41 protein-coding genes and 3 pseudogenes are annotated in these 45,807 nt (G+C 60.4%); 31 read left to right on the forward strand and 13 right to left on the reverse strand.

Annotated features, from left to right (window positions below):
* Window positions 1–158 precede the first annotated feature (158 nt).
* Complete coding sequence (locus EC919_RS21285) at window positions 159–374, reverse strand: hypothetical protein (protein WP_133776312.1); 216 nt, start codon at window positions 372–374, stop codon at window positions 159–161.
* Between the two features lie 155 nt (window positions 375–529).
* Here EC919_RS21285 and EC919_RS27920 point away from each other — a divergent pair.
* Together EC919_RS27920 and EC919_RS27925 are read left to right on the forward strand one after the other, a co-directional pair.
* Window positions 530–1,297 (forward strand): annotated as a pseudogene (locus tag EC919_RS27920) (MCP four helix bundle domain-containing protein); the annotation flags it as partial.
* A 69-nt stretch (window positions 1,298–1,366) separates the two neighbouring features.
* Window positions 1,367–2,155, forward strand: coding sequence for a methyl-accepting chemotaxis protein (locus tag EC919_RS27925; RefSeq protein WP_432213835.1), 789 nt, complete (start codon window positions 1,367–1,369; stop codon window positions 2,153–2,155).
* An 885-nt stretch (window positions 2,156–3,040) separates the two neighbouring features.
* Here EC919_RS27925 and EC919_RS21295 read toward each other — a convergent pair.
* Complete coding sequence (locus tag EC919_RS21295) at window positions 3,041–4,027, reverse strand: LysR family transcriptional regulator (protein WP_133776314.1); 987 nt, start codon at window positions 4,025–4,027, stop codon at window positions 3,041–3,043.
* Window positions 4,028–4,167: 140 nt separating this feature from the next.
* Between EC919_RS21295 and EC919_RS21300 the strand changes: the two genes are divergently transcribed.
* The 7 genes from EC919_RS21300 (at window position 4,168) to EC919_RS21330 (ending at window position 8,838) form a co-directional block, all read left to right on the forward strand.
* A complete protein-coding gene (locus tag EC919_RS21300; RefSeq protein WP_133776315.1) occupies window positions 4,168–4,902 on the forward strand; it encodes an SDR family NAD(P)-dependent oxidoreductase in 735 nt (244 codons plus the stop codon).
* Between the two features lie 82 nt (window positions 4,903–4,984).
* Complete coding sequence (locus EC919_RS21305) at window positions 4,985–5,752, forward strand: SDR family NAD(P)-dependent oxidoreductase (protein ID WP_133776316.1); 768 nt, start codon at window positions 4,985–4,987, stop codon at window positions 5,750–5,752.
* A gap of 93 nt (window positions 5,753–5,845) precedes the next feature.
* A complete protein-coding gene (locus EC919_RS21310; protein WP_133776317.1) occupies window positions 5,846–6,445 on the forward strand; it encodes an NADPH-dependent F420 reductase in 600 nt (199 codons plus the stop codon).
* Window positions 6,446–6,527: 82 nt separating this feature from the next.
* Window positions 6,528–6,941 carry a nuclear transport factor 2 family protein gene (locus EC919_RS21315; RefSeq protein WP_133776318.1) on the forward strand — a complete coding sequence of 138 codons (414 nt, stop codon included), beginning with the start codon at window positions 6,528–6,530 and terminating at the stop codon, window positions 6,939–6,941.
* A gap of 56 nt (window positions 6,942–6,997) precedes the next feature.
* Window positions 6,998–7,630, forward strand: coding sequence for a class I SAM-dependent methyltransferase (locus EC919_RS21320; protein WP_133776319.1), 633 nt, complete (start codon window positions 6,998–7,000; stop codon window positions 7,628–7,630).
* Between the two features lie 247 nt (window positions 7,631–7,877).
* Window positions 7,878–8,390 carry a hypothetical protein gene (locus tag EC919_RS21325; protein ID WP_133776320.1) on the forward strand — a complete coding sequence of 171 codons (513 nt, stop codon included), beginning with the start codon at window positions 7,878–7,880 and terminating at the stop codon, window positions 8,388–8,390.
* Window positions 8,391–8,397: 7 nt separating this feature from the next.
* Window positions 8,398–8,838, forward strand: coding sequence for a DUF421 domain-containing protein (locus tag EC919_RS21330; RefSeq protein ID WP_133776321.1), 441 nt, complete (start codon window positions 8,398–8,400; stop codon window positions 8,836–8,838).
* Between the two features lie 116 nt (window positions 8,839–8,954).
* On the opposite strand, the gene EC919_RS21335 is transcribed toward EC919_RS21330, so the two are convergent.
* Both EC919_RS21335 and EC919_RS21340 read right to left on the reverse strand, forming a co-directional pair.
* Entirely contained in the window at window positions 8,955–11,075 is a 2,121-nt protein-coding gene (locus EC919_RS21335) for a response regulator (protein ID WP_243842308.1), read from the reverse strand.
* Complete coding sequence (locus EC919_RS21340) at window positions 11,032–12,531, reverse strand: ATPase domain-containing protein (protein ID WP_133776323.1); 1,500 nt, start codon at window positions 12,529–12,531, stop codon at window positions 11,032–11,034. Before EC919_RS21340 ends, EC919_RS21335 begins: the two co-directional genes overlap by 44 nt.
* Window positions 12,532–13,176: 645 nt before the next feature.
* Here EC919_RS21340 and EC919_RS27930 point away from each other — a divergent pair.
* Window positions 13,177–13,896 (forward strand): annotated as a pseudogene (locus tag EC919_RS27930) (PAS domain-containing protein); the annotation flags it as partial.
* Between the two features lie 15 nt (window positions 13,897–13,911).
* A pseudogene (locus EC919_RS27935) lies at window positions 13,912–14,181 on the forward strand (methyl-accepting chemotaxis protein); the annotation flags it as partial.
* Between the two features lie 118 nt (window positions 14,182–14,299).
* On the opposite strand, the gene EC919_RS27940 reads toward EC919_RS27935, so the two are convergent.
* Window positions 14,300–14,683, reverse strand: a complete 384-nt coding sequence (locus EC919_RS27940; RefSeq protein WP_133776325.1) for a response regulator — start codon at window positions 14,681–14,683, stop codon at window positions 14,300–14,302.
* Between the two features lie 239 nt (window positions 14,684–14,922).
* On the opposite strand from EC919_RS27940, the gene EC919_RS21355 reads away from it, so the two are divergent.
* The 7 genes from EC919_RS21355 to EC919_RS21385 all read left to right on the forward strand — a co-directional run bounded on the left by EC919_RS21355 (window position 14,923) and on the right by EC919_RS21385 (window position 21,558).
* Complete coding sequence (locus EC919_RS21355; protein ID WP_133776326.1) at window positions 14,923–16,734, forward strand: ABC transporter ATP-binding protein; 1,812 nt, start codon at window positions 14,923–14,925, stop codon at window positions 16,732–16,734.
* Between the two features lie 270 nt (window positions 16,735–17,004).
* Entirely contained in the window at window positions 17,005–17,664 is a 660-nt protein-coding gene (locus tag EC919_RS21360) for a M24 family metallopeptidase (protein ID WP_133776327.1), read from the forward strand.
* A gap of 27 nt (window positions 17,665–17,691) precedes the next feature.
* Window positions 17,692–18,045 carry a gamma-glutamylcyclotransferase family protein gene (locus tag EC919_RS21365; protein ID WP_133776328.1) on the forward strand — a complete coding sequence of 118 codons (354 nt, stop codon included), beginning with the start codon at window positions 17,692–17,694 and terminating at the stop codon, window positions 18,043–18,045.
* 90 nt (window positions 18,046–18,135) lie between these two features.
* The gene (locus tag EC919_RS21370) at window positions 18,136–18,564 is read left to right on the forward strand and encodes a TOBE domain-containing protein (RefSeq protein WP_133776329.1); all 429 of its coding nucleotides are present in this window, start codon (window positions 18,136–18,138) and stop codon (window positions 18,562–18,564) included.
* Between the two features lie 317 nt (window positions 18,565–18,881).
* Window positions 18,882–19,148, forward strand: coding sequence for a hypothetical protein (locus EC919_RS21375; protein ID WP_133776330.1), 267 nt, complete (start codon window positions 18,882–18,884; stop codon window positions 19,146–19,148).
* Window positions 19,149–19,474: 326 nt separating this feature from the next.
* Window positions 19,475–20,950 (forward strand): catalase KatB, encoded by a 1,476-nt coding sequence (gene katB / locus EC919_RS21380; RefSeq protein WP_243842311.1) that lies wholly within the window; start codon window positions 19,475–19,477, stop codon window positions 20,948–20,950.
* A gap of 53 nt (window positions 20,951–21,003) precedes the next feature.
* The gene (locus EC919_RS21385) at window positions 21,004–21,558 is read left to right on the forward strand and encodes an ankyrin repeat domain-containing protein (protein ID WP_133776332.1); all 555 of its coding nucleotides are present in this window, start codon (window positions 21,004–21,006) and stop codon (window positions 21,556–21,558) included.
* Window positions 21,559–21,591: 33 nt separating this feature from the next.
* Here EC919_RS21385 and EC919_RS21390 read toward each other — a convergent pair whose 3' ends face one another.
* The 4 genes from EC919_RS21390 to EC919_RS21405 all read right to left on the reverse strand — a co-directional run bounded on the left by EC919_RS21390 (window position 21,592) and on the right by EC919_RS21405 (window position 27,254).
* Complete coding sequence (locus tag EC919_RS21390) at window positions 21,592–21,996, reverse strand: META domain-containing protein (RefSeq protein WP_133776333.1); 405 nt, start codon at window positions 21,994–21,996, stop codon at window positions 21,592–21,594.
* Entirely contained in the window at window positions 21,993–22,430 is a 438-nt protein-coding gene (locus EC919_RS21395) for a hypothetical protein (RefSeq protein ID WP_065992852.1), read from the reverse strand. The genes EC919_RS21390 and EC919_RS21395 overlap by 4 nt, the downstream gene beginning before the upstream one ends.
* 85 nt (window positions 22,431–22,515) lie before the next feature.
* A complete protein-coding gene (locus EC919_RS21400) occupies window positions 22,516–23,502 on the reverse strand; it encodes a 2-hydroxyacid dehydrogenase (protein ID WP_133776334.1) in 987 nt (328 codons plus the stop codon).
* Window positions 23,503–24,500: 998 nt separating this feature from the next.
* On the reverse strand, window positions 24,501–27,254 hold the full coding sequence (locus EC919_RS21405) for a response regulator (protein WP_133776454.1): 2,754 nt from the start codon (window positions 27,252–27,254) through the stop codon (window positions 24,501–24,503).
* 553 nt (window positions 27,255–27,807) lie between these two features.
* Here EC919_RS21405 and EC919_RS21410 point away from each other — a divergent pair.
* From EC919_RS21410 to EC919_RS21440, 7 genes are all read left to right on the forward strand, one after another.
* Window positions 27,808–28,554, forward strand: a complete 747-nt coding sequence (locus EC919_RS21410; RefSeq protein WP_133776335.1) for a response regulator transcription factor — start codon at window positions 27,808–27,810, stop codon at window positions 28,552–28,554.
* Window positions 28,547–29,926: a sensor histidine kinase gene (locus EC919_RS21415; RefSeq protein WP_133776336.1), complete on the forward strand. Its 1,380-nt coding sequence runs from the start codon at window positions 28,547–28,549 to the stop codon at window positions 29,924–29,926. Before EC919_RS21410 ends, EC919_RS21415 begins: the two co-directional genes overlap by 8 nt.
* 234 nt (window positions 29,927–30,160) lie before the next feature.
* The gene (gene cysM / locus EC919_RS21420; protein WP_133776337.1) at window positions 30,161–31,063 is read left to right on the forward strand and encodes a cysteine synthase CysM; all 903 of its coding nucleotides are present in this window, start codon (window positions 30,161–30,163) and stop codon (window positions 31,061–31,063) included.
* Window positions 31,063–32,418 (forward strand): 23S rRNA (uracil(1939)-C(5))-methyltransferase RlmD, encoded by a 1,356-nt coding sequence (rlmD, locus tag EC919_RS21425; RefSeq protein ID WP_133776338.1) that lies wholly within the window; start codon window positions 31,063–31,065, stop codon window positions 32,416–32,418. Before cysM ends, rlmD begins: the two co-directional genes overlap by 1 nt.
* Before the next feature lie 156 nt (window positions 32,419–32,574).
* Window positions 32,575–34,818, forward strand: coding sequence for a GTP diphosphokinase (gene relA / locus EC919_RS21430; protein ID WP_133776339.1), 2,244 nt, complete (start codon window positions 32,575–32,577; stop codon window positions 34,816–34,818).
* Between the two features lie 117 nt (window positions 34,819–34,935).
* On the forward strand, window positions 34,936–35,769 hold the full coding sequence (gene mazG, locus EC919_RS21435; RefSeq protein ID WP_133776340.1) for a nucleoside triphosphate pyrophosphohydrolase: 834 nt from the start codon (window positions 34,936–34,938) through the stop codon (window positions 35,767–35,769).
* A 26-nt stretch (window positions 35,770–35,795) separates the two neighbouring features.
* Window positions 35,796–36,338 (forward strand): DUF2058 domain-containing protein, encoded by a 543-nt coding sequence (locus tag EC919_RS21440; RefSeq protein WP_133776341.1) that lies wholly within the window; start codon window positions 35,796–35,798, stop codon window positions 36,336–36,338.
* A gap of 276 nt (window positions 36,339–36,614) precedes the next feature.
* Here the strand turns inward: EC919_RS21440 and EC919_RS21445 are convergent, their stop codons facing one another.
* The 4 genes from EC919_RS21445 to purM form a co-directional block, all read right to left on the reverse strand.
* The gene (locus EC919_RS21445) at window positions 36,615–36,803 is read right to left on the reverse strand and encodes a hypothetical protein (protein ID WP_108120469.1); all 189 of its coding nucleotides are present in this window, start codon (window positions 36,801–36,803) and stop codon (window positions 36,615–36,617) included.
* A 606-nt stretch (window positions 36,804–37,409) separates the two neighbouring features.
* The gene (locus EC919_RS21450) at window positions 37,410–38,126 is read right to left on the reverse strand and encodes a DUF3108 domain-containing protein (RefSeq protein ID WP_133776342.1); all 717 of its coding nucleotides are present in this window, start codon (window positions 38,124–38,126) and stop codon (window positions 37,410–37,412) included.
* 8 nt (window positions 38,127–38,134) lie between these two features.
* Window positions 38,135–38,785 (reverse strand): phosphoribosylglycinamide formyltransferase, encoded by a 651-nt coding sequence (gene purN, locus EC919_RS21455; protein ID WP_133776455.1) that lies wholly within the window; start codon window positions 38,783–38,785, stop codon window positions 38,135–38,137.
* 8 nt (window positions 38,786–38,793) lie between these two features.
* Window positions 38,794–39,852 carry a phosphoribosylformylglycinamidine cyclo-ligase gene (gene purM, locus EC919_RS21460; protein ID WP_133776343.1) on the reverse strand — a complete coding sequence of 353 codons (1,059 nt, stop codon included), beginning with the start codon at window positions 39,850–39,852 and terminating at the stop codon, window positions 38,794–38,796.
* A gap of 331 nt (window positions 39,853–40,183) precedes the next feature.
* Here purM and EC919_RS21465 point away from each other — a divergent pair, with 331 nt between their 5' ends.
* The 6 genes from EC919_RS21465 to EC919_RS21490 all read left to right on the forward strand — a co-directional run bounded on the left by EC919_RS21465 (window position 40,184) and on the right by EC919_RS21490 (window position 45,566).
* Complete coding sequence (locus EC919_RS21465; RefSeq protein WP_133776456.1) at window positions 40,184–41,245, forward strand: DUF2066 domain-containing protein; 1,062 nt, start codon at window positions 40,184–40,186, stop codon at window positions 41,243–41,245.
* Between the two features lie 54 nt (window positions 41,246–41,299).
* Window positions 41,300–42,373 carry an AI-2E family transporter gene (locus EC919_RS21470; RefSeq protein ID WP_133776344.1) on the forward strand — a complete coding sequence of 358 codons (1,074 nt, stop codon included), beginning with the start codon at window positions 41,300–41,302 and terminating at the stop codon, window positions 42,371–42,373.
* 302 nt (window positions 42,374–42,675) lie between these two features.
* The gene (gene hda, locus EC919_RS21475) at window positions 42,676–43,380 is read left to right on the forward strand and encodes a DnaA regulatory inactivator Hda (RefSeq protein ID WP_133776345.1); all 705 of its coding nucleotides are present in this window, start codon (window positions 42,676–42,678) and stop codon (window positions 43,378–43,380) included.
* Window positions 43,381–43,388: 8 nt separating this feature from the next.
* On the forward strand, window positions 43,389–44,162 hold the full coding sequence (locus EC919_RS21480) for an NAD-dependent deacylase (protein WP_166650604.1): 774 nt from the start codon (window positions 43,389–43,391) through the stop codon (window positions 44,160–44,162).
* Window positions 44,163–44,228: 66 nt separating this feature from the next.
* On the forward strand, window positions 44,229–44,942 hold the full coding sequence (locus EC919_RS21485) for a C40 family peptidase (protein WP_133776346.1): 714 nt from the start codon (window positions 44,229–44,231) through the stop codon (window positions 44,940–44,942).
* Between the two features lie 87 nt (window positions 44,943–45,029).
* The gene (locus tag EC919_RS21490) at window positions 45,030–45,566 is read left to right on the forward strand and encodes a C40 family peptidase (RefSeq protein WP_133776347.1); all 537 of its coding nucleotides are present in this window, start codon (window positions 45,030–45,032) and stop codon (window positions 45,564–45,566) included.
* The last annotated feature ends 241 nt before the right edge of the window (window positions 45,567–45,807 follow it).

Consider the following 45,807-nt stretch of genomic DNA (forward strand, 5'->3'; position numbering starts at 1 on the left):
CGTTGTTTTTTTTGTTGAGGTGTTTGTGTGGGTGGCGAGCGGCTGCTTCTGTTCGGGTTTAGCCGCGTGCTGGGCGGCTGCTTTGGGTCGATAGCGGCCCCCCAAGGACCTTGGGTTTTGTCAGATTCCGGTACTAGATGCTGTCAACGCAACGCCTCTTAATTCGTATCGGGAAGGCTGGCCAGCTGATCGAGCAGTTGGGCACCTGCAGCGTCGAATCGCAGACGCGCTTTATCCCAGAAGCCGCATGACAGCTCGTACTCGTACTCGTACAGCGGCACGATCGGCAGTCGATGGATCTGCCAAAGGTGCCAGAGCAATCCCTGGCCCACCCCCTGACGCTGATGCACGACCTTGATCTTGTTGATGTACATTCGGATACAACGATGACGGTTCGACGATATTGCTTGCTACCTGGCCGCACTGATACCGCTGTAATTGATCCTTGTCCTAAATTTATGTTTTTCATTGCCGATGGCTTCCGTACAGAACGCAGAAAGTTTCTGCGTTTGCCCTTCGGAGTTGCACCGTGAACCTACGTTCTTTAAATATTGCGCCCCGTGCCGCCTTGTGTTTCGGTTTAATCACGCTGCTAGTCATTGCCCTCGGCGGCTTCGCATACGTGCAGCTAGGGAAGCTGCGTGGCACCGAGCAGGACATCGAAAAGAACTGGCTGATCAGCGTGCAGACCGCCGACGACATCCAGATCGCGCTGCTCGGCGCACGCCTGGAGAGCATCCGTCTTCTGGCGACTTCGAATCCCCAAGAGCAAGCGACCGCCGTGCAGCACCTGGAAGACGCTAAGCGCATGCTCAACGAGCGTACCGACTTCTACCGCAATAACCTCATTTCCGACCCAGAAGAAGGGGCCAAATTCGAGGCCGCAGCGGCGCTGATGAAGACCTATCTTGATGGACTGCAACGCGTCGTCGATCTTGACGCTACCCAGCATGAGCAGGCCGTGACATTCGCCAACACTGAACAACGCGACCGTGCCGCAGCGTACCAGGTCAAACTCAATGAGTTGCGCCAGCACAATACCGACGGCGCTGCAGCAGCAGGCGTGACCGCCACTGAGGTGTATGCCCACAGCATCACCATCGTCGATGGTGTGGTACTCGCCGCGCTGGTGCTGACGCTGGTGCTCGCCACCCTGCTGACTCGCAGCATTGTCCAGCCTATGAGCGCCTCGCTGAAAATGGCCGAGGAAATCGCCGACGGCGACCTGCGTCTTATCCTGGAGGTTAAGGGTAATGACGAATCTGCGCGGCTGATGCGCGCGCTAAACACCATGCAAGGCAACCTGCGAAGCACCATAGAGCAGATCTCCGATGCTTCCGCACAGCTCAGTTCCGCCGCAGTAGAGATGACTTCCATCACCGAGAGCGCCAGCCTCACCCTGCAGCAGCAAAACAGTGAGATCGAGCAGGCCGTCACGGCGGTAAACCAGATGAGCGCCGCCGTCGATGAGGTCGCGCTTAACGCTAACTCCACCTCCGAAGCGGCCAAGGACTCCACACGCGCTGCCGCCACCGGTAACCAGAAAGTCGGCGAAACCCTACATGCCATGCGCAGCCTAACGGACCGCGTGGAAATGACCTCTGAACAGGTGCAGGGCCTCGCTGGTCAGGCGCAGGACATCAGCAAGGTGCTGAGCGTGATCCGTGCCATTGCAGAACAGACCAACCTGCTGGCCTTGAACGCCGCGATCGAAGCGGCCCGCGCTGGTGAGCAAGGCCGAGGCTTCGCCGTGGTGGCCGATGAGGTTCGGGCACTGGCTCATCGCACACAAACCTCAACTCTGGAAATCGAACAGATGATTTCAAGTATCCAAGCAGGCACGTCACTGGTTGTGGATTCGATGAGCAGCAGCACCATCGAGGCACACAACACGCAGCGCACTGCCGACGAAGCCGGGATGTCACTGAAAGTCATCGCCGACTCGGTGCAACTGATCAATGACCGCAATCAGCAGATCGCCACTGCCGCGGAAGAGCAGGCTCATGTAGCTCGCGAAGTAGACCGCGCCCTAGTGAGCATTCGCAACCTGGCGCTGCAGAGCAGCGAAGGCACGCAGCAAACCCTGGCCGCCAGCAATGAGCTCTCGCAGTTGGCGGTGAACTTGAATCAGATGGTAGCGCGCTTCAAGACCTGAAATTAGCGTTTAATCTAGTATGGAAAATTGACCTATCAATGATCAGAACTTCATTCCTAGAGGCGCTGACAATGTGGTCGCTTTTCGAGTTAGCTCCGATCTTTCGCCAAGGCCAGAGGCTCCAAAGAAACCGAAGTTGACGATCGTCCGGCAGTCGCCGAGCATGAAAGAACGTGCGTGCTGGCCTTACCGACAGGGAAGTATCGAATCGGGAAATTGCCACGCCTCAATCGGCCTCAAGCATCGTGACTAAATGACCAAGCGCAGCGAAACCATGTTCTGTCTCGTCACAGACGGCTGCGGGTTGGAAGCAGACGGTCGTGGCTGACCCCTTTTCGACCCAAAGCAGCCGCTTCGACTGAGGGCCTTTGCCACCTGCTACCGCTACCTGCGTGGAACGGGGTTTACGTTAAAGCGTGCTTTTATCCGGCGGCTAACTTCGCTGGACCGCTATTAAACGGCATGGGAGGTTGCAGCAGGCTGCGGGTTCTTATAAGCCGGCAACCCGGGCGCCTTTGACCATCGTCTAGTCCCAACGAACCGGCTGCTTTCGACCCATAGCGGCCTCTCGATCCCACCGCGTCGCAGACTCCGATGACCAATTCGTCGACCCTCGTCGCGGCGTTGTCCAGCAGTGTCGTTTGCTGAGGAATCAGATTCGCTGGTCTCCCACGGCACAACCCATACGCGACGTCGAATGCGTTCCTCGCGCAGGGTAACTGGAATCGGCCTCACGCCAGCTTCCACGACCTCTTAGCTATCTCGCGGATACGACTGAACAACGTGCTGGGCTCATACCGCTAGACGGTCGTGCGCGATCTCTCGCCCTGACCGCGTGCGGCTGCCGGCCCTGACTCGGGCGCTGACTGAGATTGCATCCGGTGCCTATCTGCCCCTGCCGTCGGCGGGGCTTCCATCGCGGCCGCAGGGCGGACCATGCGCGGTATCGCCGTTCAACACCTCCAGGTAGCCCTCCTCGATATTCAGCCGCTCGACTAGAAAGTCGACGAAGGCACGTACTTTCGGTGACTGCACCTGACCGCGCGGGAACAGTGCATGCAGGTCGAGGTCCGTGCCACGCCAGCCGGTGAGCACGCGCTGCACCAGACCCTGCTCGACGAACGCCCGCACAAAGACGTCACTGGTCAGCATTAGGCCTTCTCCATCCATCATCACAGTGCGAAGGGCGCTCGGATCGCTGGCGATCACGACGGGGTCGACCGGGAACTCGCGCAGCTTGCCGTTTCCGTCATCGAGGGTCCAGGCGAAGCCGTGGGCGCTTCGGTGATTGGTCTGCACGGTTGCCCGGTGGTAAATCAAATCGTCGGGATGCAGCGGCTCGCCGAAACGCTCGATGTAACCGGGGGTGGCGCAGATCGCGGTACGGAACACGGCGAGCTTGCGCGCCGCCAAGTTGGAATCCGCCAGCGTGCCAACGCGCATCGCCACGTCGATTTCGCCGGCGATGATGTCGACCTGGTCGTTGCTCAGCAGCAGTTCCACGCGAACGTCCGGATGGCGTGCGTGGAATTCGCTGAGTAAGGGCGCGACCCAAGTGTTGCCCACCGGATGAGATGCAGTGACGCGCAGCCAGCCTCGCGGCCCGCTCTGCAACTCACTGACGGCGCTCTCCGCCTCGTCCAGGTCGCGCGCAATGCGCTGGCAATGCGCGAAATAGATGTTGCCCGCCTCGGTCAAGCCGAGCTTGCGGGTTGTGCGATGCAATAGCTGCGCACCCAGTCGCTCTTCCAGCTCCCGCACCTTACGACTCACGGTCGCCTTGGGCATGTGCAGCGTGTTCGCGGCAGCCGTGAAGCTGCCCAACTCCACAACCTTGACGAACACCAAAGTGTCATTGAGATCTCGATTCATGGAGCATCCTAGCGATTATTCCATTGATGGAACAATTATTCACAAAAAGGCCGACTAATACACTGGCAGCGGCTGCACTACATTGGTCTCAACAGCAAACGGAGGTCACTGCCTCCACCGCTTGAGCCAAGGATACGAACATGAACAGACTAACTGGCAAGACCGCGGTAATCACCGGTGGCGCGACCGGCATCGGTCTCGCGGCGGCAAAGCGCTTCATCCAGGAAGGCGCCTTCGTCTTCATCTACGGCCGTCGGCAGGAAGCGCTCGACGCTGCCGTGGCCGAGCTTGGTCCAAAGGCCCGCGCCATAACGGGCTCGGTCTCCGATGAGGCCGACCTAGACCGACTCTATGTGGCAGTGAAGGCCGAGCGCGGAACCCTCGACATCCTCTTCGCCAATGCCGGCACCGGCAGCCCACTCAAGCTGGGCGAGATCACCGCCGCCCATATCGACGAAACCTTCGAAACCAACGTGAAGGGCACCATCTTCACGGTCCAGAAGGCGCTGCCGCTGATGGGCGAGGGCGGTTCGATCATCCTGACCGGATCGAGCGCCGGCACCACGGGTGCTCCCGGATTCACCGCCTACAGCGCGAGCAAGGCGGCCGTGCGCAACTTTGCTAGGACCTGGGCAGAGGATCTGAAGGGCACCGGCATCCGGGTCAACGTGCTGTCGCCTGGCGCTACGGCAACCGAACTCGCGAAGGCGGCGCTCGGCGAGGAAGGCCAGAAGTCCTATGGCGCGATGACGCCCCTGCTGCGCATGGCCGAGCCCTCGGAAATCGCGGCGGCAGCGGTGTTTCTCGCCTCGTCGGACAGCAGCTTCATGACCGCGAGCGAACTCGCTGTCGACGGCGGCCTGGCGCAACTCTGACCCACGACGCGTCGCCGCTCCGTTCGATGGTTCGGAGCACCGCAGGGTCTGCTCAATAACGAACATTAGAAAGGCAAAATATATGAACAACCATAGTGCACAAAAATTGGCGGGAAAAATTGCGGTCGTGACCGGTGGAAGCAGCGGGATTGGCCTGGCCACGGCCAAGCGCTTCCTTGAAGAAGGTGCGCACGTCGTTATCACTGGGCGAAGGGAGGCCGAACTGAAGGAGGCGGCAGCCACCTTGAAGGGAAACGTTACGACGGTCGTGGGCGACGTGTCCCGCCTGGAAGATCTGGACCGGCTCTTTGCTGTCGTGAAAGAGAAGCATGGTCACATTGATGTGCTCTTTGCCAATGCGGGCGCGGGTACGGTCGCGCCGCTGGAGGCCGCTACCGAGGCTCATTTCGACCAGACCTTCGACGTGAACGTCAAGGGCACCTTCTTCACGGTGCAGAAGGCCCTTCCGCTGCTCAGAGACGGCGGCTCGATCATCGTGACCTCTTCGGTCACCAATGTCCTGGGAACGGCTGGATTCAGCGCTTACGGTGCAAGCAAAGCGGCTGTGCGCAACTTCGTGCGTGCCTGGACGATGGAGCTGAAAGATCGCCAGATCCGCGTGAATTGCATCAGTCCCGGGCCCACCGAGACGGGCGCTTTGCAAAAGACGGCGGGCCTTACCGCCGACCAGGCCAAGGAAGCGGCCGCCCAGTACGCCTTGCAGATTCCCATGGGTCGCTGGGGCAAGCCGGAGGAAATCGCGGCTGCCGTCGTATTCCTCGCTTCCGAGGAAAGTTCGTTCATCACGGGTATCGATCTTCCCGTCGATGGCGGCCTGGCGCAGGTCTGACCCCACCTCGGCCCCTTGGCTGGCCACCCTAGCGGCAAGCCGTGGGCCCGCGCTTATCCAAGCAGGATCCAACCCAACTCAAAGAAAACTCCTATGACCTATTCAATTATCGGCTTCGGCCCTATCGGCCAGGCACTGGCCAAGGCGTTTGCCCGCAAGGGCATCGACGTATCCGTGGCCACCACGCGCGACCCGGAAAGCTTTGCCTCCGTCGCCGCTGCGATCGGTCCCACCATCCTTCCCAAAACACTGGCGGAAGCGGTCAAGGCGGACATCATCTTTTTGGCCGTCCGTTTCGACTCGCACCAGGATGTCGCCAACGCGCTGTCGACCTGGAAAGGCAAGACCATCGTCGATGTAACCAACACCCAAGTGCCCACAGAGGAACTGGGAGGACAGCCTTCTTCCATGGTCGTTGCGCGGTCCTTCACGGGTGTCAGGCTGGTCAAAGGCTTCAACCATCTGGGTGCATCCGTCCTCGCCCAGGATCCGGCCGTGCATGGCGGCAGGCGGGTCGTGTTCCTGGCCAGCGACGATGACGAGGCCGCGGCCGAGATCGGCGCGCTTGCAGAAAATCTCGGTTTCTCGCCGGTCCAACTTGGCAGGCTTTCCGAGGGCGGGCTGCTGGTCCACGCACGCGGAAATAGCTGGGGTCGACTGATCTTCAAGGACCTCGTCACTTTCGCCGGTTGAGCAGGACGTACCCAACGATAACAACACAACGAACGCGCTCGGGTTGAGCGCAAGTCGACTCGATCGACGCGGAGAAATCCCCATGAATACCGAGAAAAACGTCCAGACCGTGAAGGACTTCTTTGCGGCCATTGGCCGCGGCGACAAGGACGGTCTGCTGGCGCTGGTCGCCGAAGACATCGAGTGGATCATCCCGGGCGAAGACTGGCCTCTGGCCGGTACGCGCCACGGCCATGCGGGGCTTGCGGATTTGCTCGAGACCGCATCCAGGTCGATGGAGACGTCCACCGAGCCCCGGGAGTTCATCGCGCAGGGAGACCGGGTGCTGGTCGTCGGTTTCGCCAAGGGCAAGATCAAAGCCACCAATAAGACGTTCGAAGATGACTGGATCTTCGCCATCACGGTCCGCGACGGCAGACTGACGAAGATCCGCGAGTACATTGACACGCAGGCACTGGCACGAGCCTCGCAGATCGACGCATCCGGGCTCACGTAGCAAAAACCGTTTGGGGCCCCTCGCCATTCGAATACCAAACTTTGTAGGAGGTCCCCATGTACGACACATCCAAGCTATCCGAGTTGATCCGCTTCGCACGCGTTGATCCAGGCGCCACCGTCATCGACGTTTACCCGGGCGACGGCGACTGGACGCGTCTATTCTCTGACGCCGTGGGACCCAACGGACGGGTCTATAGCTTCCTGCCTGCCGAAGTCGCCCACTTCAAGAACGATCCTGTCGGCAACATGCGTACGTTGGCGAAGGAGCCGGGCCGGGCAAACGTCGAGGCGGTTTCGGCGGACCTCGTGGCGATGCCGGAAGTCACGCAGCCCGCGGATGTCCTGTGGCTGCACCTGTTCTACCACGATCTCCACACCGCGCTGATGCAGTCCAAGGACGCGACGGCGGCCGACTTCAATCGCGCCATGTGCGATAGGGTCAAGCCGGGTGGGTACTACGTCATCGTCGACCACGCCGCCGCTGGCACAGCGGGCACAAGTGTTGCCCAGTCGCTGCACCGGATCGACCCCGCCTCCGTTCGGAAGGAGGTGGAGGCGGCCGGCTTCCTGCTGGACGCGGAAAGCAACATGCTCGCGAACAAGGATGATCCGCGATCAGTCAAGGCGTTCGATCCCGCGATCAAGGGCGAGACCGATCGCTTCGTCTACCGGTTTGTGAAGCCGTGACGGCTGCCAGCGACGGCCGCTTGGCGGCGGCACACTCCGGCCACGACGAACGTCTCTTGCTGGCCGATAGCGGCCGGTTGTCATCGGCGGCTTCGAACCAAAGCGGCCCCTAGCCTAGTTGAAGCGCTAAACCCAAAGACGAGCTCAGCATCTCAAATACCCCACAGAATCCGCAGCGCACGCTTACCGCACCAGAACTTCCCACAAACCAAAGCGGTCACATCGCTAGTCCCGACGAGTGATGCCTATGAGCCTCTTAGAACAAGAAATGCAGGACCGTGAACACCCCGTTGCCGAGGACATTGCGCTGCAGCGCAAAGTCTGGAAGTTCCAGCGGGTTGGCTGGTATGTGCTGACGGCGGTTGTCATCCTGACACTGCTCGGCTTGTTTTCCAGAGGCCCGCTCAGCACGCTCGAATCGGTGAGTGAGCAGGGTGATCTGACGGTGCAGTACGAGCGTTTCCACCGGGCGGGCGGGACCAATCCAATGATCGTTCAGGCCACGGGGCAGCCGGGCAAAGAGGTCACGCTGTCGATCGGCAAGCCCATGCTGGATGGCTTCAGCATCGAGTCCATCCAGCCTCAGCCGGTCAGCTCCATGGGCAGTCCCCAAGGTTTGAGTCTTACTTTCCCCACCGACAAGAGCGGGCACGTCACGCTCTTTATCTCATGGCGCAGCAACGGCATCGGGTTGTTTAAAAGTCAGATCAGTGTCGTTGGCGGCGGCCACATTCCCGTCACTCAATTCATCTACCCATAGGTGCTCAATGGATGCCGTACTACGCGCGGGTGCGATTTATCTGGCACTGATGGTGCTCTTCAAGATTTCTGGCCGACGGTCATTGGGCGAGTTGACGTCGTTTGATTTCGTGCTGCTGATGGTCATTGGCGAAGCCACTCAGCAAGCGCTGCTGGGCGATGACTTCTCCGTGACCAATGCGGTTCTGGTCATTGTGACGTTGATGGTGATCGACATCGGGCTTTCCCTCGTCAAGCGACGCTCCAAACGCCTGGCCAAGCTGATCGATGGGGGCCCGACGATCATCGTTGAAAACGGTGCTTTCCTGCGTCATCGCATGCACGAGGCCCGCGTCCAGGAAGACGATATCCTGGAGGCCGCAAGGATAGAGCAGGGCTTCGAACGAGTGGAGCAGATCAAGTACGCGATCCTGGAGCGAAACGGCAAGATCTCGATCATTCCTGCCTGATCATTTGCACCCGGACTCGGCCCGGTTCGCCGTCATTCAGTCCGGTTATCACTTGCCCAGCGAGGCTGCGACGGTGGGCTGCTATTGGCCGGAACTGGATTCTCCGGGCAGCTTGGTCATTCAGGAAAATGCGCTTGAACAGTGTGTTCGAGCATGGCCGATACCTGGCTGGCGAGCGACTCCAAAGCAAACGGCTTGGTCAGTAGCTGCATATTAGTGCCGAGAAAATGAGACCTTGCCATGGCTCCCTCCGCGTAGCCTGTTAAAAACAGGACGGGCAAGCGTGGCTTCAGTTGCTGAAGTATTTCAGCGAGTTGGCGGCCATTCATTCCAGGGAGCCCCACGTCGGTAATCAGCAGATCAACTTTCCCCAGGTCATTGAAGAGCGCCCAGGCCTCTTCGCCGTCCCGTGCGACGTGAACCTGGTAGCCCAGCTCATTCAATACTTCCCGGTTGATCAGGCGTACCGAGTCATCATCTTCCACCAGAAGAATGGATTGGCCGTGTCCTGTGCTGATTTCCGACGAAGACACCGGTTGCTCAGCTTCCACTTTTTCATGCTCTGGCAAACAGATCGACACGGTCGTTCCCACCCCGACCGTGCTTTCAATTGAAAGGCAACCGCTGCTTTGATTCGCAAAACCATACACCATGGAAAGTCCCAATCCCGTACCCTGGCCGATAGGCTTGGTCGTGAAAAAAGGCTCAGTGACCTTGTCCAGCATATCCTTCGGGATACCGAAGCCCGTGTCCCGCACCTTCACACATACGTGCCGGACAGGACTCCCTTGCATTTCATCCTCAACGCAGGTCGCAATCGTTAACTTCCCTCCGTGGGGCATCGCGTCACGCGCATTAATGACCAGATTGAGAACGGCGTTTTCCAATTGATTGGCATCTGTAAAAACCCACGGTTCTTCCGGGCACAACTCAAACTGGATGAGGACTTGTTCCGCGACGGTTCGTTGCAGCAGATCGGCGAGTGAGTGAATAAGCGCGTTGACCGAAACGGCCTTCTCATCCAGCGACTGGCGCCGGGAGAATGCCAGCAACCGATGAGTCAGCGAGGCGGCCCGCTGGGCTGATGTCAGGGCAGCATCCATGAATCGTTCGACCCCCTCCAGTCGCCCTTTGCTCATCCGCAGCTTTATGAGATCGAGCGCGTTGATGACCCCTGTGAGCATGTTGTTAAAGTCATGGGCGATCCCGCCGGTCAACTGACCTACGGCTTCCATTTTCAACGATTGCCGCAATTGCTCTTCGGCACGCTCACGGTCTGCACTTTCGGCTTTGAGTTGCTCGATCGCCGCATTCAGTTCTTGTGTTCTTGCTTTAACCTGAATCTCAAGTTGTTCATTGAACCTGCGCAGGGTGAGCTCGGCTTGCTTCTCTTCATTAATGTCAACGATGACGGAGGCGGCACCAATTATGGTGTGTTTTTCGTCGTATAACGGGACTGCACTCACACGCATCCATGATTCTTGACCTTCATCCAGGCGATGATAAAAATCCACCGCCGTCGCAGTCTCTCCCCTTAACGCCCTGGCGCCCGGAAACATGACCGGTTCCAGGCGGTTACCTTGCGCGTCAAGGCCTACCCATTTCGAAGCGCCGTCTGGCTGTCTGGAGGGGATGATGTCTTGCGGTACATACCGCCGGTACAGGGGATTGCTGACGAGCGAGACGCCTTGCGTGTCCATGAAGCACACCCCGACAGGAATGTTCTCCAGCAAGGTGCGCAATCGACCCCGTTCTTCAGCCAGTTGTGTGAGGCTTTCCCGCATCTCGAACTGACGCATGCGCGATCGCCAGGCGGCGGCAACCGTGCTCAGTAACGAGGCCGAGCTGAGAGGGCGTTCAAGGACCATGACATGTCCCGCCGACTTGGGCAGCCTGCCTCTGGCCATTTCCGTGTCTCGCCCGGATTGGCCTTTGCTTGAAGCGAGCAGGATGATGGGGATCTCAGACCAGCCTGGCTGGAGATCCAGGGCCCTCTCAAGGCTGCGTATGTCTCCGCGCAGGCTTTCCTCGGTCAGGATTACCAGGCCAGTGTTTTCACCCACAGCCGTGGAAAGGTCAGCAATATTGTCGTGAATTTGAAGCGGGTAGTCGTCTCCAAACAGTTTGCCCAAACTGATTGCATCGCCCTTGAAAGGCGCCACCACCAGCAGAGTCTTTCCATCGGCAAATCGCTCAATTGCCACGCTGTCGCTCTTCCATGAGGGGAAGGTCGTCACCAAAATACTCTGGCGTTCCAGTCAACACTCCACGGAATTTGACCAATGGATCCCCGACACGCACACCTTTGGAATCGATGCGAAGCTCTCGAATCGCATCCTCATGGGCGCCGCTGCGATGTTTCAGGACCGAAATAGCCTTGCGAAGCCGACCCTGCGCTTCGAAGAAGCGAATGAGGATGACAGAGTCTGCGACGTAGGAAATATTGAGATTGGTTGACATTGATCCCACCAAACCGTGCTGCGGATTGATCAGGAAGGTTACAACCCCAAGCTGGCTCAAATAGGAAAGCAGCTCGTGCATCTGCAGGATCAATTGTTGTTCCTGCGGCATTGCGGCCATGTAGCCGTTGAGACTGTCGACCACGATCATGGTGCTTGCACGCTCCTCAACCTCGTTACGCACTCGCCACGCGAATTCGCCAGGTGATATTTCGGCAGGATCGATTTGCTGAATGACCAACCGACCACTCGATACGTGATGGCTCAAATTCATGCCCATGCTGTCGCCACGTGAGAGCAGCGTAGCGATCCGCTCATCGAACTCATAGATCGTGCAGTTTTCGCCTCTGGCGCAGGCAGCTGCCAGATACGCCAGGGCTATGGTGGTCTTGCCGGATCCGGCAGGGCCTGTGACGAGCGTGCTGGTTCCTCTCAAGGGACCGCCGACTAACAGATTGTCCAGTTCCGTAATACCGCTGGCCACTGGCGTGGCATCGAATGGAACGTGACGTCCGGCGGCAATCAGTCTCGGGTATACCTCCAGTCCACCTTTACGAATGGTGAAATCGTGGAAACCTGCGACGAAGTCAACGCCCCGTAATTTTTGCACCTGGAGCCGTCTGCGCGCAGCACCGAAGTCCAGGGTCAGCCGTTCAAGCGTGATGACGCCATGACACAGGCTATGAAGGTGGTTGTCGCGCTCGCCATTGGAGCCCGTGAGATCGTCCACCAGAAGAACGGTGATGTCGCGCCCGGCGAAGTATTGCTTCAGCGCCAGTACCTGGCGTCGATAGCGCAGGGGGTCTTGAGCCAGAAGGCGCATCTCAGAGAGGCTGTCGAACACAAGCCGCTTGGGCTGGAGTTTATCAACCCGCTGCTGAATCAACCTGATGGTGTCTCCAAGCTCGGCTTCCCACGGGTGCAGGATCGACTGCTGGTACTCATCGCCCAGCACTCCCTCCGTTGAGGAGAACTCGAAAAGGTCGATGCCTTCCAGCGACCACCCGTGTGAGCGCGCGACGCTGTCAAGCTCCTCGCTTGTTTCCGAAAGCGTGATGTACAGCACCGGCTCGCCACGCCGGAGGCCATCCAGCAGGAACTGAAGACCCAGCGTGGTTTTGCCTGCCCCGGGCGTCCCCTCAAGTAGATAGAGCCTGTTGCTGGGCAGGCCGCCCCTGAGGATTGAGTCGAATCCGGCATTGCCGGTCGAGATCAGTGGACGCAGTGGGGGCATTTTTCTAACCTCGGAGAAGCAAGCTTTGTGGGGGCAAGCGGCTTAAGTATGAGGCTGCAGCCATGTCACTTCCATGGAAAGGAAACCGTTTCGTAAAATAAATTGAACTTCGGTGGATCTTCGCAGCCGTCCACGGGACGTAACGGTTGACGTACGTACTAAACGGTGAAGCATATTCAGCGTTTACGTAAGGGTCGCTTGGGCGCTTCTTAAACACGGTAGCTTGGGTGTTTACAGTCCTTCTCTGACGCCTCTTGGCGCTCAGCTAAACGGGTAAAGTTTTTTTCGCTCAAGACGATAAGGATGGCAAGGTGCCATGGAGGAGGCCCGTCACGCATTTCGAGTTTGTGCCACATGCCCAATTTTTTCCTTCTTCGCCGTGATCGTCGCGCCCTTAAGCAATTGCTGACGTCGATCATGAGCGGCGAAAATCCTGAGGTCGCCCAGTGCAAAGAAGGTCCAGCAGTTCTGGATGCCTGGCGCTTGATCCAGTCCTCCAATGAACAATACCAATCGCGCATAGGCCAGCTCGAAAGAGAGCTTGAGGATGCCCGCGAGTTGCTTCGCGAATCAGCAGCATCCGCGTCAGCTCACGAGATCAGGTTCGATCTGGTCAATCGCGCTTCCAGTGAAGGTCTTTGGGACATGGAGGTCGTGGCCGGCGATCCAGTCAATCCCGGTAATCGCTTTTGGTGGTCGCAGCAATTCCGCAGCCTTCTGGGCTTTAAGGATGAAAGAGATTTTCCAAATGTGCTGGCCAGTTGGGCCGACCGGCTCCATCCCCAGGACAAGCAGGCAACGCTCGACGCCTTCGCTCGCCACCTCAACGACAAGTCCGGAATGACTCCCTACAAAGTCAAAAATCGGCTCGCCATGAGAGACGGTTCATATCGCTGGTTTTACGCACAGGGTGAGACACTCCGAGACGAGCGAGGCACGCCAGTCCGGGTCGCTGGCTCGCTTCGGGATATCCATGACCAACTGGAGCGGGATCAGGAGCACGACGTCATCATCACGAGATTCGAGCTGGCTCGGGAAATGCTCTCGGATGGGCTCTGGGATATGGAGGTCATTGCCGGAGACCCGGTAAACCCCAAAAACCCGTTCTGGTGGTCACCTCAGTTCCGTCGGTTGCTGGGTTTCGAAACGGTTGAGGAGTTTCCAGATGTGTTGGACAGCTGGGCATCCAGATTACACCCGGATGATAAGGACAGAAGCCTCAGTGCTTTCGGGGCCCATTTGAATGACAGATCCGGCAAGACACCTTTTGATATCGAGTACCGGCTGAGGATGAAAAGCGGCGAATATCGGTGGTTCCGTGCGCGAGGCCAGACCAGGCGTGATCCCGCCGGCTCGCCTCTGCGAGTCGTCGGTGCTTTGGTGGACGTCAACTTGCAGCACGAGCAGGAAGTTCTGAGGGAAACCGAGGTCAAGCATCAGCAGACGCTTGAGCACAATATTGAGCAATTGTCCCAGATCGTGGGAACGATCCAGAGCATCGCCAGCCAGACCAACCTTTTAGCCCTGAACGCGGCCATTGAGGCTGCACGTGCGGGGGACGCGGGTCGCGGCTTCGCAGTGGTTGCCGACGAGGTTCGCAAGTTGGCAACGCGCACCACTGAAGCCACTGAGCAGGCTGCCGGCATGATTGCTCGCTAGAGCCTGCCTTCCTCAAACCCCTGGTTCCTTGAACCAGGTGGAGGTCTGAAAAGGGTACCTAAGATCAGGGCAATGACTCCCCTACTTACAGGCCCTTGAATGGGGGAGATCACTGTCGATCTATTGCCAAGGCTAATGCGCGTCGACAAATTGTCCCTATATCCAGTGAATGCCAGGGTTTAGGGATGAACAGTGGAGCATAACCAGACTCCAGGATTTGTTGCCCTCGTCCTCCCGAGGACAAGATCACCGGGATGCGGGGCCAATGAGCTTGCACCCGATTCGCCAGGCCAATACCGCTCAGCCCACCCGGCATATGGATGTCGGACAGTAGTAGATCTGCCCCTCCCGAGGTCTCGCACAGCCATTCCCAGGCGTCATCGCCTGTCTCTGCCGTTACGACCTCGAAGCCTTCCGTCTCTAAAATTTCATGGATCAAACTGCGGATGAGCCAGTCATCTTCCACAACTAATACGGTTGATAACACTGTCATGTGCCCATGCTGGTTGGTCGTGAAGTTGGACTAGACCACTGTCTGCGGGTTCCCACTTCCGATACAGCCCTGGCTCAGGGCTCTTGGCGCGGTTATATCACCCTACATGAGTAGCGTGCAGTTCCATGCAAAGCCGGAATCGCCCCTGATTATCCAGACAGCTATCAACAAGACCGGCGAAGCGTGCCGAACTAGCCCGTACAATCCCCTGTCGCTGAGAACCGGAGCCTGGGCCTTTCATGTCGTTGTTCAATCGTTTGACTGCATTTTCAACCCAGAGCGGCAGGGCAATCGGCCTTGTCTGGGCGACGTCCCGCCCCTTGTTCAGCGGCTTGATCGTGGCGACGCTGATCGCCGGCATTTTGCCCGCGCTTGCCGCCTGGATCGGCCAGCGGATCGTCGATGCGGTGGTTCAGGCGATGCAGATCCATGGCAATGGCAGCCAGGCGCCGGTATGGCCTGTCCTGCGTTACGTGTTGGCCGAGGCGGGGGTATTGGCGTTGCTGGCCGGGGCGCAACGGGCGCTTTCAATGCAACAGGCGCTGCTGCGGGTGCAGTTGGGGCAGAAGGTCAACCTGATGATCCTGGAAAAGGCCCAGACCCTGTCGCTGCTGCAGTTCGAAGACTCGGCCTTTTACGACAAGTTGGTGCGCGTGCGCCGGGATGCATCGACCCGGCCACTGGGCCTCGTCACAAAAGGCCTGGGGCTGACGCAAAACCTTATCTCGCTGGTCAGCTTTGCGGTGCTGCTGGTGCATTTTTCCCCATGGGCGCTGCTGATCCTGGTGCTCGGCGCGCTGCCGGTGTTCTTCGCCGAAACGCACTTTTCCGGTAATGCCTTCCGCCTGTTTCAGCGTCGTGCCCCGGAAACCCGCCAGCAAAATTACCTGGAAGCCTTGCTGTCCCATGAGTCGCACACCAAGGAAGTAAAGCTGTTCGGCATGGCGCCGTTGTTGCTGCAACGCTATCGCGACAATTTCACGCGCCTGTACGCCGAAGACCGCCGGCTCACCGTGCGACGCGACGCCTGGGGCTTTGCCCTAGGGCTATTGGGCACTGCCGCGTTCTACGTGGCCTACGCCTGGGTGGTCATGGACACCGTGCGCGGCCAGACCACGCTGGGGCAGATGACGATGTACCTGGTGCTGTTCAAGCAAGGCCAGGTCGCCATCACGGCCAGCCTCAGCGCGATTGCCGGATTGTACGAGGACGGCCTGTACCTGTCTGACCTGTACGAATACCTTGGGGTGCCAGTCGCACTTGGACGCGGCACCCTGAGGGCCGGCGCATGCCCGGGCGACGGCCTGCGCTGCGAGCGCTTGGGGTTCCGCTACCCGGGTGCCGCGCACCCCACGCTCAGCAACATCAGTCTGCACCTGATGCCCGGCATGAGCCTGGCACTGGTGGGCGAAAATGGCTCGGGTAAAACCACCTTGATCAAACTGCTCACCCGGCTCTATACGCCTGACGAGGGCCGGATCCTGCTGGATGGCAGCGATTTGCAGGAATGGGACGAACAGGCCCTGCACCAGCGCATCGGGGTGATCTTTCAGGACTACATCCGTTATCAGATGACGGTTGGCGAAAACCTCGGGGTGGGTGACGTCGACGCGTTCGATGACCAGGACCGTTGGCGCGATGCAGCGACTCAAGGGATCGCCGCCGACTTCATCGAACGCCTGAGCAACGGTTATCACACGCAGTTGGGGCGCTGGTTCGCCGGTGGGCAGGAACTGTCCGGAGGGCAATGGCAAAAGCTGGCGCTGTCGCGGGCCTACATGCGCCGTGAGGCCGATCTGCTGATTCTGGACGAACCGACGGCCGCCCTCGACGCTGCGGCCGAGGCTGCCGTATTCGAGCACTTCCGCGAATACGCCAAGGGGCGCATGACGTTGCTGATCTCTCACCGATTCTCCAGCGTGCGCAACGCCGATCACATCATCGTGCTGGATCAGGGCCGGATTCTGGAGCAAGGCACCCACGTGCAATTGATGGCTGGCGGCGGGCGCTATGCCAGCCTGTTCGACATGCAGGCGCGTGGGTATCGGTAGGCGGTTCGACTAGCCACTGTTAATCATCCAGGTAGTCATGGTTTCAAACGGCGGCCTGGACGCCGATCAACCAGTGGCCGGCATTGCAAATCCAGATCGTGCCAAACCCGACTATTGGCGCTGGGGAGTTGACCGAAAGAATGAACAGTCTGGCCATGCTTCAGGCGAACATTTGATTGGGTGACGGTCAGTTTGAGGTATCTGCATTGGAGATGATCGCTATATATTTAATAACATAGCGAATGACGTCAGCCAGCAGAGGAACAGGCCGTGAATGCACCATCTAAAGAGGCTGTCGGTTCAGCCTATAGCATCGAGGCCATGTGCCACGCCCAGGCCATGACCTGGGAAGCGATTCGTTTGCTGTCGACGCGTATCCAGCCAGGGATGCGAGAGTCCGAAGCAAGAGAACTTGGCAAAGAGGTTCTCGCGAAGCTCGAAATGCAGCGTATCTGGCATCCGTTGCTGGTTCGTTTCGGTGTCAATACGCTCAAGACGTTCAAGCAACGCTCCGAGGGTGACCCGGTTCTGGGCGAAAACGATATTTTTTTCATTGATATGGGCGCTGTGTGGCAGGGCCACGAGGGCGATGCGGGTGAAACCTTCACTACCGGGGATGATCCGGAAATGAAGGCCTGCGCCGCAGCGGCCAAAACCTTGTTCGATCGGGTTCAAGCACGTTGGAAAAATGATCGCATCGCAGGACTTGAGCTGTATCGATACGCCGAACAACAGGCGGAGGACATGGGCTGGAAGTTAAACCTCAGTATCAAGGGCCACCGCGTGAGCGATTTTCCACATGCCATTCACCGTGGCGGCGACCTGGGTGATCTGGAGCAATGCCCGAATGCCGGATTGTGGATTCTGGAGATCCAGATTGCCCATCCAGGCAAGCCCTATGGCGCATTCTATGAAGACCTGCTGGCTTAACCATTTGTGTCCAATGAAGAGAACTCAATGAACGATTCCACTGCATCTCCCGTGCTTTTGTTTTCTTACGGCACGCTGCAAGACAAAGCGGTACAGCTTGCGAACTTTGGTCGTGAACTAGTCGGCGATGCCGACCATATGCTCAGCTATTCGCAATCCTGGGTCGAAATCACAGACGCCGAAGTGCTGGCGGCGAGTGGTAAGACTCACCATCCGATCATCGCGCCCAGTCTTGATGTCGAGGACCAGGTGGCGGGGACCGTATTCCAGATTACAGAGCAGGAGCTTGCGGCGGCTGACGCCTATGAAGTTGCAGATTACAAGCGGGTGTCGGTGGCATTGGCATCGGGATTAACGGCCTGGGTATACATCCAGGCGTAATTCTTCAGCGCTATGGTTGCATTCACCCAACGCGCGTCCTGATTATGGCGGGTAACTTGTAACTCCTCTCTGATAAAAGGTAATCGGCCAATGAAGGTCAGTGCACGCAACGTTTTCAAGGGTACGGTCAGTGAAGTTCAGAATGGCACCGTCAATGCTGAAGTGGTGCTGACCCTCGCCGGCGGTGAGAAATTAGTGGCAGTGGTCACTTTGGCAAGTATCGAGAGCCTGGGCATTGCCGTCGGCAAGGAAGCCATTGCTCTGATAAAGGCGCCTTGGGTAATGCTGATGACTGAGTCCAGCGGTATTCGCCTTTCAGCGCGCAACTGCCTGGAAGGGAAGGTCAGCCGAGTCAGCGAGGGTTCGGTCAATTCCGAAGTGGTTATTCAATTGTCGGGAGGCACGGAAGTGTTTTCCATTGTCACCCGCGAAGCGGTCGAGGAGCTGGGACTTAAGCCTGGTGTCAGTGCCACCGCAGTGATCAAGGCCTCTCACGTTGTGCTGGGTGTACCCGCCTGATTGTCTGTGATTCGCCGGTTTATCTGTACCGGTGAATCAACTCCCCTTAATACGTGGTTTCGGCTTTTTTGATGCCAAGTTGCGGCGCTCCTCGAGAGCGTCGATGCACCACGAGCGACATCCTTCCATTCCCCTGAAGGCTCGCCTTCCCACGGTGACGCCTGCCCGGTTGGCACCGGTGCTGCTCCAGGCGTGCATCCTCTCGCAAGGTTCTCTGAACACACTGAATGCAGCCAAGAAATCAACGGGCTGTTGTCGCAATGCCTTTCGCTATGTTGTTATCTATATAGCGAACAATTGTGGTGAGCAGGATTTTGATGAGTGACAGAACCTACCCTTACAGCGCCTGGCTGCTGACACGGAATTTCCAGTTGCTGGAAGTCGAACTCGTGGGCCAAGGGTTCGCTAACAGCGCATATGACCGCACTGATAAAGGCCGTAACTACCACTTTGACGAGCTTTTCCTCACAAAAGCTGAAGCCGTTGCTTTCGGTGAGGCCAAGCTTGCAGCGCTTGCCGGGGAGCTGGAGAGACGTCAGGAAGGATTGGTGAAGCGACGGTTAGAGTTGCAGCGGTGTAAATGAAGTTCGCTTGGACAGAGGGCGTCTGATCAGGGTCGGATGCTGCCGATGGCATAGGTAGCCTTGATAGCTTATGCGCAACGTCGGGCCGCGATCTGGCTGCAGTCAGAACCGCAATGAATACAGTGCTGACTGAACCGAACCTGACTGAACAAGCCCGTCAGGAGGTCAACACTTTTTAATTTATCAAGGACATAGTCAGAACCAATTCAGGAATCAAGGGCTCTAGCCGTAGGCTTTCACTCTCAGAACAACCAAAAACAGAGAGAGAGACCGAGATGTACTTACCCCGATCCCCTATCGCAGCCAGCCTGATTGGCGCGAGCCTGATGGTCAGTTCTGCAGCGTACGCAGACACCCTGACTCGCGACAACGGCGCCGCTGTCGGCGACAACCAGAGCTCCCAGACCGCCGGCCCAAACGGTCCGGTCCTCCTGCAAGATGTGCAATTGCTGCAAAAGCTTCAGCGCTTTGATCGTGAACGCATTCCGGAGCGTGTCGTGCATGCGCGCGGTACGGGCGTGCACGGTGAATTCGTTGCTTCCGACGACGCCTCCGATCTGAGCAAGGCCACGGTCTTCCGCAAAGGCGAGCACACCCCGGTATTCGTGCGGTTTTCAGCGGTCGTCCACGGCAACCACTCCCCTGAAACCCTGCGTGACCCCCGCGGCTTTGCCACCAAGTTCTACACGGCCGACGGCAATTGGGACCTGGTCGGGAACAACTTCCCGACGTTTTTCATCCGCGACGCGATCAAGTTCCCGGACATGGTTCACGCCTTCAAGCCTGACCCGCGCACCAACCTTGACGACGACTCCCGACGTTTCGACTTCTTCTCCCACGTCCCGGAAGCCACGCGCACGTTGACCTTGCTGTACTCCAACGAAGGCACACCCGCCAGCTATCGCACCATGGACGGCAACGGCGTACATGCCTACAAACTGGTGAACGCCAAGGGCGAAGTCAACTATGTGAAGTTTCACTGGAAAAGCCTGCAGGGCCTGAAAAACCTCGATCCCAAGCAGGTCGCGGAAGTGCAGTCCAAGGACTACAGCCACCTGACCCACGATCTGGTGGGCGCCATCAACAAGGGCGATTTTCCGAAGTGGGACCTGTACGTCCAGGTGGTCAAGCCTGCAGACCTGGCGAAGTTCGATTTCGACCCGCTGGACGCCACCAAAATCTGGCCCAATATTCCCGAGCGCAAAATCGGCCAGATGGTCCTGAACAAGAACGTGGATAACTACTTCCAGGAAACCGAGCAGGTCGCCATGGCGCCCGCCAACGTCGTGCCGGGTATCGAGCCTTCGGAAGACCGCCTGCTGCAAGGCCGGGTATTTTCCTATGCTGACACCCAGCTCTATCGCGTCGGCCCTAATGTGCTGAGCCTCCCGATCAACGCGCCACGGGTCAAGGTCAACAACGGCAACCAGGACGGCCCGCTCAATACCGGTCATACCACGACCGGCGTGAACTACGAGCCAAGCCGACTCAATCCGCGTCCAGCGGTTGAAGAAGCACGCTACAGCCAACTGCCGTTGTCCGGCAGCACGCAGCAAGCCAAGATCCAGAAAGAGCAGAACTTCAAGCAGGCGGGCGACTTGTACCGTTCCTACAGCGAGAAGGACCGTAAGGATCTGATTCAGAGCTTCGGTGAGTCCCTGGCGATCACCGATACCGAGAGCAAGAACATCATGCTGTCGTTCCTCTACAAAGCAGATCCGGAATACGGTACTGGCGTAACCAAAGTTGCCAATGGCGATCTGGCCAAGGTCAAGCAACTGGCCGCTGCACTGCAGGACTGACCGACCGCCCCGACCCGTTTGCACGGCGGGCCGGGGTTTCTGGAGGACATCACATGCGCAGAACCTTTTATGCGTTGTTGCTGTGTATGACGGCGAGCGTGGTCCACGCCGGCCCGTCAGATAGCGGCAGCACCGCCGACACCCAGGCACAACTCAAGGAGCTGTTTTTCCAGGCCGCCCGAGACGGCCGCCAGGACATGCTCAACGAGTTCATCAATGCCAAATTCGATCTGAACGTACAGGATGAAAAAGGCTACACCGCGCTGATTCTCGCCGCCTACCACGGCCAACAACCGGCCGTGACCCAACTGCTGAACGCTGGCGCTGATCCCTGCGCCAAGGATTTGAGGGGCAACACGGCATTGATGGGGGCGATCTTCAAAGGCGAACTCAGCATCGCGCGGCAACTGGTCGCCGCTAACTGTGCGCCCGATCAACGCAATAATGCGGGTCAGACGGCCGCCATGTACGCGGCGCTGTTCCATCGCAAGGATGTTCTTGACGCACTGGCCGCCAAAGGCGCGGATCTCAATGCAACGGACTCTATGGGCAACCAGGTGCAGAACCTGGAGCGCGGCGAGTTTCAGCCATTGCCGGCGAGCAGGTGACTGAGGCAAATGCATCCTTCAGCCCGGATGCGATCAGTCTTCTTCCAGCCAGAACCGCAACGGTTTGCCCTGGGCAGGCCAGAGCCGCAACTGATCGATCGGCGAAATATCCCATCGCTGCACCTTGCCCATCGCTTCGAGGAAGCGATGTTCCTGCTCCATCAGCGCCGGCGCGCACCGTTTGCGGGTGCTGCCGACCGGGCCGAAGGTGATCGCATTGCCTTGCAACTGGTATGACGCGAACCAGTGATTGCAACCGGCGTTGCCGTAGGCGCGGCCGTCGCTGCCCAAGGTCATTGTCAGGCGGCTGTTGTCGATCAACGGCCGTTCACCGATCCATTCCAGCACGTAGCCGTGGTCCTGTTTGAGAGCCTCGGTTTTGGTCGCACAGCCCGCCAGCAGCGTGGCCGCCAGCAGTGTCAGCAAAAGCGGTTTCATGCAGCTTTCTTCGCGCAGGCAGGGCAGAGGTGGTTTTCGCCGACGACCTTCCAGCCCAGCTCCTCGATGCGCGCGGTGGCGGCGGGTTTAAGGGCTTTTTTGCCGTCCTTGCCGTCAACCATGAATTCGATGTCGCGCTCTTTGCCGCAGTCGTTGCAGTTGACTTTCCACTGATGGATCGCCAGTTCGGTGAACGCCGGGCCATTGGCGACGGCCACCCACTGACCGGTCGGGTTGATCAGGTGGCGGACTTTTTCCACGTTCAGGCGCATGAACAGCTCTTTGCTGCCTTTGACGGTGACCAGCAGCACATCGTCGGGCTTGATCGAGCCGCCGTTGCCGGTCACTTGATAGCGACCGACGGCCAGGCTGCGGCATTCGATCAGGGTGTGTTGCGGGGTGAGCATGCTGTAACGGAAATCGTGTTCGGCCATGGGGGTCTCCAAATAGGCGCGCATGCTAACACTTTAGAGGATGAATTCTCCCGGACGACGACCCTGTGACCGGGAGCACGCGCGCTCACTGCACCAGATTCTGCGGGCTGCCCGCTGCCCAACCGGTGATGTTATCCAGCGTAGTCTGGGCGATGGCGCCGAGGGCTTCTTTGGTCAGAAACGCCTGATGGGCGGTAATCACCACATTGGGGAATGTCAGCAGGCGCGCCAGCACATCGTCCTGCAGCGGCAGGTCCGAGCGGTCCTCGAAAAACAGCTGCGCTTCCTCTTCATAAACGTCCAGCCCGAGGTAGCCCAACTGGCCGCTCTTGAGCGCGTCGATCAGCGCTGGCGTATTCACCAAAGCGCCGCGCCCGGTATTGATCAGCATCGCGCCGTGCTGCATGCGCGACAGTGAGTCCGGGTTGATCAGGTGCCGGGTGTGGTCGTTGAGCGGGCAATGCAGGCTGACGATCTGGGCTTCGGCGAGCAGTTCGTCGAGGGGCAGGTAGCGGGCGCCCAGCGCTTCGACCAACGGGTTCGGGTAGGGATCGTAGGCCAGCAGGTTGCAGCCGAAGCCCGCCATGATCCGCGCGAATGTCGCCCCGATCTGCCCGGTGCCGACCACGCCGACGGTCTTGCCCACCAGATCGAAACCGGTCAGGCCGTGCAGGCTGAAATCGCCGTCGCGGGTGCGGTTATAGGCGCGGTGCAAATGGCGGTTCAGCGAGAGGATCAACGCCACCGCATGTTCGGCGACGGCGTGGGGCGAGTAGGCCGGAACCCGCACGACGGTGAGGCCCAGGCGCTTGGCGACGGCCAGGTCGACGTGATTGAAACCGGCCGAGCGCAGCGCGATCAGCTGGGTGCCGCCTGCGGCCAGTTGCTCCAGCACCGGGGCGCTCAGGTCATCGTTGATGAAGGCGCAGACCACTTCGTATTGATCGGCCAGGGCGACGGTGTCGAGCGTCAACCGCGCCGGCTGGAAATGCAATTCGATGTCCGGCGCGATCTGCGCACCAAGAAAGCTTTCGCGGTCGTAGGGCTGGCTGCTGTAGACAAGCGTGCGCATGGTTGTACCTTTATAGATGGGCCTGGAGTGACGCGTCGAACGTGGGTGTTGGGCTTGACGCCAATCCACCGTAGGAGCCGGCTTGCTGGCGAACGGGATCGGTCAGCGCCATCAATTTAGCCTGACCCACCGCGTTCGCCAGCAAGCCGGCTCCTACGGATGGTGTGTGCCCCGACGATTGCATGCGTTGCCGAGATCCCCCTGTGTGCCCCGACGATTGCATGCGTTGCCGAGATCCCTGTAGGAGCGCGCTTGCCCGCGAAGGCGATCTGTCAGTCGACATCTCCGTTTCAGACCCACCGCGTTCGCCAGCAAGCCGGCTCCTACGGATTTTGTGTACGCCGACGATTGCATGCGTTGCCGAGATCCCCCTGTGTGCCCCGACGATTGCATGCGTTGCCGAGATTCCCTGTAGGAGCGCGCTTGCCCGCGAAGGCGATCTGTCAGTCGACTTCTTCGTTTCAGACCCACCGCGTTCGCCAGCAAGCCGGCTCCTACGGATTTTGTGTACGCCGACGATTGCATGCGTTGCCGAGATCCCCTGTAGGAGCGCGCTTGCCCGCGAAGGCGGTGGGTCAGTCGACCTCCTCATTGCAGAACCACCGCGTTCGCCAGCAAGCCGGCTCCTACGGATTTTGTGTACGCCGATGATTGCATGCGTTGCCGAGATCCCCCTGTGTGCCCCGACGATTGCATGCGTTGCCGAGATCTCCTGTAGAAGCGCGCTTGCCCGCGAAGGCGGTGGGTCAGTCGACCTCTTCATTGCAGAACCACCGCGTTCGCCAGCAAGCCGGCTCCTACGGATTTTGTGTACGCCGACGATTGCATGCGCTGCCGAGATCCCTGTAGGAGCGCGCTTGCCCGCGAAGGCGATCTGTCAGTCGACCTCCTCATTGCAGAACCACCGCGTTCGCCAGCAAGCCGGCTCCTACAGGTCATGCGGCTGACCTTGAAACACCGCAGCGTACCCGTCACTCAACGATGCCCTGTGACCCAGATCAAGCCGTCACACGGGCCTCGGTTTCCAGGCGACTGATGGCCTTCTCCAATTCATCGAGTGCCTTGTCGCTGTCCGCCGATTCCTGTTTCAGCAGGGTTTCACTGCGCTGACACGCCGCGCGCAATTGCGGGACGCCGCAGTAACGGGTGGCGCCGTGGAGGCGATGGACGCGTTCGATCAGCGCGACGTTGTCCTTGGCCTCGCGGGCAGTGAGGATGGCTTCGCGGTCGGTGGCGAGGGAGGCCAGCAGCATCGCCAGCATGTCCGCCGCCAGATCGGCTTTGCCCGCCGCCAGCCGCAGCCCTTCCTCGTGATCGAGCACCTGCAGGTTGATGCCGCCCTGGGCGATTTCCACATGCCGTTCCGGCGCCTGATTGCGCAGCGCCAGCCCGGTCCACTTCAGTACCACCTGCGCCAGTTGACGCTCGCTGATCGGCTTGGTCAGGTAATCGTCCATGCCGCTCTGCAACAGCGCGCGTTTCTCGTTGGCCATGGCGTGGGCGGTGAGGGCGACGATGGGCAGCGACGTGGCCTGACGCTCGCTCTCCCAGCTGCGAATTTCTTCGGTGGCCTGACGCCCGTCCATGCCCGGCATCTGCACGTCCATCAGCACCAGATCGAAGGGTTCATCCTGCACCGCTTGGACCGCGGCATAACCACTGTCGACGGCTTTGACCTTGGCGCCCATGTCTTCGAGCAAGGTCTGCACCAGCAACAGATTCGCCGGGTTGTCATCCACGCAGAGAATACGCGGCGGCCGGCTCGACAGCGGCTCCGGCACCTCGTTACGCAACTGCTTGGGCTGGATCAGCTCCGACAGCGCGCGGCGCAATTTGCGCGTGCACGCCGGCTTGGCCTGCAACTGGTTATAGGCGTCGGGCACGGAAAACTGATACAGCGCCTGTTCGGTGGTCGGGCACAGCACCAGCACTTTGCAGTTGAGATTTTCGAGGTCCCAGATCTGCTGGCGCAGGCGCTCGGGCGGCAGCTCGTGGGCGGTGACGCCGAGCACGGCCATGTCGATGGCGTGGGGCGTTTGATGCACCACCGTCACGCCGTTGATGAGGTTTTCCAGATTGTTGAAGACCATTGGCTGCAGGCCGCAGTCTTCCAGTTGATGCTCAAGCGCCTGACGCGACAGATCGTGATGCTCCAGTACCGCCACGCGACGGCCCAGCAGCGGCGGGGCGGGCAGGTCTTCAAGGTCGTCGCGGGTTTTCGGCAGCGTCAGGCTGATCCAGAATTCCGAACCTTCGCCGGGCGTGCTCTCGACGCCAATCTCGCCGCCCATCTGCTCGACCAGCCGCTTGGAAATCACCAGCCCCAATCCGGTGCCGCCGGAATGCCGCGACAGTGAATTGTCCGCCTGGCTGAATGCCTGAAACAGCGCGCGCACGTCCTGACTGGACAGGCCGATGCCAGTGTCCTGCACGCTGATGCGCAATTGCACGGTGGTGTCGTGTTCCTCCTCCAGCATCGCCCGCGCCACGATGGTGCCCTCGCGGGTGAACTTGATCGCGTTGCTGACGAGGTTGGTCAGGATCTGCCGCAGCCGCAACGGATCGCCCACCAGCGACAGCGGCGTGTCGCGATAGACCAGACTCACCAGCTCCAGCTGTTTGGCGTGGGCGGCGGGGGCGAGGATGGTCAGCGTGTCCTGCAGCAGATCACGCAGATTGAACGGAATAGCGTCGAGGACCAGTTTGCCGGCCTCGATCTTCGAGAAATCGAGAATCTCGTTGATGATGCTCAACAGGTTGTCGGCGGATTTTTCGATGGTGCCCAGGTAATCGTACTGACGCGGCGTCAGCTCGCTTTTCTGCAACAGGTGGGTGAAGCCGAGGATGCCGTTGAGCGGCGTGCGGATTTCATGGCTCATGTTCGCCAGAAACTCGGACTTGATCCGGCTGGCCTCCAGGGCTTCCTTGCGCGCCAGGTCCAGTTCGATGTTCTGGATCTCGATGGTTTCCAGGTTCTGCCGCACGTCTTCAGTGGCCTGCTCGATGCTGTGCTGCAATTCTTCCTGGGCGTTCTGCAACGTCGCCGCCATGCGGTTGATGCCCGACCCCAGTTCATCCAGTTCGTAACTGCCCATGGGCGGCAATCGCGCTTCCAGATTGCCGTCCTTCAGTTGGGCGACGACGTGTTTGATCTGGGTGATCGGGCCGTTGATGGTGCGGCTCATGCGCAGGGAGAGCATGGCGGTCAGGCCGAGGCCGATGACAATGAGAATCAGGCTGGCGAACAGGCTGCGATACCCGCGCAGCAGCGTGCCGTTGTGGGACAGTTCCAGCTCGACCCAACCGAGCAGGCGGTCGGCTTCGGCAGGGACGACGTCGCCGGTCAGGTGGCGGCTGCGCCCGAACACCGGCATCAGGTAGCGCGTGGCGTCGTTTTCCGAACGTTGCTGCATGTGCGTGCTGTTGCCGACAGGGGCCTGGTTGATCATGCTCGGCCCGGCATGGGCCAACATGGCGCGATCGGCATCGAGGAACGACACCGCGCGCACGTCGGCCTGTTCCAGCACTTGGCCGGCGATGCGTTCGAGCATGGCCTGATCACCGCTGGCCAGCGCGCCGGCGGACAGCGGCGCCAGCTCGTTGGCAATCATCTCGCCACGCTTGAGCAACTGGGTCTGTAGCTCCGTGAGCTGCATCCAGGTGAAATAACCCCCCAGCAACGCCGCCATCAGGCAGGCCGGGAGCAGGGTCAGCAGCATGACGCGGCCTTTGATGCCCACTTTTTTCAGCACACTTCTTCTCCAACAACCCGGCACGAATTCGAGCGATTGCTGCGCCAATGCAGCGTACGACGCGCAATCACTGCGCAGTGTAGTCATTTGCGCTTCGGTCGGGTGGGCCGGATGCCTGCACATGGCTGTCGGATAGCCGCTGATCCGTCGCCGAATCTGGATGCCATGCCTGTCGTGGACTCGTAGGAGCCGGCTTGCTGGCGAACCCACTGGGTCAGTCGACATCTTCTTTTCAGATCCACCGCGTTCGCCAGCAAGCCGGCTCCTACGGATTTTATGTACGCCGACGATTGTCTGCGTTGCCGAGATTCATAGGACTTTGTTTACGCCGGCGCTTATGTGCTTTGCCGAGATCCCCTGTAGGAGCGCGCTTGCCCGCGAAAGCGTTTTGCCTGTGACGAATCGATTGCCTGATACACCGCCTTCGCGGGCAAGCGCGCTCCTACAGTTAATTCTGGTATTCCCGATATGCCCTCCGCTCCGACAGGCCAGCATTGCCCCGCTGCGCGCAATCTTGAATAATCCGCTTCTTGAGAATCAATCGCAGACGTCAATGACTCCCGCCAGCATCCACCGACCCCACATACTCGCCATCGAGGACGATGTCGTGCTCGGCGCTTTCGTTCACGATCAGCTCGATCGCTGCGGGTTTCAGGTGACCTGGTGCCAGAACGGCGCCGAAGGGCTGGCCTGTGCGCAACGTGAGCCGTTCGACGTCGTACTCATGGATATCCTCTTGCCGGGCATGAACGGCCTCGACATCCTTACCCATCTGCGCCGCCGCCATACCGTGCCGATCATCCTCATGTCCGCCCTGGGCGCCGAGGCTGACCGCATCACCGGCTTCCAGAACGGCGCTGACGATTACCTGCCCAAACCTTTCAGCGTCGATGAACTGCGGGTGCGCATCGAGGCGATCCTGCGCCGGGTCGAGCTCGAACGGCGGTTCCATGCGCTGACGACAAGCATGCCCGAGACCCGTTTCGAAAAGCCCGACGAAGACGGTCTGACCTTCGACGAAGGCCGCTGCGACGTCTCCTTCGGCGGCACCGCGGCGCAATTGACCGGCAGCGAATACCGCCTGCTGGAAACCTTGTGGCGCAATCCCGAAGACGTCCTCAGCAAGGCCTTCCTTTATCAGCACGTTTTGCAGCGCGGCTATTCCCGGCACGACCGCAGCCTGGACATGCACATCAGCCAGATTCGCCGCAAGCTCAAGGCCGTCGGCTATCAGGCGCGGCAACTGCGCACGGTGTGGGGCAAAGGCTACGTGCTGACGGCGTCGGTGCAGGATGGCTGACCCGCGCACAACACTGCCCGGTCGGCATTCGCTGTTCTGGAAGCTGGCCGTTCTGCTGGTCGGTTTCTGCCTGCTGATGATCTGGCTCAGTTGGTATTGGGGCCGCTACATCGAGACCCGCAACGCGTATCTGAACGCCGAGGCCCATCAGGTGCTCAACGACTATGCGGCGCAGGCCGAACGGGCGTGGAACAGCGCCGGCCAGCGCGGCGTCGACGAATGGCTGAAACAGGTCCGTCAGCAGGAGACCGGCTGGGTCGGGGTCATCGGCGGCGACTTACAGTCACTCGGCAGTACGCCGCTGAACCGCGAGCAGTACCAGCGGCTGACGTTCATGCGCGGCATCGACTGGCCCATGAGCACGCGGCAGAAGACCGTGCCCTGGCTGAAGATCGCGTTTTCCGGCAACCCGGACGCCGGCAGTCTGGTCATCGAACTGCCCGAGCGCTTCAAACCAGGGCGTTATGCGCTGATCGGGCAAATCCTGACCAACGGGCTGATTCCCGCGTTGTTCACCCTGCTGCTGTGCGTCGGGCTGTATCGCTTGCTGATTCGTCCACTCAACCAACTGCGTGAACAGGCCAATGCGTGGCGGGCCGATCGGCTGACCAGCCGGCTGTCGCCGCAAATGACCGAGCGCCGTGATGAACTGGGCGAGCTGAACCGCGCCTTCGACCACATGGCCGCGCGCCTGCACTCGACGGTGCAGATTCAGCAGCAGTTGTTGCGCGATCTGTCCCACGAACTGCGCACGCCCCTGAGTCGCCTGCGCGTGGCCTGCGACAGCGAGCAAACCCTTGCTGAACTGCGCGAGCGCCTGAGCCGGGAGGTGGACGGCATGCGTCGTCTGGTGGACGACACCCTGCAACTCGCCTGGCTCGACACCGAGCGCGAGAAACTCCCGGGCGAGGACATTCAGGTGGTGGCGCTGTGGGAGATGCTGGTGGATGACGCCTGCTTCGAAACCTGCTGGCCGTCCCGTCAGTTGCGCTGCGATCTTGACAGCGAGTGCTGGGTCAGTGGCCATCTCAACACCTTGGCCCAGGCGCTGGAAAACATTCTGCGCAACGCCATCCGCCATTCTCCGCCCGAGGGCATCGTGCGTCTGGACGGTCGGCGCGAAGGGGATGACTGGTTGCTGTGGCTGGAAGATCAGGGCGGCGGGATCGACGAGGGCGATCTGGAGCGGATTTTTGCGCCGTTCATCCGCCTGGACGGCGCCCGCCCCGGCGACGGTGGTTTCGGCCTTGGGCTGAGCATCGCGCGCAATTCGTTGCGGCTTCAGGGCGGCGACCTGTGGGCGGAGAACACCGGCCGGGGCTTGAGGATGATCATGCGTTTGCCGGCCCGACACACGGAAGCCGCTGTTTGAACCGCCCTATATCGACATTGTAGGAGCGCGCTTGCCCGCGAACGGGGTGGGTCAGTTGAGGTCGATGGCACAGGCCTGTCGCGTTCGCGGGCAAGCGCGCTCCTACAGTTCGCTTTACTGGTTCTTCGGGGCCTTATTCCATTCAGCGATAACCACCTCACTTTGCGTGATATGGGCTGGCAGCGATTGCCGGTATGATAGGCGACCCCCGCACGTCTGGATCGCGAACACGCCATGACCCTGCAGTATCAAACCATCGCCGATTGCGTCGGCAACACCCCGCTGGTGCGTCTGCAACGCATGGCCGGGAACACCAGCAACACGTTGCTGCTCAAGCTCGAAGGCAACAACCCGGCCGGCTCCGTGAAGGACCGCCCGGCGCTGTCGATGATTACCCGTGCTGAATTGCGCGGGCAGATCCACCCCGGCGACACCCTGATTGAAGCCACCTCCGGCAACACCGGCATCGCCCTGGCCATGGCCGCGGCGATCAAAGGCTATCGCATGATTTTGATCATGCCCGACAACTCCAGCGCCGAGCGCAAGGCCGCCATGACCGCCTATGGCGCCGAGCTGATTCTGGTCAGCAAGGAAGAGGGCATGGAAGGCGCCCGTGACCTGGCCGAGCGCATGCAGGCTGAAGGCCACGGCAAGGTGCTCGACCAGTTCGCCAATGGCGACAATCCCCAAGCCCATTACGTCGGCACCGGCCCCGAAATCTGGCGGCAGACCGGCGGCACCGTCACCCATTTCATCAGCTCCATGGGCACCACCGGCACCATCATGGGCACCTCGCGTTTCCTCAAGGAACAGAACCCGAACATCCAGATCGTCGGCCTCCAGCCTATGGATGGCGCGTCGATTCCGGGCATCCGCCGCTGGCCTCAGGAATACCTGCCGAGCATTTATCAGGCCGACCGCGTCGACCGGATTCTGGACATGGGTCAGTCCGAAGCCGAGGAGGTCATGCGTCGTCTGGCGCGGGAAGAAGGCATTTTCTGTGGCGTGTCGTCGGGCGGCTCTGTCGCCGGCATGCTGCGCCTGTCCCAAGAAGTTGAGAACGCGGTGATGGTCGCGATTATTTGTGACCGCGGCGACCGTTACCTGTCGACCGGCGTCTACGATGCGCCCAACTGATGGCCAGGCGTGATGCAGGCCTGCGTTTCCAGCCCAGCGGCGGCACCCGGACCCCGCAGGTCCCCACCGGTAAAAAACAACGCCTGACTATCGAGCGACTGGCCAACGACGGTCGCGGCATCGGTTTCGTCGACGGCCGCACCTGGTTTGTCATGGGCAGTCTGGCTGGCGAAGAGATCGAGGCCCGGGTGCTCAATGCCCACGGCAAAGTGGTCGAAGCCCGCACCGAGCGAGTGTTCCAGGCCAGCCCCATGCGCCGCCCCGCAGCGTGCCCGCATTTCGGCCGTTGCGGCGGTTGCAGCACCCAGCACATGCCCCACGCCGAACAGCTCGCCCTGAAACAGAGCATGCTCGCCGAGCAATTGAGCCGCATTGCCGGGGTCGATCCGGAGGAATGGGCCGCGCCCCTGACCGGTGAAGAATTTGCCTACCGCCGTCGCGCCCGCGTCGCCGTGCGCTGGGACGTGCGGGCCAAACGCTTGGACGTCGGATTCCGCGCCGCAGCAAGCCAGGACATCATCGCCATCGAACAATGCCCGGTGCTGGTACAGGCCTTGCAACCGATCATGACAGCGCTCGCGCCCATGCTTCGGCGTCTGAGCAAACCGCAGGCCCTGGGGCATGTCGAGCTGTTCAGTGGTTCGGCCAATGCCGTGCTGCTGCGGCACACCGCGCCGCTGGCTGAAAGTGATCTGGCAATCCTCAAGGGATTTTGCGACACCCATGACGCGCAACTGTGGTTGCACGGCGAAGGCGAGCCACAACCGGTCGACCCCTCCGCGCAACTGGGCTACCGCCTGGAACCGTGGAATCTGTCCCTGGCGTATCGTCCTGGCGACTTCGTGCAGGTCAATGCTCAGGTCAACACCGCGATGATCCAGCAGGCCCTGGCCTGGCTCGCGCCGGGCAAGGACGAACGAGTGCTGGACTTGTTCTGCGGGCTTGGTAACTTCGCGCTACCGCTGGCGCAAATGACGCGCGACGTGGTGGCCGTGGAGGGCGTCGACGCCATGGTTCAGCGGGCGACGGCCAATGCCGCCAACAACGGTTTAAGCAACGTGACGTTTTATCAGGCCGATCTGTCGCAGCCACTGGACAAGGCGGCTTGGGTGGCGGAAGGTTTCGCCGCAGTGCTGCTCGATCCGCCCCGTGACGGGGCGTTCGAAGCAGTGGGCAAGCTCAAGTCACTGGGCGCTCAACGCGTCCTTTATGTGTCGTGCAACCCGGCAACGCTGGCGCGCGACACCGTTGAATTGATCAAGCAGGGCTACCGTTTAAAACGTGCCGGAATCCTCGATATGTTCCCGCAGACAGCGCATGTCGAGGCGATGGCGTTATTTGAAGCGAGCAAGTGAGGCGGCGGCTCAGGAAATGCCGACGCCTTACACGGAGTCTCGTTTAATCCGACTGGCCCGCGCGTACGCGACCTTGCATGGCCCGCAAGGCGCTCGCGCTCAAGAAGGCCGGCGACTGAAGGCGCATTTCATCGCGCCGTAGGGAAGGTAAGCAACATGGTACAGGTGAGACCCCACCAGCCGATCAACACAGACGGCAGTATCAACCTCGACGCGTGGCTGGATCACGTGGTCAGCGTCGACCTTGCAGTGGACCGACAGGCCCTCAAAGAGGCCTGTGAATTTGCCCGGCACGCCGAGCAACAGGACAACGCCGCCAAGAACCTCTGGGCGGAAGGCACTTCGAGTTTTCAGACGGGCCTGGAAATCGCTGAAATCCTGGCCGACCTCAAGCTCGATCAGGATTCACTCGTCGCCGCCGTGATTTACCGCGGCGTGCGCGAAGGCAAGATCTCGCTGCCCGACGTCAACCAGCGCTTCGGCCCCACGGTCGCCAAACTCATCGACGGCGTGCTGCGCATGGCGGCCATCAGCGCCAGTCTCAGCCCGCGCCAGTCCCTGGTGCTTGGCACCCAGGCCCAGGTCGAAAACCTGCGCAAGATGCTGGTGGCCATGGTCGATGACGTGCGCGTCGCGCTGATCAAGCTGGCTGAACGGACGTGTGCCATCCGCGCGGTGAAGAACACCGACGATGAAAAGCGCAACCGCGTCGCCCGGGAAGTCTTCGACATCTACGCGCCGCTGGCCCACCGGTTGGGCATCGGTCACATCAAGTGGGAGCTGGAGGACTTGTCCTTCCGTTACCTGGAGCCCGAGCAGTACAAGCAGATCGCCAAGCTGCTGCACGAGCGCCGCCTTGATCGCGAGCGCTTCATCACCGACGTGATGTCTCAGCTTGAGAACGAGCTGCTGGCCACCGGCGTCAAGGCCGACATCAGCGGCCGGGCCAAGCACATTTACTCGATCTGGCGAAAAATGCAGCGCAAGGGCCTGGAATTCAGCCAGATCTACGACGTTCGCGCCGTTCGCGTGCTGGTGCCGGAGATGCGCGATTGCTACACCGCGCTTGGCATCGTCCACACCCTGTGGCGGCACATTCCCAAGGAATTCGACGACTACATCGCCAACCCCAAGGAAAACGGCTATCGCTCGCTGCACACGGCAGTGATCGGTCCCGAGGGTAAGGTGCTGGAAGTGCAGATCCGCACCCACGCCATGCATGAAGAAGCCGAACTGGGCGTCTGCGCGCACTGGAAGTACAAGGGCACCGACGTCAAATCCGGCTCCAATCACTACGAAGAGAAAATCTCCTGGCTGCGTCAGGTCCTCGAGTGGCATGAAGAACTGGGCGACATCGGCGGTTTGGCGGAACAGCTGCGCGTCGACATCGAGCCCGACCGCGTCTACGTGTTCACCCCGGACGGCCACGCCATTGACCTGCCCAAGGGTGCGACGCCGCTGGACTTCGCCTACCGCGTGCACACCGAGATCGGCCACAACTGCCGTGGCGCCAAGATCAATGGCCGCATCGTCCCGCTCAACTACAGCCTGCAGACCGGCGAGCAGGTCGAGATCATCACCAGCAAGCACGGCACGCCGAGCCGCGACTGGCTGAACTCGAACCTGGGTTACATCACCACGTCCCGGGCGCGGGCGAAGATCGTGCACTGGTTCAAGCTGCAGGCGCGCGATCAGAACGTCGCCGCCGGCAAGGTGCTGCTGGAGCGCGAACTGGCGCGTCTGGCGCTGCCGCAAGTGGATTTCGACAAGTTGGCCGAGAAGGCCAACATGAAGATTGCCGAAGACATGTTCGCCGCCCTCGGCGCCGGGGACCTGCGCATTGCTCAGCTGGTCAATCTGGCCCAGCAACTGGTCGAGCCGGAGCGCGGCAACGAGCAACTGGAGCTGATTCCGCGCAAGGCCACGGGTTACAAGCCGGGCAAGCGCGGGGACATCCAGATCCAGGGCGTCGGCAACCTGATGACGCAGATGGCCGGTTGCTGCCAGCCGCTGCCTGGCGATGCCATCGTCGGTTACATCACCCAGGGCCGCGGCGTGAGCATTCACCGTCAGGACTGCGCCTCGGTGCTGCAACTGGGCGGGCGCGAACCCGAGCGGATCATTCAGGTCAGCTGGGGCCCGGTGCCGGTGCTCACCTACCCGGTGGACATCATCATCCGCGCCTACGACCGGTCCGGCCTGCTGCGCGACGTCTCGCAGATCCTGCTCAACGAGCGCATCAACGTCCTGGCGGTCAACACCCGCTCGAACAAGGAAGACAACACCGCGCTGATGTCGCTGACCATCGAGATCCCGGGGCTGGACGCCCTGGGCAGGCTACTGGGGCGCATCTCGCAATTGCCGAACATCATCGAAACGCGGCGTAACAGAACGCCGTGACCCTGTAGGAGCGCGCTTGCCCGCGAACAGGTTGTGCCTGTGACGAATAAGTCGATGACACACCGCAATCGCGGGCAAGCGCGCTCCTACAGGAGCCGGTGTTGCAATGGGATAACTATGTACAACCTCCAAGACCTTCTCACGCTCATGGCCCGCTTGCGCGATCCGCAATTCGGTTGCCCGTGGGACGTGAAGCAGAATTACGCGAGCATCGTGCCGCACACCCTCGAAGAAGCCTACGAAGTCGCCGACGCCATTGAGCGCGGAGACTTCGATGACCTGCGCGGTGAGCTCGGCGATCTGCTGTTTCAAGTGGTGTATTACTGCCAACTGGCGCGGGAAGAAGGGCGGTTTGAGTTCGATGGCGTGGTCGACGGCATCACCCGCAAACTGATTCGCCGTCACCCCCACGTGTTCCCGACCGGCGATCTGTACGCGCCGCTGGAAACCCCGCGCCTCAGCGAAGATCAGGTCAAGCATCGCTGGGAACAGATCAAGGCCGAGGAGCGCGCGGAAAAGGCCAGCGTCCCCGAGCAGTTATCCCTGCTCGACGATGTGCCGGGCGTTTTGCCGGCGCTGTCGCGGGCGGCGAAGTTGCAGAAGCGCGCGTCCCAGGTCGGGTTCGACTGGCCGGACGCGTTGCCGGTGGTCGATAACGTCCGTGAGGAGCTCGACGAAGTCCTCGAAGCCATGGCCGACAACGACAGCGCGTCCATCACCGAAGAGGTCGGCGATCTGCTGTTTGCCGCCGTCAATCTGGCCCGGCACCTCAAGGTCGATCCGGAAAATGCCCTGCGCGCCGCCAATGCCAAATTCGAGCGGCGCTTCAGATTTATCGAACAGGCCTTGCGCGACACCCGGCGCCCCATCGAAGATTGCAGCCTCGAAGAGATGGATGCGCTCTGGGGCGAAGCCAAGCGTCAGGAAAAGATCACGCCCAACTGCGGTTGAGTTGACTATTTAGAGAGAGAAGACAGATGGCGGGTATTTCCCTTCGTGACCAGTTGCTGAAAGCCGGCCTGGTCAATGAAAAACAGGCGAAGCAGGCCAGCAAGAGCAAGCAGAAGGAACAGCGTCTGGTGCACAAGGGCCAGGCGGTGGCGGACGACACCAGCCAGCGCGCCGCCCAGGAAGCGATGGCCGAGAAAGCCAGACGCGACCAGGAGTTGAATCGTCAGCAGCAGGAAAAAATCGAGCAGAAAGCCCGTGCCGCCCAGGTCAAGCAGTTGATCGAAGCCACGCGCCTGCCGAAGCTGACCACCGAGGACTACTACAACTTCGTCGACGACAAGAAGGTCAAGCGCCTGTCGGTCAACAGCCTGATGCGCAGCAAGCTGAGCAGCGGCGCACTGGCCATCGTGCACCACGGCGGCACCTACGAGGTGATCCCCCGCGAAGCCGCCCTCAAGGTGCAGGAGCGCGACCCGCGCCGCATCGTCATGCTCAGCGCCCCGACCGAGGAGCCGGAAGGCGACGATCCGTACGCCGCGTACAAGATCCCGGATGATCTGATGTGGTAAGCGTCCGTGGCGGCTCTCTACTTGTAGCCGCTTGCTGGCGAAACGGTCTTTGGTGGTCATCTCGATGTGACTGATACGACGCCGCTTCGGTAGGAGCCGGCTTGCTGGCGAACCGGAAGTGCCAGCCGCCCTCGATGGAGACTGACACGCTGCATTCGCCAGCAAGCCGGCTCCCACAGAGGTTCGCGACCGGCCTTTGACCATCGGCGACAGAGCCGGATCCACAAACAACAAAACCCGCCAACAGGCGGGTTTTGTTTTGCTGCGATTCCGAAATTAAGAATGACTGGCCTGCTGCTTGGCTTCTTGCTCGGCAAGCTCTGCTGCGTAACGCTGTGCGTCCGATTCGTAATGAAACATCCCTACCAATTGGTCTTGCTGGCGAACATCCCAGATCTGGATGCCATCGGCGATGGTTTCGTGGGAGATATGGGCGTCGTCGCGTTCAGTAACAGTTACGGTCATAGTGCAAACTCCTGACTCTTGGATATCTGCGGCAGGACGTCGCAGGCCTTCTTTATAGTTTTTGGTAGCCAGCTAAGTAAATGCGCACATCCGGCAACAGTTATTTACCGAATCCGTAACAGTGCGCTAAATACTTGTATTCGAAGGGAGTGTGGCGTTTTGTCACACCCGGTTGAAGGCCATGAAGAATGTTTCATTTTGTCGTTCGCAGCCAGCGCGCTTGTTGGTCGGCACAAAACCTCGCCACGCCGCAGATCAAATCTAGGAGCGCGCTTGCCCGCGATCTGGCGCGAAGCGGCAGCAACCCGGCGAAGCGCGGTTCATCAGACAAATCCGGGTTGCCGGATTTTACGACTGCTGCGCAGCCGATCGCGGGACAAGCCACGCTCCTGCGACGTTCGAGGTGCCGCAGCAACCTCGCCACGCCGCAGTTCAAACGTAGGAGCGCGCTTGCCCGCGATCTGGCGCGAAGCAGCAGCAACCCGGGGAATGAGGTCCGTCAGATCAATGCTCGCCTGGGAATACTGGTTTTACGGCCAAAAAAACCCCGCCATGTAGGCGGGGTTCTATGTTGCGCTCGATGTAGGCGTGAATCAGCTGGCTAAATTAACTGCCCTTGACCGACTTACCGTTCACCGTGCCGTCCTGCAGCATGATGTTGTATTCCTTGCCGTCGGTTTCAACCTGTTGCAGGCGAACCAGCAGGTAGTCGTAGTCCTTGGCGAACCACATCACGGTGATGCGCTTGTTCTGCGTCGGATCACGCACGCGCTCGACCTTGATGGCGTCGACCGAACCGACTTTGGTCTCGACCTTCTCGGTGCCCAGCACGCGGAAGTCATAGGTGTCGACTTCGTCACCGTCGACCACCTGATACGACATGCTCTTCTTGCCCGCCGCCACGTCATGCTGCAGCGCGAGCTGATAGGTGGACTTGTCGAGGACGCCGGCATTCAGCGGGATTTTCACCGCGTCGCCACGGTCAGTACCGGTAATGAATTTGGTGGGCCAGTCGAAGACCAGATCGACTGTCTTGCTCTTGCCCAGGCCGCCACGTTCGAAGTGGTAGGTCTGTGGCAGCAGTTGGTCCTTGTCGACTTTGATGGTGCTGACTTCGGTCAGGCTGGCGATCATCATCGATGCCTTGAAGCTCAGGGTCCAGGTGCCGTTGGCGTTCTTCTCGAGGCTGCGGCTGGCGCTGCCACCGCTCATGGGCAGCTGTTTCCAGTCAGCGGTGTAGCTGGCGGAGAAAGGTTGAAGGTCGGCCGCGTTGACGGCGGGAAGTGCGAACAGGGCGAAAGCGAAGAGCAAAGCGCGACGCATAATATCTCCTAATGTCGGATCAAGTGGCCGCTGGGCCCTAAGGGCTGGCCGTCCAGTGAGGCGCCGTGTTCGTCGAGGGTCAATCGTCCTTCGGCAAACCAGCGAATGGCCAGGGGATAAATCAGGTGTTCCTGGGCGTGAACCCTCTGTGCCAGCGTGGCGGGCGTGTCGTGCAACTCTACAGAAACAACTGCCTGTACGACCAGAGGCCCCCCATCGAGTTCCTCCGTGACAAAGTGCACGCTGCAGCCATGTTCGGCGTCGCCGGCGTCCAACACCCGTTGATGGGTGTGCAGGCCTTTATACCGCGGAAGCAGGGAAGGGTGAATGTTCAGCAGGCGCCCATGGTAGTGGCGCACGAACCCGGGCGTGAGGATGCGCATGAATCCGGCGAGCACCACCAGCGACGGCTGAAACGAATCGATGGCTTCGATCAGCGCCGCATCGAAGGCCTCGCGACCTTCATAGCCAGTGTGATCAAGCACGCAGGTGTCGATTCCGGCGCGGGCGGCCCGCTCGAGCCCGAAGGCATCGGCGCGGTTGGAAATCACCGCACGGATGCGCGCAGGGCTCGCGCTGTCCTGAAAGCCGTCGATCATCGCCTGCAGGTTACCGCCAGTGCCGGACAGCAGCACCACCACGTCACAGGGTTGGGGCATGTCAGGCATTAATGAGCCTTGACGTTCTTCAGCTCGACTTGTGCAGCGCCTTCGGCAGCCGTGCCGATCTGGCCGATCACCCAAGGCTGCTCGCCGGCTTCACGCAAGGCATTGAGCGAGACTTCAACGTGTTCCTGGGCGACGCAGATGACCATGCCGACGCCGCAGTTCAGCACGCGGTGCATTTCGTGCTCGTCAACGTTGCCTTTTTCCTGCAGCCAGTCGAAGACCGCCGGACGGGTCCAGCTGGCCACGTCGACGATGGCCTGTGCGCCTTCAGGCAGCACGCGAGGAATGTTGTCCAGCAGGCCGCCGCCGGTGATGTGGGCCATGGCTTTTACAGCGCCGGTGTCTTTGATCAGCTTGAGCAACTGCTTGACGTAAATGCGGGTCGGCGCCATCAGCAGTTCGGTCAGCGGCTTGCCGTCGAGCTGGAGGGTGTCGATGTCTGCACCCGACACTTCGATGATCTTGCGGATCAGCGAGTAGCCGTTGGAGTGCGGACCGGAAGACGGCAGGGCGATCAGCGCGTCACCGGCGGCCACCTTGGAGCCGTCGATGATGTCGGCTTTCTCCACGACGCCGACGCAGAAACCGGCCAGGTCGTAGTCTTCGCCTTCGTACATGCCAGGCATTTCAGCGGTTTCGCCGCCAACCAGGGAGCAGCCTGCCAGTTCGCAGCCCGCGCCGATGCCGGTGACCACTTGAGCGGCAGTGTCGACGTTCAGTTTGCCGGTGGCGTAGTAGTCGAGAAAGAACAGCGGTTCAGCGCCGCAGACCACCAGATCGTTGACGCACATGGCGACCAGGTCGATGCCGATGGTGTCGTGTTTGTTCAGGTTCAGTGCCAGGCGCAGCTTGGTGCCGACGCCGTCGGTGCCGCTGACCAGAACAGGCTGCTTGTAGCCGGCCGGGATTTCGCACAGAGCGCCGAAGCCCCCAAGGCCGCCCATCACTTCCGGGCGCTTGGTGCGCTTGGCGACGCTCTTGATGCGTTCGACCAGCGCTTCACCGGCGTCGATGTCAACACCGGCGTCTTTGTAGCTCAGGGAGGGTTGCTTGCTCATGATCCAGGCCTTTAGGGGGGGATTCGGGGTAACGACCGAGTGGCAACGACGCGGGGCCTTGTCATCGCCGGTCTGCGAAGGCGCGCGATTTTATCAGGGTTGGGCGCAAGCGGCCATCCTTGGGCCGACGGGCAGGACGATGGTGAAGAAAAAATAACCCGGTTTATCCCGCCGCACCCGTTCGTCGCCGAGTCGATCCGGTGTAACGTTGGCGCCTGAGTGAGCGATTCGGGCGCGTCTGCGGTCAGAGTCGGGTCACTCATGTTCATGCAGCTATTTATAGCGTTGCCTTTTTACCCAGCGGGAATCTTTCATGCGTCCACCTTCATTCATGCGCCTAAAAAACTGCCTGTTCGTGGGTTGCCTCTCATTGATGAGTCTGCCGGCGCTCGCCGAGACGGTGAACACTCTTTATCAGGTGCGCGAACCTGTCAGCGGTCAGACCCCGGACGAGAAAACCCGCGCCACCCAGGCCGCGCTGGAAACCCTGGTCATCCGCCTGACCGGCGATCCCAAGGCCGTGCAGAACGGCGGCCTTGCCGAGGTGCGCAAGGACCCTCAGCAAATCATCAGCCAGTACGGTTATGACGCCGGCCCGCCCGAAACCCTGCAGGTGGATTTCGACCCGGCGAGTACCGAGCGCGTGCTGCGTCAGGCCGGGCTGTCGTTGTGGGGCTCCAACCGCCCGGTGATCATGGCCTGGTGGCTGAACGACGCCACCGAGGGGGCCAATCTCGTCGGCGACGGTCAAGCCTCTGCCGAACCTCTGCGTCGCGCGGCTCAGCATCGCGGTCTGCCGCTGCGTCTGCCGCTGGCGGACCTGAGCGAACAAGGTATCGGCAACGCCAAGACCCTCGACGGCAACAGCGTCGGTCCGCTCAAGGAGGCTTCCGAGCGTTACGGTTCGGACGCGATTCTGGCGGTTCACGCGCAGGAAAACGGCGGCCAGTGGCAGGGCAAGTGGCACCTGTGGCTGGGCGACAAGATGGAGCAGGGCAGTGCCAGCGGCGCCAGCTCGGCGGAACTGGCTGACGCTGTGCTGTTGGCGGTAAGTCAGCGTCTGGCGCCACGCTTTGTGGTCAAGCCGGGCGCAGCAACCGGTATGGTGCTGGATGTGCAGGGCATGAACCTTGAGCGTTACGCACAATTGTTGCGCCTGCTCGAACCGTTCGGTGGCCGCCTGAAATCAGCCGAGGGTGATCGTATCGCGTTCGACGTCAGCGGCAGCCCCGATCAGTTGCGTTCCCAGCTGTCGCTGGCGAAATTGCAGGAAGTACCGGCCGGTGAAATCGTCAGTGCCCCAGTCAATACTGCACCGGTTTCCGCAGACGGTACGCCGGCCGCACCGCAGCCGCCTGCTGTTTCTGACAGCGCATTGCACTTCCGTTGGTGAACAGGTTCATAACGACGTTGCACGAAGCACATCATCCTGGGGAAAGAGGCAGTAATGACTGATACGCGTCGTTGGTTCTGGCTGGGCGGGGTTGTCCTGGTCTGTTTGTTCGTCTGGCTGCTGCATTCGATTCTGACGCCGTTTCTGGTGGCGCTGCTGCTGGCGTACATGGGCGATCCGCTGGCAGACCGGCTGGAAAAACTCAAGCTGTCACGCACCATGAGTGTGGTGACGGTGTTTCTGCTGTTCACGCTCATCTTCATGGGCTTGCTGCTGGTGCTGGTGCCGATGCTGGCCAAGCAGCTTTATCGCCTGTATGAACTGGCGCCGCAGATCCTCGACTGGCTGCAGCACACCGCCATGCCGTGGGCGCAGGCCAAGCTGGGGTTGGCGGAAGGGTTCTGGAAGTTCGACAAGGTCAAGGCGGCAATATCCGAGCACATGGGTCAGACCGGCGACATCGTCGGCATCGTCCTGTCCCAGGCCACCACTTCCACGCTCGCGCTGATCGGCTGGCTGACCAATCTAGTGCTGATCCCGGTGGTCTGCTTCTACCTGCTGCGTGACTGGGACGTGATGATGGCGAAGGTGCGCAGCCTGTTGCCGCGTCACCGCGAGAAGAAGATCGTCGCGCTGGCGGACGAGTGCCATGAAGTCTTGGGCGCGTTCATTCGTGGCCAATTGCTGGTGATGGTCGCGCTGGGCGTGATTTATGCCGCTGGCTTGATGCTGGTCGGGTTGGAGCTGGGGCTGTTGATCGGTGTCATCGCCGGTCTGGCGGCCATCGTGCCGTACATGGGGTTTGTGATCGGTATCGGCTCGGCGATTCTGGCCGGCTTCTTCCAGTTCGGCGGCGACCTCTACCCGATGCTGGGCATCGTCGCGGTGTTCATGGTCGGTCAGGCGCTGGAAGGCATGGTGCTGACCCCATTGCTGGTGGGTGACCGCATCGGTCTGCACCCGGTCGCGGTCATCTTCGCGATCCTGGCGGGCGGCGAGCTGTTCGGGTTCACCGGCATCCTGCTGGCCCTGCCGGTGGCGGCGGTGATCATGGTCCTGGTGCGCCATGTCCATGATCTGTACAAGGATTCAGACATCTACGGCGGTCTGGACGATCCGGATCTCTGATTCCGTTCTTGCAGTGGGCAGTGACCATGGTGAATCAATGGAAACTGCTTCTGTAGGAGCCGGCTTGCTGGCTAACCCCATTGATCATTTGCGTTGTGTTGCCTGACACGACGCATTCGCCAGCAAGCCGGCTCCTACGATCGGGTCGTTTTTGCCAGTAATACCCAGCGATACCAGTCACCTACGCAACCCTTTGATTTTGCTGGCGGTCTGCCGCATTGTGCGGCCAGCCCTGCGGGTATAGACTTTGCGCACTTTTCACAGAGGCCCCTAGGCGGTTCGTCACGAACCGTTCAGCCAGCATGAAACCAGTTCAGCTGCCCCTGAGTGTGCGTCTGCGTGATGACGCCACCTTCATCAATTACTATCCAGGCGCCAATGCCGCTGCACTCGGCTATGTCGAGCGGCTGTGCGAAGCCGAGGCCGGCTGGACCGAAAGTCTGATCTATCTGTGGGGCAAGAACGGGGTAGGGCGCACGCATCTGTTGCAGGCCGCCTGCCTGCGATTCGAACAGATGGGTGAGCCCGCGGTTTACCTGCCGATGGCCGAGCTGCTCGATCAAGGCATTGGCCTGTTCGATCATCTGGAGCAGTACGAGCTGGTCTGTCTCGATGACTTACAAGTGGTGGCCGGCAAGCCTGAGTGGGAAGAAGCGTTGTTTCATCTGTTCAACCGGCTGCGCGACAGCGGCCGACGCCTGCTTATCGCGGCTTCGTGCTCGCCCCGGGAGCTGCCGGTCAAACTGGCGGACCTGAAATCCCGGCTGACCATGGCGCTGGTGTTCCAGATGCGCCTGTTGTCCGACGAAGAAAAACTCCGTGCCCTGCAATTGCGCGCGTCGCGCCGGGGGTTGCACCTGACCGATGAAGTCGGGCATTTCATCCTCACACGCGGCAAGCGCAGCATGAGCGCGCTGTTCGACCTGCTTGAGCAACTCGATCAGGCCTCGCTGCAGGCCCAGCGCAAGCTGACCATTCCCTTCCTTAAAGAAACCCTCGGTTGGTAAGCACGCCCTTGGTCGATCCGGCCCTGGTCCTGCAAACCGCAGCGGCCTTGCGCCACGCTACACGCATCCTGATCATCACCGGCGCGGGCCTCTCGGCAGATTCGGGCCTGCCGACCTACCGCGGTGTCGGTGGTCTTTACAACGGTGAAACCGATGACGGCCTGCCCATCGAAATGGCCTTGTCCGGTCCGATGCTGCGTCGTGATCCCGCCCTGTGCTGGAAGTACATCGCACAATTGGGCAGCGCTTGCCTGAGTGGACGACCCAATGCGGCGCATTACGCGATCGCCGAATTGCAGCGGCGCAAACCGGAGTGCTGGGTGTTGACGCAAAACGTCGACGGCTATCATCGCGCAGCGGGCAGTCCTCCAGAGCGGCTGATCGAGATTCACGGGCAACTGGCGCCGCTCTACTGTCAATCTTGTGGCGCCGAAGATCCGCAACTGAGTGAGCATCTCAGTCGGCCACTGCCACCGCTATGCCCCCGCTGTACTGGCGTTCTGAGGCCATCGGTGGTGTTGTTTGAGGAGATGTTGCCGGAGTTGGCATTGAACGTGCTTCAGGAAGAGATGGCAAAAGGCTTTGACGCTGTGCTCAGCATCGGAACCACCGCCAGCTTCCCGTACATTCATGAGCCTATGCTGCGCGCTCGGGTGATGGGAGGCTTTACTGCCGAGATAAACCCTTCACCGACCGATCATTCCGCGCACATGGACGCGTTTCTGAGGTGTAGAGCCTTAGAAGTGATGGACGACATCGTAAGTCACATTTGTTTCGATTGAATTTGCAAATGGGTACGATTGAAGGCATAGTCTCGGCTTCTTTACACTTCAGCCACGGTCGTGCACATGCTAAACCGCTTCGCACCCCTCGTGCCTCTCGCACTCGTTACGCTGTTGTTCGGCTGCGCGGCCCAGATGCCGACGTCGCAACAACAGTCGCAAAGCCCCCAGTTCCGGGACTCTGCCACCGCCCAATCCGCCAGCAAGCGCGCCGATTACGCATCTTCGGTACTGGATGACGAAGTCGCCACCGAAGACGAGCTCGCTCAATTTGCCGATAACAAGCCGTACCGCCTGCCGGTTCTGGCTGACAGCATCCTCGAACGCGGCAAATCCTTGATAGGCACTCGCTATCGCTTCGGCGGTACGTCGACCACCTCCGGCTTCGACTGCAGCGGTTTCATCGGTTACCTGTTCCGTGAAGAGGCGGGCATGAGCCTGCCGCGTTCTTCCCGCGAGATGATCAACATCGATGCTCCCCTCGTCAAACGCAATGACCTCAAGCCAGGCGATCTGCTGTTCTTCAGCACCGCCGGCCGCGGTCGCGTCAGCCATGCGGGCATATACCTGGGCGATGACCAGTTCATCCACTCCAGCAGCCGTCGCAGCGGTGGCGTCCGGGTCGACAGCCTTGACGATGCTTACTGGGCCAAGACGTTCATCGAAGCCAAACGCGCGCTGGCAATGGCACCTGTATCGACACCTGCAACGGCATCCTCAACGGTACCTGCAACCACCACCGCCATGACCTCGACTACAATCAAGCGCCAAACCCGTTAATTCCGGGCGCGCAGAGGGCAAACCCCTCTTGCGCGCAACCCCGGCCCTCGGCAAAGTAAGCTGCACCCCGCACAGGTTGTCGTGTTTATGTCGTTAACGGTTCGCCTGATCGTCACCTCTCTGGCTGTGCTGCTGGCCGCATGTTCCAGCACGCCACCGCCCGCTCCACGCAAGGTCGTCTACCGGCCTGTGGTTTCCGCTCCTCCCCAGTTTTCTTCACCGCTCGCCGACGACGTCCTGTTGCGCGCGATCGGCCTCGTTGGCACGCCCTATCGCTGGGGCGGCAACACCCCTGATTCGGGTTTCGATTGCAGTGGCCTGATCGGCTACGTCTACCATGACGCCGCAGGCATCACCTTGCCGCGATCGACGCGGGAAATGATCACCCTGCGCGGGCCTGACATCGATCGCAGTCAGTTGCAGACCGGTGATCTGGTGTTCTTCGCCACCAGCGGCGGCTCGAACGTCAGCCACGCCGGGATCTACGTCGGAGAAGGGCGGTTCGTTCACGCGCCGGCCACCGGGGGCACGGTCAAGCTCGACAGTCTCGACAAGCCTTATTGGCAAAAGGCCTGGTTGAACGCCAAGCGCGTCATCCAGCCGTCGAACCTCGCCAAGCAATAGTCGCTCCTGATGCAATGTGTTCAAACGCTGTTGGCGAGCGAACACATGACCAGCGGCGCGAAGCCCATCAGCGGCAAACACACCCCTGCGAGCTGGCTTGCTGGCGAACCCGATTCCTCCCTCACCGATGATGTGACTGCCCCGACGCCTTCGCCAGCAAGCCGGCTCCTACGGTTTCGCGTTTCAAGCAGTGGCCAGGTGCAGATCCCTGTCTGCGCCCCGCCGATCAACCCGGAAACAC

Source organism: Pseudomonas graminis (genome assembly GCF_004364335.1).
Taxonomy (GTDB): domain Bacteria; phylum Pseudomonadota; class Gammaproteobacteria; order Pseudomonadales; family Pseudomonadaceae; genus Aquipseudomonas; species Aquipseudomonas graminis_D.

Bases quoted from the DNA above. Each gene is read 5' to 3' on its own strand.
- EC919_RS21490 (WP_133776347.1), top strand. From the start codon at position 45,030: ATGTCGTTAACGGTTCGCCTGATCGTCACCTCTCTGGCTGTGCTGCTG.
- EC919_RS21340 (WP_133776323.1), bottom strand. From the start codon at position 12,531: ATGCCCCCACTGCGTCCACTGATCTCGACCGGCAATGCCGGATTCGAC.
- EC919_RS21330 (WP_133776321.1), top strand. From the start codon at position 8,398: ATGGATGCCGTACTACGCGCGGGTGCGATTTATCTGGCACTGATGGTG.
- EC919_RS21450 (WP_133776342.1), bottom strand. From the start codon at position 38,126: ATGCGTCGCGCTTTGCTCTTCGCTTTCGCCCTGTTCGCACTTCCCGCC.
- EC919_RS21445 (WP_108120469.1), bottom strand. From the start codon at position 36,803: ATGACCGTAACTGTTACTGAACGCGACGACGCCCATATCTCCCACGAA.
- EC919_RS21325 (WP_133776320.1), top strand. From the start codon at position 7,878: ATGAGCCTCTTAGAACAAGAAATGCAGGACCGTGAACACCCCGTTGCC.
- EC919_RS21365 (WP_133776328.1), top strand. From the start codon at position 17,692: ATGAACGATTCCACTGCATCTCCCGTGCTTTTGTTTTCTTACGGCACG.
- mazG (WP_133776340.1), top strand. From the start codon at position 34,936: ATGTACAACCTCCAAGACCTTCTCACGCTCATGGCCCGCTTGCGCGAT.
- EC919_RS21470 (WP_133776344.1), top strand. From the start codon at position 41,300: ATGACTGATACGCGTCGTTGGTTCTGGCTGGGCGGGGTTGTCCTGGTC.
- katB (WP_243842311.1), top strand. From the start codon at position 19,475: ATGGTCAGTTCTGCAGCGTACGCAGACACCCTGACTCGCGACAACGGC.
- hda (WP_133776345.1), top strand. From the start codon at position 42,676: ATGAAACCAGTTCAGCTGCCCCTGAGTGTGCGTCTGCGTGATGACGCC.
- EC919_RS21375 (WP_133776330.1), top strand. From the start codon at position 18,882: ATGAGTGACAGAACCTACCCTTACAGCGCCTGGCTGCTGACACGGAAT.
- EC919_RS21415 (WP_133776336.1), top strand. From the start codon at position 28,547: ATGGCTGACCCGCGCACAACACTGCCCGGTCGGCATTCGCTGTTCTGG.
- EC919_RS21390 (WP_133776333.1), bottom strand. From the start codon at position 21,996: ATGAAACCGCTTTTGCTGACACTGCTGGCGGCCACGCTGCTGGCGGGC.
- EC919_RS21355 (WP_133776326.1), top strand. From the start codon at position 14,923: ATGTCGTTGTTCAATCGTTTGACTGCATTTTCAACCCAGAGCGGCAGG.
- EC919_RS21465 (WP_133776456.1), top strand. From the start codon at position 40,184: ATGCGCCTAAAAAACTGCCTGTTCGTGGGTTGCCTCTCATTGATGAGT.
- EC919_RS21485 (WP_133776346.1), top strand. From the start codon at position 44,229: ATGCTAAACCGCTTCGCACCCCTCGTGCCTCTCGCACTCGTTACGCTG.
- EC919_RS21310 (WP_133776317.1), top strand. From the start codon at position 5,846: ATGACCTATTCAATTATCGGCTTCGGCCCTATCGGCCAGGCACTGGCC.
- rlmD (WP_133776338.1), top strand. From the start codon at position 31,063: ATGGCCAGGCGTGATGCAGGCCTGCGTTTCCAGCCCAGCGGCGGCACC.
- EC919_RS21370 (WP_133776329.1), top strand. From the start codon at position 18,136: ATGAAGGTCAGTGCACGCAACGTTTTCAAGGGTACGGTCAGTGAAGTT.
- EC919_RS21440 (WP_133776341.1), top strand. From the start codon at position 35,796: ATGGCGGGTATTTCCCTTCGTGACCAGTTGCTGAAAGCCGGCCTGGTC.
- EC919_RS21320 (WP_133776319.1), top strand. From the start codon at position 6,998: ATGTACGACACATCCAAGCTATCCGAGTTGATCCGCTTCGCACGCGTT.
- EC919_RS21395 (WP_065992852.1), bottom strand. From the start codon at position 22,430: ATGGCCGAACACGATTTCCGTTACAGCATGCTCACCCCGCAACACACC.
- EC919_RS21295 (WP_133776314.1), bottom strand. From the start codon at position 4,027: ATGAATCGAGATCTCAATGACACTTTGGTGTTCGTCAAGGTTGTGGAG.
- EC919_RS21315 (WP_133776318.1), top strand. From the start codon at position 6,528: ATGAATACCGAGAAAAACGTCCAGACCGTGAAGGACTTCTTTGCGGCC.
- cysM (WP_133776337.1), top strand. From the start codon at position 30,161: ATGACCCTGCAGTATCAAACCATCGCCGATTGCGTCGGCAACACCCCG.
- purN (WP_133776455.1), bottom strand. From the start codon at position 38,785: ATGCCCCAACCCTGTGACGTGGTGGTGCTGCTGTCCGGCACTGGCGGT.
- EC919_RS27940 (WP_133776325.1), bottom strand. From the start codon at position 14,683: ATGACAGTGTTATCAACCGTATTAGTTGTGGAAGATGACTGGCTCATC.
- purM (WP_133776343.1), bottom strand. From the start codon at position 39,852: ATGAGCAAGCAACCCTCCCTGAGCTACAAAGACGCCGGTGTTGACATC.
- relA (WP_133776339.1), top strand. From the start codon at position 32,575: ATGGTACAGGTGAGACCCCACCAGCCGATCAACACAGACGGCAGTATC.
- EC919_RS21300 (WP_133776315.1), top strand. From the start codon at position 4,168: ATGAACAGACTAACTGGCAAGACCGCGGTAATCACCGGTGGCGCGACC.
- EC919_RS21410 (WP_133776335.1), top strand. From the start codon at position 27,808: ATGACTCCCGCCAGCATCCACCGACCCCACATACTCGCCATCGAGGAC.
- EC919_RS21285 (WP_133776312.1), bottom strand. From the start codon at position 374: ATGTACATCAACAAGATCAAGGTCGTGCATCAGCGTCAGGGGGTGGGC.
- EC919_RS21305 (WP_133776316.1), top strand. From the start codon at position 4,985: ATGAACAACCATAGTGCACAAAAATTGGCGGGAAAAATTGCGGTCGTG.
- EC919_RS21400 (WP_133776334.1), bottom strand. From the start codon at position 23,502: ATGCGCACGCTTGTCTACAGCAGCCAGCCCTACGACCGCGAAAGCTTT.
- EC919_RS27925 (WP_432213835.1), top strand. From the start codon at position 1,367: ATGACTTCCATCACCGAGAGCGCCAGCCTCACCCTGCAGCAGCAAAAC.
- EC919_RS21385 (WP_133776332.1), top strand. From the start codon at position 21,004: ATGCGCAGAACCTTTTATGCGTTGTTGCTGTGTATGACGGCGAGCGTG.